The 48,377-nt window shown below is 64.6% G+C and carries 40 protein-coding genes and 3 pseudogenes (1 of these 43 only partly in view); 24 read left to right on the plus strand and 19 right to left on the minus strand.

Translation table 11 applies throughout. From position 1 onward, the window contains the following. The 3 genes from IVA74_RS15310 to IVA74_RS15320 all read left to right on the plus strand — a co-directional run. Nucleotides 1–575, plus strand: partial view of an efflux RND transporter periplasmic adaptor subunit gene (locus IVA74_RS15310; RefSeq protein WP_247345100.1) — the 3' portion only. It extends 355 nt beyond the left edge of the window; the window shows 575 of its 930 coding nt (coding positions 356–930); its start codon lies off the left edge, out of view; it ends in the stop codon at nt 573–575. Further along, nucleotides 575–3,724, plus strand: coding sequence for an efflux RND transporter permease subunit (locus tag IVA74_RS15315; RefSeq protein ID WP_247345103.1), 3,150 nt, complete (start codon nt 575–577; stop codon nt 3,722–3,724). The genes IVA74_RS15310 and IVA74_RS15315 overlap by 1 nt, the downstream gene beginning before the upstream one ends. Nucleotides 3,725–3,788: 64 nt before the next feature. Continuing rightward, nucleotides 3,789–4,028: a DUF433 domain-containing protein gene (locus tag IVA74_RS15320; protein ID WP_247345106.1), complete on the plus strand. Its 240-nt coding sequence runs from the start codon at nt 3,789–3,791 to the stop codon at nt 4,026–4,028. An 11-nt stretch (nt 4,029–4,039) separates the two neighbouring features. Here the strand turns inward: IVA74_RS15320 and IVA74_RS15325 are convergent, their stop codons facing one another. Then, entirely contained in the window at nt 4,040–4,714 is a 675-nt protein-coding gene (locus IVA74_RS15325) for a Crp/Fnr family transcriptional regulator (RefSeq protein WP_247345109.1), read from the minus strand. 261 nt (nt 4,715–4,975) lie between these two features. On the opposite strand from IVA74_RS15325, the gene IVA74_RS15330 reads away from it, so the two are divergent. From IVA74_RS15330 to IVA74_RS15340, 3 genes are all read left to right on the plus strand, one after another. Continuing rightward, nucleotides 4,976–7,042 (plus strand): AsmA family protein, encoded by a 2,067-nt coding sequence (locus IVA74_RS15330; protein WP_247345112.1) that lies wholly within the window; start codon nt 4,976–4,978, stop codon nt 7,040–7,042. Nucleotides 7,043–7,292: 250 nt separating this feature from the next. Continuing rightward, on the plus strand, nt 7,293–9,740 hold the full coding sequence (locus tag IVA74_RS15335) for an adenylate/guanylate cyclase domain-containing protein (RefSeq protein WP_247345114.1): 2,448 nt from the start codon (nt 7,293–7,295) through the stop codon (nt 9,738–9,740). A 297-nt stretch (nt 9,741–10,037) separates the two neighbouring features. Further along, nucleotides 10,038–10,583: a hypothetical protein gene (locus IVA74_RS15340; RefSeq protein WP_247345117.1), complete on the plus strand. Its 546-nt coding sequence runs from the start codon at nt 10,038–10,040 to the stop codon at nt 10,581–10,583. Here IVA74_RS15340 and IVA74_RS15345 read toward each other — a convergent pair whose 3' ends face one another. Then, nucleotides 10,584–11,852, minus strand: a complete 1,269-nt coding sequence (locus IVA74_RS15345; protein ID WP_247345120.1) for a Spy/CpxP family protein refolding chaperone — start codon at nt 11,850–11,852, stop codon at nt 10,584–10,586. Between the two features lie 157 nt (nt 11,853–12,009). Next, nucleotides 12,010–13,032 carry a LysM peptidoglycan-binding domain-containing protein gene (locus IVA74_RS15350; RefSeq protein WP_247345124.1) on the minus strand — a complete coding sequence of 341 codons (1,023 nt, stop codon included), beginning with the start codon at nt 13,030–13,032 and terminating at the stop codon, nt 12,010–12,012. Nucleotides 13,033–13,293: 261 nt separating this feature from the next. On the opposite strand from IVA74_RS15350, the gene IVA74_RS15355 reads away from it, so the two are divergent. From IVA74_RS15355 to IVA74_RS15380, 6 genes and pseudogenes are all read left to right on the plus strand, one after another. Next, nucleotides 13,294–15,957 carry an EAL domain-containing protein gene (locus tag IVA74_RS15355; protein ID WP_247345127.1) on the plus strand — a complete coding sequence of 888 codons (2,664 nt, stop codon included), beginning with the start codon at nt 13,294–13,296 and terminating at the stop codon, nt 15,955–15,957. 320 nt (nt 15,958–16,277) lie between these two features. Beyond that, the gene (locus tag IVA74_RS15360) at nt 16,278–17,237 is read left to right on the plus strand and encodes an AraC family transcriptional regulator (protein ID WP_247345131.1); all 960 of its coding nucleotides are present in this window, start codon (nt 16,278–16,280) and stop codon (nt 17,235–17,237) included. Nucleotides 17,238–17,335: 98 nt separating this feature from the next. Further along, nucleotides 17,336–17,626: a hypothetical protein gene (locus IVA74_RS15365; protein ID WP_247345133.1), complete on the plus strand. Its 291-nt coding sequence runs from the start codon at nt 17,336–17,338 to the stop codon at nt 17,624–17,626. A 109-nt stretch (nt 17,627–17,735) separates the two neighbouring features. Next, nucleotides 17,736–18,941 (plus strand): NAD(P)/FAD-dependent oxidoreductase, encoded by a 1,206-nt coding sequence (locus IVA74_RS15370; protein ID WP_247345136.1) that lies wholly within the window; start codon nt 17,736–17,738, stop codon nt 18,939–18,941. 93 nt (nt 18,942–19,034) lie between these two features. Next, nucleotides 19,035–19,951, plus strand: a pseudogene (locus tag IVA74_RS15375) (MBL fold metallo-hydrolase). A 214-nt stretch (nt 19,952–20,165) separates the two neighbouring features. Continuing rightward, nucleotides 20,166–20,525 (plus strand): hypothetical protein, encoded by a 360-nt coding sequence (locus IVA74_RS15380; protein ID WP_247345139.1) that lies wholly within the window; start codon nt 20,166–20,168, stop codon nt 20,523–20,525. Nucleotides 20,526–20,554: 29 nt separating this feature from the next. Here the strand turns inward: IVA74_RS15380 and IVA74_RS40955 are convergent, their stop codons facing one another. After that, a complete protein-coding gene (locus IVA74_RS40955) occupies nt 20,555–20,677 on the minus strand; it encodes a hypothetical protein (RefSeq protein WP_279666951.1) in 123 nt (40 codons plus the stop codon). A gap of 96 nt (nt 20,678–20,773) precedes the next feature. Then, nucleotides 20,774–20,974 (minus strand): hypothetical protein, encoded by a 201-nt coding sequence (locus IVA74_RS15385; protein ID WP_247345144.1) that lies wholly within the window; start codon nt 20,972–20,974, stop codon nt 20,774–20,776. Nucleotides 20,975–21,079: 105 nt separating this feature from the next. Between IVA74_RS15385 and IVA74_RS40960 the strand changes: the two genes are divergently transcribed. From IVA74_RS40960 to IVA74_RS15395, 3 genes are all read left to right on the plus strand, one after another. Further along, nucleotides 21,080–21,211, plus strand: a complete 132-nt coding sequence (locus IVA74_RS40960; RefSeq protein ID WP_256467631.1) for a hypothetical protein — start codon at nt 21,080–21,082, stop codon at nt 21,209–21,211. Between the two features lie 120 nt (nt 21,212–21,331). Continuing rightward, nucleotides 21,332–22,456, plus strand: a complete 1,125-nt coding sequence (locus IVA74_RS15390) for a beta-propeller fold lactonase family protein (protein WP_247345147.1) — start codon at nt 21,332–21,334, stop codon at nt 22,454–22,456. Between the two features lie 318 nt (nt 22,457–22,774). Continuing rightward, complete coding sequence (locus IVA74_RS15395) at nt 22,775–23,662, plus strand: HlyD family efflux transporter periplasmic adaptor subunit (RefSeq protein WP_247345150.1); 888 nt, start codon at nt 22,775–22,777, stop codon at nt 23,660–23,662. 166 nt (nt 23,663–23,828) lie between these two features. On the opposite strand, the gene IVA74_RS15400 is transcribed toward IVA74_RS15395, so the two are convergent. Continuing rightward, on the minus strand, nt 23,829–24,677 hold the full coding sequence (locus IVA74_RS15400) for a caspase family protein (protein ID WP_247345152.1): 849 nt from the start codon (nt 24,675–24,677) through the stop codon (nt 23,829–23,831). 419 nt (nt 24,678–25,096) lie between these two features. On the opposite strand from IVA74_RS15400, the gene IVA74_RS15405 reads away from it, so the two are divergent. The 3 genes from IVA74_RS15405 (at nt 25,097) to IVA74_RS15415 (ending at nt 29,046) form a co-directional block, all read left to right on the plus strand. Beyond that, nucleotides 25,097–26,827 (plus strand): hypothetical protein, encoded by a 1,731-nt coding sequence (locus IVA74_RS15405; RefSeq protein ID WP_247345155.1) that lies wholly within the window; start codon nt 25,097–25,099, stop codon nt 26,825–26,827. 129 nt (nt 26,828–26,956) lie between these two features. Next, nucleotides 26,957–27,697 carry a thermonuclease family protein gene (locus IVA74_RS15410; RefSeq protein ID WP_247345158.1) on the plus strand — a complete coding sequence of 247 codons (741 nt, stop codon included), beginning with the start codon at nt 26,957–26,959 and terminating at the stop codon, nt 27,695–27,697. Nucleotides 27,698–27,858: 161 nt separating this feature from the next. Further along, nucleotides 27,859–29,046 (plus strand): aminotransferase class V-fold PLP-dependent enzyme, encoded by a 1,188-nt coding sequence (locus tag IVA74_RS15415; protein ID WP_247345160.1) that lies wholly within the window; start codon nt 27,859–27,861, stop codon nt 29,044–29,046. 46 nt (nt 29,047–29,092) lie between these two features. Here IVA74_RS15415 and IVA74_RS15420 read toward each other — a convergent pair whose 3' ends face one another. Both IVA74_RS15420 and IVA74_RS15425 read right to left on the minus strand, forming a co-directional pair. Next, nucleotides 29,093–30,199, minus strand: a complete 1,107-nt coding sequence (locus IVA74_RS15420; RefSeq protein WP_247345163.1) for a hypothetical protein — start codon at nt 30,197–30,199, stop codon at nt 29,093–29,095. Continuing rightward, the gene (locus IVA74_RS15425; RefSeq protein ID WP_247345166.1) at nt 30,199–31,635 is read right to left on the minus strand and encodes an MBOAT family protein; all 1,437 of its coding nucleotides are present in this window, start codon (nt 31,633–31,635) and stop codon (nt 30,199–30,201) included. Before IVA74_RS15425 ends, IVA74_RS15420 begins: the two co-directional genes overlap by 1 nt. A gap of 167 nt (nt 31,636–31,802) precedes the next feature. Here IVA74_RS15425 and IVA74_RS15430 point away from each other — a divergent pair, with 167 nt between their 5' ends. Further along, nucleotides 31,803–33,902 carry a S9 family peptidase gene (locus tag IVA74_RS15430; protein ID WP_247345169.1) on the plus strand — a complete coding sequence of 700 codons (2,100 nt, stop codon included), beginning with the start codon at nt 31,803–31,805 and terminating at the stop codon, nt 33,900–33,902. A gap of 46 nt (nt 33,903–33,948) precedes the next feature. Beyond that, complete coding sequence (locus IVA74_RS15435) at nt 33,949–34,509, plus strand: flavin reductase family protein (protein ID WP_247345171.1); 561 nt, start codon at nt 33,949–33,951, stop codon at nt 34,507–34,509. 21 nt (nt 34,510–34,530) lie between these two features. On the opposite strand, the gene IVA74_RS15440 is transcribed toward IVA74_RS15435, so the two are convergent. The 5 genes from IVA74_RS15440 to IVA74_RS15460 are packed head-to-tail and all read right to left on the minus strand — an operon-like array spanning nt 34,531 to nt 39,655. Continuing rightward, on the minus strand, nt 34,531–35,250 hold the full coding sequence (locus IVA74_RS15440) for a ribonuclease activity regulator RraA (protein WP_247345174.1): 720 nt from the start codon (nt 35,248–35,250) through the stop codon (nt 34,531–34,533). Nucleotides 35,251–35,260: 10 nt separating this feature from the next. Next, nucleotides 35,261–37,000 (minus strand): L-arabinonate dehydratase, encoded by a 1,740-nt coding sequence (araD, locus tag IVA74_RS15445; protein WP_247345177.1) that lies wholly within the window; start codon nt 36,998–37,000, stop codon nt 35,261–35,263. Continuing rightward, entirely contained in the window at nt 36,997–37,863 is an 867-nt protein-coding gene (locus tag IVA74_RS15450; RefSeq protein WP_247345180.1) for an ABC transporter permease, read from the minus strand. The genes araD and IVA74_RS15450 overlap by 4 nt, the downstream gene beginning before the upstream one ends. An 11-nt stretch (nt 37,864–37,874) precedes the next feature. Continuing rightward, complete coding sequence (locus IVA74_RS15455) at nt 37,875–38,636, minus strand: ABC transporter ATP-binding protein (RefSeq protein ID WP_247345182.1); 762 nt, start codon at nt 38,634–38,636, stop codon at nt 37,875–37,877. Beyond that, the gene (locus tag IVA74_RS15460; RefSeq protein WP_247345185.1) at nt 38,636–39,655 is read right to left on the minus strand and encodes an ABC transporter substrate-binding protein; all 1,020 of its coding nucleotides are present in this window, start codon (nt 39,653–39,655) and stop codon (nt 38,636–38,638) included. The genes IVA74_RS15455 and IVA74_RS15460 overlap by 1 nt, the downstream gene beginning before the upstream one ends. A gap of 90 nt (nt 39,656–39,745) precedes the next feature. On the opposite strand from IVA74_RS15460, the gene IVA74_RS15465 reads away from it, so the two are divergent. The 3 genes from IVA74_RS15465 to IVA74_RS15475 all read left to right on the plus strand — a co-directional run bounded on the left by IVA74_RS15465 (nt 39,746) and on the right by IVA74_RS15475 (nt 44,653). Continuing rightward, nucleotides 39,746–40,483 (plus strand): GntR family transcriptional regulator, encoded by a 738-nt coding sequence (locus IVA74_RS15465; RefSeq protein ID WP_247345188.1) that lies wholly within the window; start codon nt 39,746–39,748, stop codon nt 40,481–40,483. A gap of 173 nt (nt 40,484–40,656) precedes the next feature. Then, nucleotides 40,657–41,085: a response regulator gene (locus IVA74_RS15470; protein ID WP_247345191.1), complete on the plus strand. Its 429-nt coding sequence runs from the start codon at nt 40,657–40,659 to the stop codon at nt 41,083–41,085. Between the two features lie 67 nt (nt 41,086–41,152). Continuing rightward, nucleotides 41,153–44,653 (plus strand): PAS domain S-box protein, encoded by a 3,501-nt coding sequence (locus IVA74_RS15475; protein ID WP_247345194.1) that lies wholly within the window; start codon nt 41,153–41,155, stop codon nt 44,651–44,653. Nucleotides 44,654–44,804: 151 nt separating this feature from the next. On the opposite strand, the gene IVA74_RS15480 is transcribed toward IVA74_RS15475, so the two are convergent. Continuing rightward, nucleotides 44,805–45,440, minus strand: a complete 636-nt coding sequence (locus IVA74_RS15480) for a response regulator (protein WP_007604420.1) — start codon at nt 45,438–45,440, stop codon at nt 44,805–44,807. 150 nt (nt 45,441–45,590) lie between these two features. Here IVA74_RS15480 and IVA74_RS15485 point away from each other — a divergent pair. Continuing rightward, nucleotides 45,591–45,880 (plus strand): annotated as a pseudogene (locus IVA74_RS15485) (hypothetical protein). Nucleotides 45,881–45,928: 48 nt separating this feature from the next. Here IVA74_RS15485 and IVA74_RS15490 read toward each other — a convergent pair. The 5 genes and pseudogenes from IVA74_RS15490 to IVA74_RS15510 all read right to left on the minus strand — a co-directional run. Further along, the gene (locus IVA74_RS15490; RefSeq protein WP_247345197.1) at nt 45,929–46,432 is read right to left on the minus strand and encodes a response regulator; all 504 of its coding nucleotides are present in this window, start codon (nt 46,430–46,432) and stop codon (nt 45,929–45,931) included. Nucleotides 46,433–46,573: 141 nt separating this feature from the next. Next, nucleotides 46,574–46,888, minus strand: a complete 315-nt coding sequence (locus IVA74_RS15495; protein ID WP_247345200.1) for a PilZ domain-containing protein — start codon at nt 46,886–46,888, stop codon at nt 46,574–46,576. A gap of 2 nt (nt 46,889–46,890) precedes the next feature. Beyond that, nucleotides 46,891–47,772 carry a protein-glutamate O-methyltransferase CheR gene (locus tag IVA74_RS15500; protein WP_247345203.1) on the minus strand — a complete coding sequence of 294 codons (882 nt, stop codon included), beginning with the start codon at nt 47,770–47,772 and terminating at the stop codon, nt 46,891–46,893. Between the two features lie 59 nt (nt 47,773–47,831). Then, nucleotides 47,832–48,218 carry a response regulator gene (locus IVA74_RS15505; protein WP_247345208.1) on the minus strand — a complete coding sequence of 129 codons (387 nt, stop codon included), beginning with the start codon at nt 48,216–48,218 and terminating at the stop codon, nt 47,832–47,834. A 29-nt stretch (nt 48,219–48,247) separates the two neighbouring features. Then, nucleotides 48,248–48,377, minus strand: a pseudogene (locus IVA74_RS15510) (chemotaxis protein CheW); the annotation flags it as partial.

Here is a 48,377-nt window from a genome sequence, read left to right on the forward strand (position 1 = left end):
TCTCGCTGAAGGCCTCTGCGCCGGGCCTCGTCACCGAGGTCCGCACCATCGTCGGTGCGCCGGCCTCGCCGCAGGCCGGTCCGATGTTCCGCATCGCCGTCAACAACGAGATCGAGCTCGACGCGCAGGTCCCGGCGGTGCACATGCCCAAGCTCAGCGCCGGCGCGACCGTGCGCATCAGCCGCGACGACTCGCCCGATTTGATCGGGCGAGTCAGGCTGGTGGCGCCCGAAATCGATCGCACCACCCAGCTCGGGCGCGTTCGCATCAGCGTCACCAACAATCCCTCGCTGAAGGTCGGCGTGTTCGCCCGCGCCTCGATCGATGCCAAGCGAAGCTGCGGCGTCGCGGTTCCCAAGACCGCGATCGACCATCTCACCGTGCAGGTCGTCAAAGGCAACATCGTCGAGACGCGCAAGGTACGGGTCGGACTGTCGTCCGACAGCGCCACGGAAATCCTGCAAGGCCTCGACGTCGGCGAAATCGTCGTGGCCGACGCCGGCTCTTCGCTGCATGACGGCGACCAGATCAAGACCATGTTCGCCGATGAACTCGATCGCACGCGGGTACGCTGATGGCTCTCAATATCTCGGCATGGTCGATCCGCAATCCGCTGCCGTCGGTGGTCTTTTCCGTCATCCTCCTGATCCTCGGCTGGGTGTCCTTCACCAAGCTCGCGGTGACACGGCTGCCCTCCGCCGACATCCCCGTGATCTCGGTCGCGGTATCGCAGTTTGGCGCCGCACCCGCCGAGCTTGAATCCCAGGTCACCAAGACCGTTGAAGACGCCGTCTCCGGTGTCGAAGGCGTCAGGCACATCACCTCGCAGATCACCGACGGCCTGTCGGTGACGACCATCCAGTTCGCGCTGGAGACCAACACCGACCGCGCGCTCAACGACGTCAAGGACGCGGTGACGCGCGTGCGCTCCAACCTGCCGCAGAACGTCACCGAACCGCTGATCCAGCGCGTGGACGTCATCGGCCTGCCGATCGTCACCTACGCCGCGATCTCGCCCGGCAAGACGCCGGAACAGCTCTCCTATTTCGTCGACGACGTGGTCAAGCGCGCGCTGCAGGGCGTGCGCGGCGTCGCCCAGGTCGAGCGCATCGGCGGTGTCGAGCGCGAGATCCTGGTCTCGCTCGATCCCGACCGCCTGCAGTCGATGGGGCTGACGGCCGTCAATGTCAGCCAAAGCCTGCGCGGCACCAATGTCGACGTCGCCGGCGGCCGCGCCGAGATCGGCAAGAACGACCAGGCGATCCGCACCCTCGCCGGCGCCAAGACGCTGAGCGACCTCGCAGGCACCATGATTCCGCTGTTCGGCGGCGGCGAGGTCCGGCTCGACGATCTCGGCACCGTGACCGACACCATCGCCGACCGCCGCACCTTCGCCCGCTTCAACGGCGAGCCGATCGTTGCGCTTGGCATCAAGCGCTCCAAGGGTGCCAGCGACGTGAAGGTGGCCGAGGCCGTGCAGAAGCGCATCGACTCGCTCAAGGCCACCTATCCCGACGTCGACCTGAAGGTGATCGACACCTCGGTCGAATATACCAACGGCAATTACCACGCGGCGATCTCGACCCTGTTCGAAGGCGCCATCCTCGCCGTCGTCATCGTGCTGTTGTTCCTGCGCGACCTGCGCGCCACCGTCATCGCCGCGATCTCGCTGCCGTTGTCGATCTTCCCGGCGTTCTGGGCGATGGACCTGCTCGGCTTCTCGCTGAACCTCGTCAGCTTCCTCGCCATCACGCTGTCGACAGGTATTCTGGTCGACGACGCCATCGTCGAGATCGAGAACATCGTCAGGCACATGAACATGGGCAAGTCGCCCTATCGTGCCGCCCTCGAAGCCGCGGACGAGATCGGCCTCGCGGTGATCGCGATCTCACTGACGATCATCGCGATCTTCGCACCCGCAAGTTTCATGTCGGGCATCGCCGGACAGTTCTTCAAGCAGTTCGGCATCACCGTCTCGGTGCAGGTGTTCTTCTCGCTGCTCGCGGCGCGCTTCGTCACGCCGGTGCTCGCCGCCTACTTCCTCAAACACGGCAATCACCAAGAGCCGCCGCCCGGCCGCGTGCTGCGGTCCTATCACAGGATCGTGGCCTGGTCGGTGAAGCACTATTTCATCACGGTGCTGGTCGGCTTCGGCGTCTTCGCCGCCTCGATCTGGAGCATCACGCTGCTGCCGCAGGGTTTTCTGCCGGCGCAGGACAGCTCGCGCTCACTGGTTGCCCTCGAGCTGCCGCCGGGCACCCAGCTCGCCTACACCGAAAAAGTCACCGAAGACATCGTCGCGCGGCTGCGCAAGCGACCTGAGGTGAAGAGCATCTTCGTCGACGGCGGGCGCGTTCCACCGGGCACCCAGGAAGTCCGGCGCGCCGCTTTGATCATCAACTACACGCCCAAGGACAGCCGCGACATCACCCAGCGCGAGCTTGAATTCTCGATCAGCCAGGAGCTGGAGAACATTCCAGACATCCGCTTCTGGTTCCTCGACGAGAACGGCCTGCGCGCCATCTCGCTGGTCGTGACCGGCGCGGACGCCAACATCGTCAACAACGTCGCCAGCGAGCTCGCGACGCAGATGAAGCGGATTCCGACCATCTCCAACGTGATCTCGGAAACCACGCTGGAGCGGCCCGAGCTGCGCGTCGAACCGCGCGCCGATCTCGCCGCGCGGCTCGGCGTCTCGACCGAAAGCCTGTCGCAGACCATCCGCGTCGCCACCATCGGCGACGTCGGACCCGCGCTCGCCAAATTTGACGTCGGCGATCGTCTGGTGCCGATCCGCGTGCAGCTCGAGGATGCCGCGCGCGGCAATCTCAAGACGCTCGAGCAGCTCCGCGTGCCGCTCGGCGAGCATGGCGAGAAGGGCGGCGTGCCGCTTTCGGTCATCGCCGACGTCAAGCTCGACCAGGGTCCGACCAGCATCAACCGCTATGATCGCGAGCGGCAAGCAACTGTCGCGGCCGATCTCGTCGGCTCCGCCGCGCTCGGCGACGCCACCAAGAAGATCTACGACCTGCCGGTCATGAAGAGCCGCCCGAAGGGCGTGAAGGTCTCACCCTCCGGCGATGCCGAAAGCCTGAATGAACTGTCCGAAGGCTTTGCCACCGCGATCACTGCGGGTCTGATGATGGTCTACGCCGTGCTGGTGCTGCTGTTCGGCACCTTCCTGCAGCCGATCACCATTCTGTTCTCGCTGCCGCTCTCGATCGGCGGCGCGATCGCGGCCCTGCTGATCACCGGCAAGCAGCTCACGACACCGGTGTGGATCGGCATCCTGATGCTGATGGGCATCGTCACCAAGAACGCGATCATGCTGGTGGAATTCGCCATCGAGTCCATTCGCGCCGGCACACCGCGTGAAGAAGCCATGATCGACGCAGGCATGAAACGCGCACGCCCGATCGTGATGACCACGATCGCGATGGCCGCCGGCATGATGCCAAGCGCGCTTGCGGTCGGCGCCGGCGGCGAGTTCCGCTCGCCAATGGCGCTCGCGGTGATCGGCGGCCTGATCTTCTCGACCATCCTGTCGCTGGTGTTCGTGCCCGCAATGTTCATGGTGATGGACGATCTCGGCGCCCTGATCTGGCGCTTCGGCAAGCGGCTGGTCGTGCACAGCGAGGATGCGGAGGACGCCGGTCATCACGGCGCTGCGCCGGCAGAGGCAGCGCCGGTGCCGAAGGGCATCGCGCACCCCGCAGCGGAGTAGATTCCGAAAAGGCGGGTCAGAGGCGCGCGCTGGCACAAGTCGGTCGCGCGCGTTAGCTTACGACATGGCTTTTGTGCGTATCACGATGGACCCAGCCTGCTGCACCGGCAAAGCCTGCATTCGCGGGCTGCGGTTTCCAGTCGCACGATTGCTCGGCCTGCTGGCAGTCGGCGAGACGCGCGAATCCATCCTCAATGACTACCCGTATCTGGAGCGTGAGGATATTGATGAGGCGTTGCGATACGCGGCCTCCCTCGCAGAGGACACAGTCGCCGATCTCCCTCGTACCTTCCAAGCGAAGTGAAGTCGCTCGACTTACTCGTTCCGCGCGATCGCCGTCAGCTTGGTCATGTTCCTCAGCAGGATGCGGCCGCGCTGGAGATCGAGGATCGCTTCCTTGCGCCAGGCCTGAAGCTGGCGGTTGACGCTCTCGCGCGCGGCACCTACGAAGACGCCGAGCTGCTCCTGCGAGATGTGCACCTCCGAGCCGAAATCGGCGGCGAGCGCGCAGAGGCGCCGCGCGAGGCGAACCGGCAGCGGCTGGAGCATGGACTCTTCCATGCGCTCGCTCTGCCAGCGGATGCGCTGGCACAGCAGCGCGATGATCTTGATCCCGACCTTCGGCTCGCGTTCGAGGAAAGCGAGAAAGTCTTCGCGCCGCAGCACGAACAGCTCGCTGGCTTCGCCCGCGGTCGCATCGGCGGTGCGGCTCTGGCCGTCCAGCACCGCGACCTCGCCGAACAGGTCACCCGGCCCCATGAAGTTCAGCGTCAGCCGGCTGCCGTCGGAGGAGCCGGTCTCGATACGGACCTGGCCTCGACGTACGCCGAACAGCGCGTCGCCGCCATCGCCCTTCTGGAATAGCACCTCGCCGTTCCCCAGATGCTGGGTGTGGCAGAGATTCGACAGCCGCTGGAGCTCGTCTGCGCCGAGATCGGCAAACATCGCGTTCATTTTCAGGATGACCGCAAATTCGGCCTGCTTGCTCATTTCAATGTCCTTGTGAATTTCCGTGGCCAGTGTCCCTGGCCCGTTTCCTTGGCAAATCGCTTGGAACCATCAACATCAGGGTCGCGTAAAACCGCGCCCGGGAAGTGTGTCATAAGTCACATAACTTTGCAGCACCCCAAGACTATTTTTACGCGCTTGGAGCCGCTTCCCGTCCCGGGATAAACTCAGGCGCAAAGGACGGGTGCAAATGACGGTCATCTGCCGGATTCGACGCCGATTGTCCGTCGCTGGAAAGCCGATATGAGAGCAGTGAAATTCGCCGGCGCTGCGGTGGCCGCCGTCATCATCGTGATCGCACTCCTGCTGGTGGTCGGGATCCCCTCGGGCTTCCTGACCTCGACGATTGCCTCGCGGGTGGAGAGCGCGACCGGCTATCGCCTGTCGATCGACGGCACCACCAGGATCAGCCTGTGGCCGACGCTGAACGTGACGCTGAACGACCTCACGCTTGCCGACCCCAAGGACCGCAGCGGCATCACGCGCCTGACCATCGACAGCGTGCAGGCCGACATGTCGCTTTCGAGCGTGTGGTCGGGCCGCCCGAAGATCAGCGAGCTCGTCGTCACCCATCCCGTGCTCTACCAGCCGCTGCTGCGTGAGCGCCTGCCGAATGCCGGCGGCGCGTCGAAGCCGATCGCGCTCGATACCGATGGCGCCACCATCGACCGCGTCAAAGTCACCGATGGCGAGATCGCATTCGCGCGCGTGCGCGACCGCGTCGAGAGCCGCATCAGCGCCGTCAATGCCGATGCGATCGTCGATCGCGACCGCAAGATCAACATCACCGGCACCGCGCGGGTCGGCGAGCACCCGACCAAGTTCGACATCAAGGCGACGACGCCGGCGCCGCCCGCCGACCGGCCGACCATTCCGGTGGATTTCGCCATCGACATGCCCGACGTGCTGAAGTCCCAGCTCGCAGGTCACGCCGAGATGCGGCTCAACGGCGATGTCGTGATGATCAACGGCGTGAACGGCACGCTCGGCGATGGCGCCTTCAACGGCTGGGCCTCGGTCGATATCGCGAGCAAGCCTCTGGTCAAGGTCGATCTCGACTTCCAGCGGCTCGCGATCCCGCTGGCGAAATCGCCGGAAGGCGCGTCCGGACAGCCCTGGAGCGATGCGCCGATCGACGTGTCCGGGCTCAATTATGTCGATGCGCAAATCAGGATCTCGGCGCACGAGGCCGTCATCGGCGATGCGCGCCTCGCGCCGCTGGCGATCGATGCAAAGCTCGCCGGCGGCGTACTGAAGGCCGGCACCGCCAATCTCGGCGCCTATGGCGGCGAGGTCTCGGGCGAAGTGATCCTAGATGCGACCAGCGGCGCGCCGAGCTTCGCCATGCATTCCGACCTCACCGGCGTGCGCGCGCTGCCGCTGCTCCAGGGCCTTGCCGAATTCGACCGGATCGACGGCAAGCTGCAGGCCAAGCTCGCGCTGCGCAGCGCCGGCACCAGCCAACGCGCCTTGATGGCGAACATGCAGGGCACCGCCTTCGTCACTTTCCAGGACGGCGCCATCCGGGGCATCAACATCGCGCAGATGATCCGCTCGCTGACGTCGGGCACGCTGTCCGGCTGGCAGGACAACCAGAACAACAGCCAGGAGCAGAGCACCGATCTGTCACAGCTCTCGGCGTCCTTCCGCATCGACAAGGGTCAGGCGGTGACGACCGATCTCAATCTGATCGGGCCACTGGTGCGACTCACCGGCGCCGGCACCATCGCGCTCGACACCAAAATGATGGGTTTTCGCGTCGAGCCGAAGCTGGTGATGACGACCGAAGGCCAGGGTCGCGCCTCCGAGCCGGTCGGCTTCGGCATCCCCGTGATGATCCAGGGCAGCTGGTCGCAGCCGCGTATCTATCCTGACATGAGCGGCATGCTGGACAATCCGGACGCCGCCTATGCCAAGCTGCGCGAGATGGGCAAGGGCCTGTTCGGCCCCGACGGCGCCGGGCTCGACAATATTTTGGGCAGCCTTGGTCTCGGCGGCACGACCGCGCCGGGTGGCGGCAATGCAGCCGGCAATGCCAATCCGCAAACCCAGCAGCCGGGACAGAACAATCCGCTCGGCGGCCCCTTGGGCGAGGCGATCGGCAATCTGATCCAGCAGGGACTTTCCAGCGGTGCGGCAACCGGCACGGGCAACGGAACGGCCACCGGCCGCAGCCGCAGCCTGCCAGCAACGCCATCGACACCGGCGCCTCAGGCCTCCCCCGCGCCCCCCGCCCAGGAGGACCCGCCGACGGCACCGCAGGACAGCCAGCCGATGAACGACGTGCTGCGGCAGCTCTTCAATCGATGATGGGCGGACCAACGCTCTGGACTCCACGCCAATCCCTTACCTCGGCCTTGTCTCACCCTGCTTCATCCGAACGGATGAGACTGCGACAATTCACCACCCGTCCGGCCCAAACCGGCGTCCCCAGCGGGTAACCAGGCCTGCCGGTCCACCGGTCGTCCGGTCCAAATTATGCTAGCAAATTATGCTAGAAGGACCGCTGGGCCCGTACAGGCCGTAGCGCCGGCGTCGATGGCGGCGCGAGAGGATCGGGATGGCGGGAGCGAACGAGAAGACACGGTTTCTGCGCGAGGGCCTGTTCGCCAAATACGTCGTCTCTCTCGTCGGCCTCGTCGTGTTCGTGCTCGCCGTCAACGGGGCGATGGAGAGCTGGATCTCCTACCGCGCCACCAAGACACAGCTGACTGACGGTCTCGAAGACAAGGCGCAGGCTGCCGCGCGGCGGATCGAGCAGTCGATCTCCGAGCTCGAGCGCCAGATCAGCTGGGTGACGCGGGCGAGCCAGGACACGATCGAGAAGCGCCGCGCCGACTACGCCCAGCTGCTGCACCAGGTCTCGGTCGTCAACCAGCTGTTCCAGCTCAACGGCGAGGGCCGCGAGGTGCTGCGCGTCTCGCGCCAGTCGACCACGACCGGCAGCAATGCCGACCTCTCCCGCGACATGCGCTTCACCGACACGGTCGCCCGCGGCGTCAGCTACGCGCCGGCGTGGTTCTCCGACCGGACGCCGTTCATGTCGATCTCGGTGGCGCATTCCGGTTTCAACGCCGGCGTCACTGTGGCCGAGCTCGACCTCAGCTTTCTCTCCGAGTACCTCACCGACGCCCAGGTCGGCAAGGCGGCCTTCGCCTATGTGGTCGATCCGCGCGGCCGCGTGCTGGCGACGTCGTCGAAGGGGCCGGACGTCGGCAAGGATTTGTCGAAGCTGCCGCAGGTGGCGGCCGCGGTCGCACCAGGCCACGAGCCCGACAATTCGGGCACCGACTTCAACGGCCATGCGGTGATGAGCGCCGCGAGCACCGTGCCGAAGCTCGGCTGGAGCGTGATGTTCGAGCAACCGACCACGCAGGCCCTGATGCCGATCCGCGACCAGCTGGTGCGTATCGCGCTGCTGATCGGCATGGGCCTGCTGATCGCGATCCTCGCCGGCACGCTGCTCGCCCGCCGCATGATCATTCCGATCACGGCGCTGCGCGACGGCGCGCACAAGCTCGGCGAGGGCGATTTCAGCCATCGCATCGACGTGCACACCTCCGACGAGCTGGAAGATCTCGCCGGCCAGTTCAACCGCATGGCCGGCCAGCTCCAGGAGACCTATTCGGACCTGGAGACCAAGGTCGAGGAGCGCACCCGCGATCTCGCGCAGTCGATCAACGAGCTCAAGGTGCTGGAAGAGGTCGGCCGCGCGGTCGCCGCCTCGCTCGATCTCAATGCCGTTCTGCCGACGATCGCCGCGCGCGCGATCGAGATCACCCATGCCGACGCGGTGCTGATCTACGGCTATGACGCGCAGGCGCGCCGCTTCAATCTGGTCGAGGCCAACGGCATCGACAAATCCGCCGATGGCGCCCATGTCACCATCGACGAAGGCCAGGACATCCTGAGCGATGCGGCCGGGAGCGGCGAACCGATCGCGATCGCCGATCTCGACCAGGCCGCCGGGCAGCCGCTGCGCGACGTCGCGATCGATGCCGGCTTCCACTCGGTGCTGGTGGTGCCGCTAGTGGACCAGCAGGGCACGCTCGGCTCGCTGGTGGTGCTGCGCCGCGCCAGCGGCGAGTTCGCCGCCAGCATCATCGGCCTGATGCGCACCTTCGCCAACCAGGCGGTGCTCGCGATGCGCAACGCGCGGCTGTTCACCGAGGTCGACCACAAGGGCCGCGAGCTCGCCGCTGCGCACGAGACCGTGCAGCAGCAGGCGGCAAAGCTCCAGGAGCAGACCGAGCAGCTGCGCAACTGGAACCGCTCGCTGGAGGAGCGCGTCGAGAAACAACTCGGCGAGATCGGCCGCATCAAGCGGCTCGAACGTTTCCTCGCCCCGCAAGTGGCGCAGCTGATCGCGTCCTCCGACGGCCACGACGCGCTGCTCGACAGCCACCGCCGCGAAGTCACCGTCGTGTTCTGCGATTTGCGCGGCTTCACATCATTCACGGAGGCGACCGAGCCGGAAGAGGCGATGAACGTGCTGCGCGAATATCACGCGGCACTCGGCGAGCTGATCCACCGCTACGAAGGAACGCTCGACCGCTTTGCCGGCGACGGCGTGATGATCCTGTTCAATGCGCCGATTCAATTCGCCGACCACACCAAGCGCGCGGTCAAGATGGCGGTGGAGATGCGCGACGTGATTGGCCAATTGACCGAGAAATGGAAGAACCGCGGCCACTCGCTCGGCTTCGGCGTCGGCGTCGCCATGGGCTACGCCACGCTCGGCCAGATCGGCTTCGAGCAGCGGCTCGAATATGCCGCGATCGGCAGCGTCACCAACCTCTCCTCCCGCCTCTGCGACGAAGCCAAGGCCGGCCAGGTCGTCGTCAGCCGGCGGGTCTACGGCATGGTCGAGCCCTGGGTCGAAGCCCGCGCGCTCGACGATCTCGTGCTCAAGGGCTTCAATCACCCCGTGCTCGCGATGGAGATTCTGTCGTGGCGCGAGGAGGTGGAGAACGTGGTGGATGCGGCGGCCGCAAGGCGGCGGATGTGAGTTTGCTTTGAACGACAGCTGAACTTGTAAGAAATTCTTACAAGTTGCCGCCGTCCCTCCAAACAAAAAGTGCGAAAACAACCCCATGCACAGTAGACGGCCGCTGCGAGATCAATGACTTACGCGGCTGCCGATGTTGGGGGCCGGCAGTTTGACACGTCGGGCAAAACACCGGCAGGATGGCATCATCCCCACGAACCACATCCCTCCTTCTCGCGACTAACGATCGCCTCAGCGACGGGGCGAAAATTCGGCGAGATGGTGCAGGCGCACCCCTCGCATCTGCGCCTCTCGCGCATGACTGTCATCCTTGATTACGAATATGCGGCGCTGCTGCTGACGAAGCATGAATACGAGGGTACGTTCGCGACGCCGCCCGCGCCGCTTCCGCTTGCGACGGCCGACCGGCCGCGCTGGCTCGATGTCGGCGGCGCCAGCGCTTTCTTCGAGGTTGCCGCGCCTTACGCGAAGAAGATGTTCGCGAGCCCTCCGCGCGCCGATCTGACCGAGACCCGCGCGATCGCGTTGCAGCCGCGTGCGAGCGATCCCAATGCCGGCAAGAGCCCGCAGGACGAGCACACGCGCCAAAATCCGCCGAGCGGCTATCAGATCTACTATTATTATGTCGGCGGCGTGCGGAGCCGCGACAATTTCCGCCTGCACGATTGGGGCAAGGAGCACGCCCACAATCATCTCGGCGGCACCATGCGGCCCTGCCAGGCGGTGCCGGAGATGAGCCCGTTCTACGTCGAGTTCGAGGAATATTTCGGCGGTTACAATTTTGCCGGCGGCAACGCGCAGCTCGACTTCAAGGACATAAAGTTCGACTGGGCGTGCGGGTGATCACACCCCGCGCTTCGGCCCGATCGCCTCGAAGCTGGCCTTCTGCTCGTCGCTTAGATCAGCCTCGAAATCATCGAGCGCGTCAGTGACGTCGTTCACCGCCTGCAGCATCGTCTCCAGCCGCGCCTTGGCAGTGGCAAGGCGGGCCTGCGGGGTCGGTGCTGCTTTTGACGGACAGGCGCTCAACGTCTCCATGGTGCGCAGCGTGGTGTCCTGAAGTACGTCGAGACGCGCGCGGGCGATGTCGTCGAGTTTGAGCGTGGACGCGATGTCGGCCGCGGGCCATTGCTGCTGCACGAGCTGCTCGTATTGGCGCTGCACTTTCTCATCGTAGCGGGGATCGCTGTCCGCCTGGCAGGCCGATGCCGCCTGGGGATTCTTTTGCTGGATCGACGCAAGCGCGGCGCTGCGGTCCTTGGCCAGCGCATCGAGCTTTGTCTTCTGGTCGTCGTTGAGGAGATCGACGAATTTTATCAGCGCAGGTGCAACCGCGTCCGTTGCCTTAATCATGGCCGCGAGGCGCTCGCGCATCAGACCGAGCCGCTCCATGGCCGTCGCAGGGACCTGCGTTGGGCAGGCGGCGCGGATCGTGTCGCGCGCCGCCTGCCAGGCGGTGGCGAGTTCGTCGAGCGCTGTGCGCTGCAATTCGTTCGGCTGCACGGCAGCGGCGATGCGGTCGACCGGCAGGCCGCCGGTGTCGCTGGCATCGCAGACAGTCTCGGCGGTCGGCACTCTCCGTCCGCGCCTGCCTTGCGGCGCGGCGTAGGCGGCAAGCTCGGTTACCGCATAGGGCGAAAAGATCGCGGCATAGATGTCGCCATAGCCATAGAGCGAGAGGCTGGTCGCATCGCCGAGGATGATTGCGGTGGTGAGGTCGTCATGCGCGAACGGCCAGAACACCGGGCCAGCCCAGCCGTAGCTGCCATCGGGGTGACGCCACCAGCCTTGCGGGCGCTTGCCGCCGTGCCAGCCCGACAGGGCAGCTTGCGCCGTGAGCGCCGCACGCATGATGTAGGGATTGGCAGGCTGCCCTCGCTCAACACCACGAGGATCTTGTGACCGCAGCGCTGCGGAGCGGTTGCGGCCGCCTCGCACCGCCATGCGCGCGTGGCGCAGGCGCGACAGGCCGATCACGTGGCCGACGGCGAAGCGCGCGACACCGAGCGGGCCGCCGCGCAATCCGAACTGCGCCTCGGCGCGATTTGGCAACAGCACCGCCAGCATCACGAGGGTTGCGCCCGTTAGCGCCAGCCCCAGCCTGGGGCCCATGCGTGATCTCGACATGGCCACTGACCTGTCCACCCTGGCCCTCCTCCGGCGCCGAGCGCGCATCGCGTCGCATCACGTTGACGCGCGGGGGAACCAAATGTTCCGGAAGCACACAGGGCAAAGCGTCGCAACGCGCATCGGCAGTGGCGAAGCGGTGTCACTCCGTCTTCTGCGGCACCACGAAGGTCTGGCCGGGATAGATCAAATTGGGGTTGTGAATCTTGGCGCGGTTGGCGTTGTAGATCACGGCAAAGCGGGCGCCGTCGCCATAAGCGAGCCGGCTGAGCGCCCAAAGGCTGTCGCCGCGGGAGATCACCCGGTTGCCGCCTGCTTCCGCCGGTGCACCACCGACGACGTCCGCCGGCGAGGCCGATGCAACGGTCGTGGCCGCAGGAGTCCGCGCCATGACCCCTGACACGCCCCTGGGTTTCAGTGCGCCCATCAATCTCGGCCGGGCCGCGGGCCTGTCCGATACCGATGCCACGACATCCGACTTGTCATCAGATTTCTCGGCCTTTGCCTCCTGCTTCGTATCTTGCCTCGCGGCCGGCACAGGGCGCGCGGGCGGCGGCGCGGCTTCGGCGATCGTCACCGGCATGCTGCGGCCGGATTGCGTGACGGTGCCGTCAGGCGATTTCGCCCGCAGGGTCAACTCATAGGAACCGGCAGGAAGCTGCGGCGGCGTCATCACGAATTGGCCCGATGCATCCGCCACCACCGTGTCGAGCGGCTTGCCGTCGCGCAGCAGCTCGACCTTGGCGCCCGGCGTCGCCTGGCCCGCGATCACTCCCGCCTCGCCGTGATCGTCGACGCGCGCGACGTCGAAACGGGGGCCGGTATCCGCAACCGCCGGCGGCGGCTTGACCGGCGCAAGATCGGCAAGCGCGGCGGTGACCTGCTTCTGGGTTTCGGCCAGCGCACCCGCCTTCGGCTCGGGGGCCGGCGCCGGAGACGCAGCTGGCGACGGCGGCGCGACGGCGGCGAGCTTTGGCTCTTCCGGCTTGAGTTCCGGCTTGGGTTCGACCTGTTCGACCTTGGCCTCCGGCCTGGCGGCGACCACGGTGTCGGTCTTCGCCCAGTTCGGCAGCAGGCGGCGCAGCTCGGTGGGGCCGATCACCAGCACGGTGCCGCCCACAGCGAGCAGACAGAATGCAATGAAGGCCTTGGATGCGATCGTCATCAGAAACGAACCTTGATCAGAAACGAAGCTTGCAAATCAGCCGGGAACAGCAAATTGCGCCGTTTTGGCCGCGGCAGCAAGACGGTCGATAGGATGATGAGCCAACGCGCCAGGGATGAACCGGCGCCACCCCGCCGGCGTCAAATGCTCGACCGCATCGCGGCACCCGCCTGAATCCGTTCCGATTCATATTTTCCTAACCCTCGCTGGTAACCGGCTCTTGTCGGTTTTGCTGCATCTTGCATCCCACGGGAGGGCTACATGGGCACATCGATCAGGTGGACCGCGCGCATGCGCGGGTTGCTGCGCCGTTGGCGCGGCGCGCCACTGACTTGGCTAATCGTCGGCGGTTTCGTGCTGATGGCTGCAATGGCCATCGGCACCGCCCTAACGGTCGACCGCTTCCGGCAGAATGCGATCGAGAGCGGCCGCGACAGCCTGGAAAACTCAGTCCGGCTGCTCGCCCGTCATTTCGACCGCGAGTTCGAGGACTTCGCGGTGCTCCAGAAGAGCGTCATCGCGGAACTCGAAAGCCGTAGCATCGAATCCGCTGATGTCTTCCGCAGCCAGATGGCAACACTCGCGATGCACGAGGTGCTGCGCGCAAAGACAAGTGGTTGGTCCGATGTCGCCGGCGCCAATGTGTTCGATTCCAACGGCGTTCTGATCAACTCGTCGCGGCGCTGGCCGGTCGCCAACATCTCGGTCGGTGACCGCGGCTATTTCAACCGGCTCAAGAACGACGCGTCCGCGCAGGAAGAGATCGAAGTCGTGCCCGGACGGTTCGGCGGTGGCGCCGCGATCGTGTTCGCGCGCCGCGTCTCCGGTCCGCACGGCGAGTTCTACGGCATGGTCTCGCGTGCGATCACGCCCGACCAGCTCGAATCTTTCTTCGCCTCGAGCGGGCTCGGCGAGGAATCCTCGATCGCGATGCATCATCAGAACGGCCAGCTGCTCGCGCGCGTTCCGCATGCCGACGCGATGATCGGCCAGAATTTCCGCAACGGAACGCCCGAGCAGATGGCGGTGTTCGAGCGCACCTTCGTCACCACGCAGCTCGCAAGCCCGATGGACGGCAAGGACCGCATCGTCGCCTCGCGCATGCTGACCGGCGAGCCGCTGGTCGTGGTCGCGACCAAGTCGCTCGACGCGACGCTGGCGACCTGGCGCACGCAAACCAAATTCTTCGTCACCGTCGCCGTGCTGTCGATCGGCCTGCTCGTGCTCACGCTTTATCTGATCTTCCGCCAGGTGACGCGCCGGCTCTCGGTGGAGAAGCAGCGGCTCGACACCGCGATGAACACCATGACGCAGGGCCTCCTGATGTTCGATCAGGACGAACGGCTGATCGTCTGCAATCGGCGCTACATCGAGATGTACGGCCTGTCGGCCGAAATCGTGAAGCCCGGCGCTCATTTCCGCGAAGTGATCCAGCATCGCCACGACACCGGCTCGTTCCACGGCGACGTCGATTCCTATTGCGACGGCATCTTGAGCAATGCCGGGCAGACGCAGAGCGCGATCGTCGAGACCGCGGAGGGCCGCCTGATCGAGATCAAGAACCAGCCCGGCGCCGCCGGCGGCTGGCTCGCGACCCATGACGACGTCACCGATCGCATCCGCGCCGACGAGCGCATCGCGCACATGGCGCATTACGACGCGCTGACCGACCTGCCTAACCGCGTGCTGATGCGCGGCCATCTGGAGCGCCGCGTCGCAGAACTCAGCCAGGGCAAGCCGTTCGCGATCCTCTATATCGACGTCGACGAGTTCAAGGGCGTCAACGATTCGCTCGGACACGAGGTCGGCGACGAGCTGCTGCGCCAGGTCGCGAACCGGCTGCGCGCCTGCGTCAGCGGCAACGACATGGTCGCACGGTTGGGCGGCGACGAATTCGCCATCGTCAAGGCCGGCACCAACGATCAGGCCGAGCTGACGGCACTCGCCGAACAGATCCTGAAGGCGCTGCGCGCGCCCGTGAACTGCAACGGCCAGGAAATCCCGACCGATGCCAGCATCGGCATCGCGATCGCCCCCGACCACGGCGACACTCTCGAGGATCTGCTCAAGCGCGCCGATCTCGCGATGTATGCGGCAAAATCCGAGGGCCGTCGAACCTTCCGTGTCTTCGCGCCCGAATACGACGCCAAGGCAGGGCAGCGCCGTCAGCTCGAGCTCGATTTGCGCCAGGCGCTCGCCCGCGGCGAGTTCGAGGTGCATTACCAGCCGCTGGTCGACCTTGCGGCCAACGTCGTCAACGGCTGCGAAGCGCTGCTGCGCTGGTGCCATCCCGAGCGCGGCATGATTTCGCCTGCGGACTTCATTCCGGTCGCCGAAGAGACCGGACTGATCGGCGAGATCGGCGAATGGGTGCTGAGGCAGGCCTGCACGGAGGCCGCGTCCTGGCCCGGCGACATCCATATCGCGGTGAACGTTTCACCGGTACAGTTCCGCTCCAGGACGCTGGCGCTCAAGGTCGCAGCTGCGCTGGCGGAGTCAGGGCTGGCGCCCGGACGGCTCGAGCTCGAGATCACCGAGACCGTGCTGATCCGCGACGATGCGGAGGCGCTGACGATCCTGCAGCAGCTGCGCGAGCTCGGCGTGCGCATCGCCCTCGACGATTTCGGCACCGGCTATTCCTCGCTGAGCTATCTGCATCGTTTCCCGTTCGACAAGATCAAGATCGACCGCAGCTTCATCAGCGACATCGGCCAGTCCGAAGACTCGTCGCCGATCGTGCAGGCCGTGGTGCACATGGCCGCCGCCCGTCACATGGCGACGACCGCGGAAGGCGTCGAGACCGAGGCCCAGCGCGAGGTGCTGCGAAAGCTCGGATGCAGCCAGATGCAGGGCTGGCTGTTCAGCCCGGCCGTGCCGGCGGCGAAGTTGAGGCAGCTGTTGTCGGCGCAGGCGGTGGCGGCCTAGCTGCGCACCGGCAACCGTACCCCCCATCAGGGGGATTTGTCGCAAAATCGGACAACGCTTGTTCGCTTCGAAATGCGGTGTTCCTGCGCCACAAACGGGTCCAATCGTCACGGCCGCGTGACGGCCGGCCGCACCTGTTGCCATACCCCCGCCCGCCCGCCGTGCGTTCGCGCAAGTGCGCACCGGCTTGGAGCAGGATCAGACAAAGAATCGCGACTTCAGGAAATACGCCGGGCCTTCGCGACGCATAGAACACGCGCCGACCCGTACGAATACGGACGATTGGTCGGAATCCTGAGGCGATCAGGAGGAGCCACGCCATGATCGGAAGCAGCGCACTCATGCGCAATCCCCCGCACAAAAGTTTACCACCCGCGCCGGACGTGCAACCGGACGACAGTTCGACATGCGAGCGGCGCGCTGCCAATCTGGAGATGGCGCGCGTCCTCAAGACGCAGCCGCTTCGCATGGCCTCCGATTCTCAAAGCGGCGCCATCGCCTATTGGAAACACGAGGCGCTGCACGACATTGTCGAGCCGATGGCCGATCACGTCATCATGGCTTATCCCGCCGGCTCGCAGGCGCTGGAACGGCGCACGGGAAAAACGGCTGCAATTGCGACGGCGCGTGCCGGTGTCGTGACGATCATTCCGGCCGGCTCGACGTCCCGTTGGGACATCCACCGGCCCTTGCATGTCGTTCAGCTCTATCTTCCGCAACGGACGCTTCTGCGCATCGCCGACGAAGCCAACACGGCAAGCCCTGACGATCTGCTGGAAAGAACCGGGCATCCCGACGCCATCACGTCCCGATTGCTCCTGAGCGCGGCCGACTCGCTCGAAGGCAGCGCCACACTGGACACGCTGTTCAGGCAGCAATTGACGGATCTTCTCGCGACGCGCCTGTTGGCCGCCCATGCCGGCGTGCCGGCCACGCTGCAGCCGATTATCGGCGGCCTTTCGCCGGCGGTCCTGCGCCGGGCGATCGAACGCCTGCGTTCGGACAGCGATGCAGATGTATCGCTCTCGGCGCTGGCGTCCGATGCCGGTCTATCGCGCTTCCATTTCTGCCGGTCCTTCAAGGAGAGCACCGGGCTCTCGCCGCATGCCTGGCTGCGCCAGCACCGGCTCGAGCAGGCCATGAACATGCTGCGAGAGAGCGACGAGTCGGTCGTCTCGGTCGCCGCGGCGCTTGGTTATTCCTCGCAGACCGCCTTCGCCGCGGCATTCAAGAAGCTGACGGGCGAAACGCCGAGCGATTGGCGCAGGCGCGTGCGTTAGCAGCAATCCCTCGACAGGGACGGCAATCGCGCTGGGGCAGCGGCAAATCGGGTGGGGTACATCATCACCATGTCCAGACCAATCGAGGGAGACCAAAGATGACCTGGAAAAGCTTCGTCACCCGCCAGCTGATTGCATCACGCCGCCGAAGCCTCGCGACCGCGACCTTGTACGGACTCTCGCTGGCCGTTCGCTTCACGTCGGCGACGGGCGAGGAGGTGGAAATTCCGGCGTACTCCATGCATCCGACGCATCCGCTGGTTTCCATCATGACCCGAAATGGCCCCGGCCTGCCCTATCAGGACTGGGGTGCAATGGAGCCTCAGCCGCTCGTCCTTCGCTACAGCTCGCCGCCGCGTTCGCCGCTGCAACGCTGCATGGCGCCTTAAGATCAGCCATCGGCTTCACCTCTTCGTGCCGCTGCCGGACGCTGCCCTTAACGCAGCAACGCGGTCGCGCGCGGACTTTCGAAAAGCGCAAACAACAAGGAGCAAACCCATGCGAATCATCATCATCGGTGCCGGCTTCGCCGGCATGTACGCCGCCCTTTCCGCGGCGCGTCAGCGCGAGATCCAGGGCGTCTCGCCAGAGCAGCTCGAGATCGCGCTGGTTGCCCCCGCGCCCACGCTCGTGGTTCGCCCGCGGCTCTATGAAGCGAAGCCCGAGACTCTGACGGCGCCCCTGCTCGATGTGCTCGAAGCGATCGACGTCGCCTATGTGCAAGGCAGCGCCAAGACCATCAACACCGAAGCTCGAACGGTAGAGATCGTCACCGCCAAGGGCGCCACCAAGACGCTCTCTTACGATCGCCTCGTCGTGGCCACCGGCAGCCGGCTGTTCCGTCCGAACATTCCGGGCCTCGCCCAACACGGCTTCAGCGTCGATACGCTCGACGACGCGGTCGCGCTCGACAAGCATCTGCACGGTCTTGCGAAGCGGCCCGCCGTGAACGGACGCGAGACGGTGGTGGTCGCCGGCGGCGGCTTCACCGGCATCGAAGCGGCCACGGAGATGCCGGCGCGGTTGCGCGATATCTTCGGCAAGGATGCCAAGCCCCGCATCATCATCGTCGAGCGCAATATTGCGATCGCGCCTGACATGGGCGAGGGCGCTCGCCCCATCATCGAGGAAGCCCTGCGCAAGGTCGGCGTGGAGACACGGCTCGGCGCCGGTGTCGCCTCGCTCGATCAATCCGGTGTGACGCTGTCGAATGGCGAGCACATCGAAACCGAGACCGTGATCTGGGCGGCGGGCATTCGCGCCGCGCCGCTGACCGCGCAGATACCTGCCGGGCGCGACAATTTCGGCCGTCTGCTGGTGGACCGCGATCTGCGCGTGCCCGGTGTCGCGGGCGTCTTCGCCACCGGCGATGCTGCGCGCGCCGCCTGCGACGACGAGGGCAATCACGCGCTCATGTCGTGTCAGCACGCCACGCGGATGGGCGCCTTTGCCGGCAACAACGCCGCGGCCGAGCTGCTGGGCGTGCCTACCAGGCCCTATCACCAGAAGGCCTATGTGACCTGCCTCGACCTCGGCGAAGCCGGCGCGTTGTTCACACGTGGATGGGAGCGTGAGGTCGAGATGGTCGGTGAGACCGCCAAGAAGACCAAGCACGAGATCAACACTGTCTGGATCTACCCACCGAAGGCCGAGCGCGCCGCCGCGCTCGCGTCGGCCGGTCCGGAGCGCGTGACTGAGCTCTAGACGCACCAAGCGATGACGGCTGCACGTTCCTGGCCGTGCGGCCTGCTCAACCAAGACCAGCCGGAAACTCTACCCTTGAAACAGGAGACCCACATGAATCTGCACAACACCTCATATCCCGTGTCATCGGGGCCCGAAGAGCTCGTTCCCTCGCGCTACGCGCTGAAGATCGGCGAGATCGACGTGCTGGTGGTCAGCGATGGCGTGCTGCCGCTGCCAACCACGATGTTGGCCCACAACGCCGACCCGGCCGTCCGGGCGACCTGGCTGCACGACATGTTCCTGCCGCAGGACGCTTTCGACTGGGCGCTGAACGCGGTGATGGTCCGCAGCGGCGGCAAGACCATCCTCATCGACGCCGGACTGGGATCGGACCCGAACTTGAACTTGCCGCGCGCCGGGCAGTTGATCAAGCGACTGGCGGCCGCCGGCATCGATCTTTCGTCGGTGACCGATCTGGTGCTGACCCATTTGCACATGGACCACATCGGCGGGCTGCTGGTCAACGGGGTGAAGGAGCAACTGCGTAAAGACCTGCGGATCCACGTCGCGGCTGCCGAGGTCAAATTCTGGGAAGCGCCAGATTTTTCCCGCACTGCCATGCCGGAAGGATTCCCGGACGCGCTTCGAGCGACCGCCAAGCGGTTCGTGAAGGAGTTCGGCCCTCGGCTGCGGCTGTTCGATGACGAGCACGAGGTTGCGCCCGGCGTCATCGCCCGTCGCACCGGCGGTCACACCCCCGGACACAGCGTGGTTCGCATGGCGTCCGGCGATGATGCGCTGACATTCGCCGGCGAACCGTGTTTGCCGTCGGGTTCGAACAACCGGACTGGCACAACGGTTTCGAACACGACCCCGAGGATGCGGCGCGCGTACGCATCAATCTCTTGCGAGAGCTCGCCAAGACCGGCGAGATGCTGGTGGCCACGCACCTGCCGTTCCCGTCCGTGGGCCGGGTCGCGGTCGACGGCAACGCCTTTCGTTGGGTTCCGGTGTTCTGGGACTACTGAGCGCTTGCCGGATTAGCATCAACGCAGGGCGCGGACTCATATCATCGATGAGTTCGCGCCCTTGAAAATAGGATCAAACGTCGGACCTCGCGGTTATCGCTCCGCTGAGATGGCTGGAACCCGATCGGCGGGCGTCAGTCGGCATTGCGTCACGCGCAGCGCGGGCGGCTCCCCGTCTGCGCTCCTGCGCGCGCGCGAGATCGAGCGAGGCGATATGGCAATCGCGACTTTCAGGATCATCACGCTCGTAGCGGTTGCCGCCTTGATTGGGCCTTACGTGGAAGCCCGCGACGACGGTCGCTACGCAAACTCTCCCCTCAAGGGCTGGTTCGAGGGCCTGCACAGCAAGGGCGGCGGCGCCTGCTGTGCCGACGCCGACGGCACCGCCCTCGACGACGTCGATTGGGACACGCAAAACGGACATTATCGCGTCAGGCTAATGGGCGATTGGATCGAGGTGCCCGACGACGCCGTGATCACCGAGCCGAACCGTGCCGGCCGCACCATGGTCTGGCCGTATTACATCAACGGACGCGCCAAGATCCGCTGCTTCATGCCCGGCAGCATGATTTGAGGGTTCAGGAAATTTCGCAGGATGCGGGCTTACTTCGCCTGCTTGGCCGCCCGGATCTCGGCGAACTCCGCGTCGGGATGGGTGACGATGGTGGCGAACATGATGCCGCTGATGATGAGCGACCAGGCGGTGTCCCAATAAATCCAAAACACGTGCCAGCCTCCGTTTCGATCTCCTCGGCCCGCGGGATCAGGACAACGGAAAGGCGAGGCTGCTGTTCCAAATGCAAGTGCGGCGCGGGCGAGGCGCTATTCTGGTTTGGTCGGCACCGAGTTGCGATCGGTTTGACCGGTGTGGCGCTTTGCCACGACATCCTCATCGCGCTCGCCTTGATGCGGGCGCGGCGGCGGCTCGGGCTGGCCGGCTTCGCCGCCATGCTTGCCGCCCATGTCGGGCTTACCTTCGAGATCGTTCGCGGGGCATGCCCGTTCAATGCGCTGGCGCGGCATTGGTTCGTTTCCGCCTGTGAACGAGTTCATAGGATTGCCGCGGTTTGCAGTGCACGATCGCAAGGCGCGCCCCAGGGGCATTCATTGAGGGACGGATTCGGCCTGATGCGGAAACCACTCATCGTCCGGACGATCCTGACCTGCGCGCTGCTCGCGGTCACCGTGTGGACCGTGCTCGGGTCGCCCAAACCTCCGCCCGGCCGGCATCTGCCCTCCCGCACAGCGGCGGTGCGGTAGACCTCCCCACCGATACCATTTCGGCATCGATCAATCCCAATTGGAATTTGGTGCGGCGGGGCGGCTGCCGCTATCCTCGCGACAAAACGACACTGCCGCACCGGCTTTCAGGAGGACCCCATGTTGAGACCGACCCGACGCGTCGCATCCCGCGCGCCCCGCACTGCGATCGCCACCACCCTCGCTTTCCTCACCCTCATTTCTGGAGTCCGCGCCGGCATGGCCGAGACCTTCGCCTATGTCGGCAATGCCGACAGCAACGACATCAGCGTGTTCAAGATGGCTGAGAGCGGCGAGATGGTTCCCGTGCAGACGGCCGCCTTCACCGGCGTCGAAAAGCCCGGCTCCTCGACGCCGCTCGCGATCACACCCGACCACCGCGTGCTGATTGCGGGCGTCCGCTCGCAGCCGTTCGTTGCGGTGAGCTTTGCAATCGATCCCAAGACGGGTCAGCTCAGCCATATCGGCAACGGGCCGCTCGCCGACAGCATGGCCAATATCGCCCTCGACCGCAGCGGCAAGTTCCTGTTCAGCGCCTCCTATGGCGGCAACAAGGTCGCGCTGAATCCGCTCAACGCCAATGGCGTCGCGGGCGAGCCGAAGCAGGTGATCCCGACCGGGCTGAATGCGCACGCCTTCCTGCCCTCGCCCGACAACCGCTTCGTGTTCGCGACCAATCTCGGCTCCGACCAGGTGCTGGCCTTCGCGTTCGATGCCACGACCGGTACGCTCACGCCGAGCGATCCGCCGGCCCACAAGGTGCCGGAGAAATCGGGGCCGCGACATTTCGTATTCCACCCCAACGGCAAGTTCGTCTATCTCATCCACGAGCTGAACGGCGACGTCGCGGCGTTCGCGTACGAAGCCAAGAGCGGCGCATGGGACGAGATCCAGCGCACCACCGCGCTGCCGGAGGGGTTTTCGGGAAAGCCCTGGGCGGCAGACATTCACATCACCCCCGACGGCCGTTTCCTCTACGCTTCCGATCGCACCACCAACACGCTCACCGCCTACAAGATCGATGCAACAAGCGGCAAGCTGTCCACGATCGGCAGCGTGCCGACCGAGAAGCAGCCGCGCGGCTTCCACATCGATCCCTCGGGGCGCTACCTCGCCGCCGTCGGCGAACTCTCCGACAGCATGACGGTCTATGCCATCGACCAGAGCGGCGGCGCGCTGACCAAGCTGAAATCCTACGCCACCGGCAAGAAGCCGAACTGGGTGGAGTTCTTGAGCCTGCCGTGAGATTGCTCACCTTTGGAGGCTGCGGGATGAGTTCGGCCTGCATGGTTCGAGACGTCCGCTTTGGCGGGCTCCTCACCATGAGGGTCTGATATCTCGCCGCGAAGCACGACCTCATCCTGAGGGCCAGGCGGGCGTCTCGAAGGATGGCCGCAGGGATGGGGGGAAGACAGCGAACCTTGGCGTCGGTCCCGAAGACTAATTCAACGGGCGGCAACGCGCCGCCCGTGCTGCTGCGGCATTCTCATCCGGCCGGCCCATGGTCTGCCGCGGTTGCTTCTGTTATCGATGAGGCCATCAAGGCCCCAACCGGAATGACCGATGCGTTCATTGCCTGCGCGTTCTTTTTCCCAGCATTTCGTTGCGCTCACCGGACTGCTGTTGCTGTCCGCCCAGCCCGCGCCTGCCGCCGATGATGACGCGCCCAAGGGACCGGCAGTCACGGTGCTGAAGGTCGCAAAATCCTGTTTCTCCGACATCGTCGAGGCCACCGGCACGATCGTCGCGCGCGAGGAAAGCTCCGTGCGGCCCGAGCGGCCCGGCCTGAAGGTGACGGAAGTGCTGGCGGAAGCCGGCGAAACCACCACCGCAGGCCAAGTGCTGGCGCGGCTGGCGCTGCCCGAGGGTGGCACGCTTCAGGTCACCGCCCCTGTTGCGGGCGTGATCGCGACGTCGACCGCGCAGATCGGCAACCTCGCCTCGGCCAAGGGCGAGGCGCTGTTCACCATCGTGGCGCGCAGCGAATACGATCTCGTCGGCCTCGTCGCGACCACCGATATGCGCAAGCTCGCGGTCAACCAGCAGGCGACCGTGCGCATCGCCGGCGCCGGAGATATCGACGGCAAGGTGCGCCGCATCGGCCCGACCGTCGAGCCGAACATCCAGCAGGGCATCGTCTATATCGGCATCTCCTCGCAGAAGCGGCTGTTGCTGAATGCGAGCGGGCGCGCGCTGATCAAGTCCGGACAGAGCTGCAACGTCGCGGTGCCGCTGACCTCGGTGCAATATTCCTCCGCCGGCACCGTCGTGCAGGTGATCCGCCGCAACCGCGTCGAGACCAAGCGCGTCGAGGTCGGACTGATGTCGGGCGGCAATATCGAGGTCCGCGACGGCCTCAACGAAGGCGATGTCGTCGTCGCCCGCGCCGGTGCGCTGTTGCGCGAAGGCGATGCCGTGCGCCCGGTGATGGCCGCGGAAGCTGCGAAGTAGGGTTGCTATAGTCCCGGACGCGCTGCAGCGTGTAATGCTGCTGCGCAGAGCCGGGACCCATCTCTCGTCCAGGCGATAGCCTAAAAAACCAGGCCCCGGCTCAGCGTCGCATCATTGCATGATGCGCCGCGTCCGGGGCACGAGACTTGGCAGAACCTAAGAAAAACTAGCCGCCGGCTTCGCCGAAATGGATATCTTCGAGCAGCGAGGAAGAGACCGACGGGACCTGGTCGCCTTCGCTCGCACGGGAGATGGCAACGCGGGTCTTGTTGAAGACGCTCTCGGCGCTGCCCTGCGCATTGAGATTGGTGAGGAACTCGCTGACCAGCACGCTGTGCTCGCCCTTGCCGTCGTCGACGACCTTGCCGGGCGAAGCCGAGGAAAGGATCAGCGCATTGTCGGGCGCGGTGATCGGCGCGAGGCCGTGGCTGTAGGAGCGGAAGCGGCGCTCATAGGGATTGCGGCGGGAAGCGTCGACCACGACGAGCTTGGCCTTGGCGCCCTGCTCCTTGATCATGTCGAGCACGCCGTCGATGGAAACGCCCTGGCGGCGGACATCGCTTTCCTTCCAGATCACGGCATCGACCGGCAACATGTAGCTTTGGCGGCCGGCCTCTACGCCGTAGCCGCCGAAGAACAGCATGACGACGGTGTCGCGCTTGATCCGGGACTTCAGGCGATTGACGGCGCGGACCATGTCGTCCCTGGTTGCGTCTTCCACCATGTCGACGTCAAAGCCGCTCTTGCGCAGCGACGAGGACAGCGCGCGGGCGTCGTTGATCGACTGCGTCAGCGGCGCGCTGGCGTCCGGGTAATGTCCATTGCCGATGACAAGCGCGAGACGCGAGGTCTGGCCGATCGAGCCGGTGACCTGGTCGGTCGAGATGGCCTTGGCGGCATCGAGAGTACGCATATTGAGGGCAGCATGGGCGCCGATCACGAGCGACACCGTGCCGATGAGGGCTGCGGCGACGGCGATCGTGCGTCGGGAAAGGTCGAGCTGCGTTACATTCATCTCGGTTCGTTCCTGTGCCAAAGACCAGCCAAGCACGCGCACACTGTTTGAGTAGCGCGATAGCGTCTTTAGGTTTGAGGGGTTGGCCGGGGTGTGCCCCCGAATTGCGCGCAATTTGCGGCGCCGCACCAAACAAACCTTTAACCGGATATTGCCTCCCCGGCAATAGATTGCGCAAAACTTGAGCTAAACCGCTGAAGATATTAGTTAATTTCCATCGCCCAATGTGTGATTTTATTGCGTCCCCGTAGCCTTCCGGAGCTTGATTATGCAGACTTCGTGCCGGCTCTTTCTGTGACCGCTATCACATTTGTATTTCCTGCGAATCCGGGTAGCTTTTTCAACGAGTTGCAGGGGGTGGTGCGCGGCTGGGAGCGTGCCGGCCGGCCCCCGGCCAAATTCCGGCGACCAGGTATTTCATGAGCTTTCAATATTTTGCCGGCGCCGCCTGCCGGGCGCTGACAGCGCGGAAGGACGGCCCCTCGCTTTATGACGTCTGCGATCCCGTATTGTCTGTTGCGGCCAGCGGCGATCCGCATCTGGCCAAGTTCTACAAGACCGCGCTTGGCAATCCCGCATTGCGGGTGCTGCTGCGACGCGCGGGCGTGCCCGAGCTGCGCGACGAAGCGAAACTGGCCCGGCTGCGCGAGGCGCTGGTTCGCGCCCGCGACGAGGCCGAGCCCGATTGGGCGGCGGTCGGCCAGCCCGTCGCCGATCTCGTCGACAGCATCGCGCTGGATCATCCCAAGCCGCCGCCGGCCATGTTCACGGGCGCTATGCCGCAACAATCGCAGATCGACGGCGTGATCCGCGACTGCGCGCAGCATCTGCTCGGCTCGTACCGCAAAAATGGCTTTCTGCCGACCTACGCCGCGTTCAACCTGATCGGCGATCCTGATTTCCGCGGGCGCGAGCTGACCATGGCGCTCACGGGCCTCAACGCGCGCGGCTACAAGAACTCCTCGCTGCTGTTCAATCTCGCCCGCGTCTTCATTGCGCGCTCGCCGGCGCGCGCGGTCGTCAATCCGCCCTGGACCGGCATCGCCGAGCCGATGTGGGAGCCGGTGCAGATCCGCCACCGCTCGGCTTATTACGACGCGTTCTTCATCGAGGCGCTGTTGAGTTACGTCGAGACCGGGCTCGCCTCGTCCGCCGACAAGATGGCGGCTGAGCGCGCGATCGCCGACATGGTGGATTTTTGCGTCAACATCAGCCGCGAGGAAGTCGAGGGCCTCGATGGCGCACGGTTCAACGTCATCACCGCGCTGGCGCCCGCGCCGCATCCGCGCTTTTCGCGCTACTTCGCCCAGATCAAGCAGGATCTCGGTTTCGGCGTCTACGTGCCGGATTGCGACACCACGGCCTGCTCGATCTCCGCGGCGACGCAGGCCGGCTGCACCGATCCGATCCTCGACCAGCCGCTGCTGGATTTCTACGCGGGCTATCAGGTGTGCGCGGGCGTCAACGAGCCGCGCGTGACGGTGCCGATCAACGACAATATCGACTATGAGGGCGGGGTCGCGACCTGGATCGACAATCTCCGGGGCGAGCGGCCCTACGGCAACGATCTCGATCCGACGCTCAATCTCGACATTCTCGAGGTCAGCTTTCGCAACCTCGCGCGCTGGAAAGTATTGGAGACGCCGGCGCGGCTCGCCACCGTGCATCGCATCATCGGCTTTCAGAAGCGGCTTGCCGCGAGCGGCGCCTTCGCCAATCCGCGCTCACACATCTATTACCTGCCGGAGCTCTACAGTGCCTATTTCGGCCGCTGCTACGCAGCCTTCCTGGCGCTGCCGCTGGCGGCGCAGGCCGCGGTCGATCCCGATGGCGATTTCGATTTCATCCGTCACCGCGTGCTCTCCTACGTCCAGGGCGAGCTGATGGCCGCCGAGATGAACGTGTTCGACGCGGCGCTGGCGCTGATCGCGCTCGGCCATCTCGGCGCCGATCCGCGCGCCTTTGCGCCGGCGCTGAACGTGATCGTCGCGAGCTTGGGCGAAGGCGGCCGCCGCGGCCCGTTTCGCGCCTATGAGTGGAACAAGATGAAGACGCCGACGCGGATTTTGGTCGGGGGGCCTGAGGTGACGTCGGCGTTCGTGCTGATGGGGCTGGCGGTGGCCAAGCGGGCGATGGCGGGACGAGGGTGAGATGGTCCCGTGCCCCGGACGCAATGACAGGAAGTTGAAAGCCCATCTGCCTGGCAAACGCTGGCCGGGCGGACAAAAGCCGACCACAATCGCGAGGTCTATCGCAATTTTCATCACACGCGGACCGGCATGTTGCGAAAATTTCTGATTGCGCTGTCACTGCTCGCCTTATCCTTGCCCGGCTTGCCGTCGCCGGCTGAGGCCGCCGACATCACCGGCACCGCAAAAGTCCGCGCCGGCGACACAGTCGTGATCGGCAACACGCGGATCCGGCTCGGCGGCATCGACGCGCCCGCGGTCGACCAGCTCTGCCTCAACACCAAGGGCGAGCGCTGGACCTGCGGCATCGCGGCCCGCGACGAGCTCGCCAAATACACCGAGGGCAAGAGCTGGGTCTGCCATGCGCGGTCGATCGACCGGCGCGGCCGCACCGTGGCGCGCTGCGATGTCGGCGGCGAAGACATCCAGAAATGGCTGGTTCGCACCGGCTGGGCGCTGGCCTATACCCGCGTCTCTCGCGACTACGAACATGATGAGGCTGGCGCGCGAGAGGCAAAGGCCGGGATGTGGCAGGGCGCCTTCATCGCGCCATGGGACTGGCGCGTGCGCAACAAGAAGACGACGATATTGGGCGCCACCAAGCCGCCCGAGGGCGCGCATGCGATCCTGCTCGCTTCGGCCTCGGGGCCGGTCGCGCCCTCGCCGGACTGCACCATCAAGGGCAACGTCAACACCGGCGGCGAGTGCATCTATCACCAGCCGACCAGCCGGTGGTATGCGCAGATCAAGATGAAGATCAGCAAGGGCACGCGCTGGTTCTGCTCGGTGGAAGAGGCGGAAGCCGCCGGCTGCCGCGAGACCAAGAGATAGAGCATGGTCCGGAAAAGTGTGAGGCGGCTTTCCGACAAAACCAAGCTCAGAACAAAAGACCACTCCAGACCTGCGTTTTACGTGCTTTTCTTGGGCTTCTGCGGCGCGTAAAAGAAGAAAACAACCTCCAGACCGTCTTCACGACACAAGGAAGTATAGCAATGACCGTTCGCGCGGGCCGGGAATTTCTGGCCATCCCCGGGCCCACCAATATGCCCGACGAGGTGCTGCGGGCGATGCATCGTCCGGCGATCGACATCTACTCCAAACAGATGACCGACCTGACCGAGAGCCTGCTCGGCGACATCTCAAAACTGTTTGCGACCAAGGGCAAGTCCTACATCTACATCGCCAATGGTCACGGCGCCTGGGAAGCGGCGCTGAGCAACGTGCTGTCGCGCGGCGAAAAAGTGCTGGTGCTGGAGAGCGGGAGGTTCGCGATCGGCTGGGGCCATGCGGCTTCCCTGATGGGTGCCGAGGTCGAGGTGCTCAAGGGCGACTGGCGCCGCGCGGTACGGCCGCACGAGGTCGAGGAGCGCCTGCGCCGCGACAAGGAGCATACGATCAAGGCCGTCGTCGTCGTCCAGGTGGACACGGCCTCGGGCGTGCAGAACGACATCGAGGCGATCGGCAAGGCGATCAAGGCGAGTGGCCATCCGGCGCTGTACATGGTGGACACCGTGGCGTCGCTCGGCTGCATGCCGTTCGAGATGGACAAATGGGGCATCGACGTCGCGATGTCGGGCTCGCAGAAGGGCCTGATGACACCGCCTGGCCTCGGCTTCGTCGCCGCCAATGCGCGTGCGCTCGAGGTGCACAAGAAGGCCAACATGGCGACGCCCTATTGGAGCTGGAGCGAGCGCGAAGGCACCGAGCATTACCGCAAATACGCCGGCACCGCGCCGGTGCATCTGCTGTTCGCGCTGCGCCAGGCGATCGACCTTCTGCACGAGGAAGGGCTGGAGAACGCCTTCCGCCGCCATAGCCTGCTCGGCGAAGCCGCGCGCCGCGCCGTCGGCGCATGGTCGGAAGGCCAGGTGCTCGGCTTCAATATCGCCGATGCCAGCGAGCGTTCCAACACCGTGACCACGGTGACCATGAGCAATGGCCATGATCCGGCAGTGCTGCAAAGCTATTGCAAGGAAAAATGCGGTGTCGTGCTCGGCAACGGCATCGGCGACCTCACCGGCAAAGCCTTCCGCATCGCCCATATGGGCCATGTCAATGCCCCGATGCTGCTCGGCACGCTGGGAGTGATCGAGATCGGTCTCAACGCGCTGAAGATCCCGCACGGCAAGGGCGGGCTCGAAGCGGCGGTCGCGTATCTTGGCGATGAGGTGGCGGTGTAGGCCAGCTTCGCGTCTCTTCCTTCTCCCCTTGTGGGAGAAGGAAAGATCAGCGCTCCACGCGATATGCCGCGACCTGTGCCTTCAACTCGTCCAGCGACGCAAGTGATGCCTTCGGATCGACCCGATATTCCCCCCTCGCCAGCCATTTCAACACTTTCGCATCAACGACCGGCGAATGGTGGATGACATCGCCGTAATTGTTGAGGTCGTGCGTGACTTCCTTGATCGCGCGGAAATCATAAAGGCGGACATTGGGAAGCTGCGTGAGGCGCTCCGCCACGCGCGCCGTGAGATCGGTGACGATCTTCAGCGTCGCAGGCGAGGCGTCGCGCATCGCGACGAATTGCAGGATCGAATAGGGCGGGAAGTAGATGTCGAAGGTCACGCCCGGATGACGCGTGATCAGGCCGACGGCATCGCGCTCGAAGTGCCGCACCATGGCGTCGTAGCCATAGCCTTCGCCGAGAAAGCGGCTGCGCATGGGATTTGTGATGTAGGCGAAGGCGGCAAGCGCCTTCTCTGCATTGTAGCCACGGGCGACGTCGAAATCCCGCGGCAGCGCGTAGATGTCGTCGACCTTGGCCAGCGCGAACTTGACGGGCAGATAAGGCGCGGCCCGGATCAGCGGCTGCCGCAACGGCGGAACCGACCGCAGCAGCGCGAACAGCGATTCCTTCGCCATCGCCGCGCTGAAAAGATAGGACGCGATCCCCTTTGCCGTCCCGCGATAGAGATCGACGGAGAAATGAGGATCCGTCTCGATGTCAGCCGCATCGACAAAAATAAAATCGTCCATCTGCCAGATCACGCGCTTTGCGCCGCGGTCGATTGCCTGCTCCAGCACAAAACCCTGCTGGCGCGAATTGGAGCCGGTCATCGCCAGCTTGAGCGAGTGCACGCCGAGCGCATGGTCGATGTCGCTCTGACGAAAATGGATCGCGAGCGAGGTGCCCATGAAGGCGGTGTCGAACGACTGGCTGCGGATCAGCCCGGCATTCTGCACGCGCGTGTCGTCCGAATAAAAGGGCGCGACGAGACGCGAGGACCGAAACAGTTGCAGGGGATCGACGCCGTAAATGAGCGCAGCCGCCCCGAGCACGCACGCGATGCTCGCGAGCAGAAGACGTCCTGGATATGTGAACGTGCCCCGCATCAGAACCGGAAATAGATGAATTCGCTGTGGCTCTGGATGCCCAAAATCCCAAACGCAAGCACCAGCGACGCGCCATAGAGGACCAGAGGCCGCAACCGTCCCGCCATCAAGCCCTCTCCGACCCTGCGGTTGGCGTGGTCGTATCCCATGAGTCCTTGCGTGTTCGGCGCCAGCCACACCAGCGCGGCATAGATCGTGACCTGCACCAGCGCCGCGATCTCCTCGCGGCCGAGGATGACGTTCGCCGGATCGGCCATGGCGCCGAGAACCCGCAGCGCCCAGTCGACCCGCTCGGCGCGGAAAAACACCCAGGCGACGACGACGGCAAGGAAGGTGAGTACGGCCCCGGCGATCCGGACCGGACGCGCAAGAGCCGCCGGGATGTTCGGCACCAGCGCGTTGAAGGCGTGATTGACGCAGAGATAAGCGCCATGCAGCGCGCCCCAGACCACGAACGTCCAGGCCGCACCATGCCAGAGCCCTCCGAGCAGCATCGTGATCATCAAATTGACATAGCGCAGCACGCGGCCGTGGCGGTTGCCGCCGAGCGGGATGTAGAGATAGTCGCGCAGGAATTGCGACAAGGTCATGTGCCAGCGGCGCCAGAACTCGACGATGCTGGTGGCCTTGTAGGGCGAGTTGAAATTGACGGGCATGAAGATGCCGAACATCAGCGATATCCCGATCGCCATGTCGGAATAGCCGGAGAAGTCGAAATAGAGCTGGAAGGTGTAGGCGAGCGAGCCAAGCCAGGCCTGATCAAAACTCGGCGCGCGCGCATCGAAGGCGAGCGCAACCAGCGGCTGGATGCCGTCGGCAAGGCATGTCTTCTTGAACAGGCCGATCGCAAAGATGATGATTCCGCACAAAATGAGATGCGCATGCGGATGCTTGGTTTCCTCCCGCTCGAATTGCGGGATCATGTCCTTGTGGTGGAGGATCGGTCCCGCGATCAGATGCGGAAAGTATGTCACGAACAGCGCGTAGTGCGGCAGCGCGTAAGCCGCGACCTGCCCGCGATAGGCGTCAACCAGGAACGCGATCTGGGTGAACGTGTAGAAGGAGATACCGACCGGCAGCAGGATGTGGACCGCGAAATGCGTCCCGGTTAGCGCGTTGATGTTCTCGGCGGCGAAGCCGGCATATTTGAAAATGCCAAGCACCAGGAGATCGCCGGCGACGCCAAGCGCGAGTGCCGCCTTACGTTGCGACGGAGTAAGCTTCGCCACGATGAGGAGATGGCCGACGCCGTAGTTGAAGGCGATCGATATCAGCAACAGCGCAACGAACTGCCAGTTGCCGATGGCATAGAAAGCGAGCGAGGCCGCCGCCAGCCAGATCACCGGGGCCAGATTGCTGCGCCGCCCGAGCCAGAAATATCCGGCCAGCGCGGCCGGCAGGAACAGCAGGATGAACGGATAGGAATTGAACAGCATCGGCCTGGACCGGAGGCGGGACTAAAGGGATTTGGCCCCTAAAGCATAGATGCAGCCGGTCAACAACCCGATGGTGCAGTCATTGGCGCAGTCCATGGCGCAGCGGCGCTGGCAATTCGCGGAATCAGGACGATATAAGGTGGAGCACGCATCTGAACGAGGATCGAGTGACACAGGCCAAAACACCTTCCCAGCCCCCAATCGCCCCGCGCCGGCCGCATTCCTTCACGCAGCACGGGATCACCGTGACCGACGACTATGCCTGGCTGAAGGACGAAAAATGGCAGGAGGTGCTGCGCGATCCCGCGGTGCTCGATCCCGACATCCGTAAATATCTCGACGAAGAGAATGGCTACACCGAGAGCCTGCTCGGCCATACCGCCGCCCTCCAGAAGTCGCTGGTGCGCGAGATGCGGGGGCGGATCAAGGAGGACGATTCCAGCGTGCCGTCGCCCGACGGTGAGTTCGCCTATTTCCGCAAGTTCCGCGAAGGCGGCCAGCACGAGCTGTTCGGCCGCATGCCGCGCGACGGCGGCGAGGGCCATATCGTGCTCGACGGCGATGCGCTCGCCAAGGACCACGCATATTTCAAATTCGGCGGCAGCCGGCACTCGAACGACCACAAGCTGCAAGCCTGGAGTGCCGACACCAAGGGCTCGGAATATTTCTCCATCCGCGTGCGCGACTGGGCAACCGGAAAGGATCTTGACGACGTCGTCGAGGAGACCGACGGCGGCGTGGTCTGGAGCAAGGACGCGACGTCGTTCTTCTATGTGAAGCTCGACGACAATCACCGCCCGATGCAGGTGTGGCGGCACAAGCTCGGCACCAGGCAGGCCGACGATACCCTCGTCTACGAGGAGCAGGATTCCGGCTGGTTCACCCATCTGCACGAAAGTACCAGCGGCCGCTTCTGCGTGATCGCCGGCGGCGATCACGAGACCTCGGAGCAACGGCTGATCGATCTCGCCAACCCCAAGGCACCGCCGCGCCTGGTCGCGGCGCGCGAGGAGGGCGTGCAATATTCGCTCGGCGATCGCGGCGACGAGCTCTTCATCCTCACCAATGCCGACGACGCCATCGACTTCAAGATCGTCACCGCACCGCTCGCTTCACCCGAGCGCAAGAACTGGCGCGATTTGATCCCGTATCGTCCGGGCATCTACATCATCGATCTCGATCTCTATGCCGGCCATCTGGTGCGGCTGGAGCGCGCCAACGCGCTGCCATCCATCGTGATCCGCGATCTCGCATCGAACGAGGAGCATGCCATCGCCTTCGACGAGGCGGCCTATTCGCTCGACACGATGGGCTCCTACGAGTTCGAGACGACCACGCTGCGCTTCGCCTATTCGTCGATGACGACGCCGTCGGAAGTCTATGACTATGACATGACCAAGCGCACGCGCACCCTGCGCAAGCGCCAGGAGATCCCGTCGGGCCACGATGCGAGCGACTACGTCACGACGCGCATCATGGCGAAGGCGCATGACGGCGCCGACGTTCCGGTGTCGATCCTCTATCGCCGTGGGGTGAAGCTCGACGGTTCGGCGCCGCTGCTGCTTTACGGTTACGGCTCCTACGGCATGGCGATGCCGGCGTCGTTCAACGCCAACCGCCTGTCGCTGGTCGACCGCGGCTTCGTCTACGCCATCGCACATATCCGCGGCGGCGCCGACAAGGGCTGGGGCTGGTATCTCGACGGCAAGCGCGAGAAGAAGACCAATTCGTTCGACGACTTCTCAGCCAGCGCCCGCGCGCTGATCGACGCGAAGTACACCTGCGCAAAGCGCATCGTCGGCCATGGCGGCTCGGCCGGCGGCATGCTGATGGGCGCGGTGGCCAACCGCGCCGGCGAGCTGTTTGCCGGCATCGTCGCCGAGGTCCCGTTCGTCGACGTGCTCAATACCATGCTCGACGACACGCTGCCGCTGACGCCGCCGGAATGGCCGGAATGGGGTAACCCGATCGAGAGCGAGAAGGATTTTCACACCATCCTGTCCTACTCGCCTTACGACAATGTTGCGGCGAAAGACTATCCGGCGATCCTGGCGATGGGCGGCTTGACTGATCCGCGCGTGACCTATTGGGAGCCCGCCAAATGGATCGCACGCCTGCGCGCCACGATGAGCGGTGGCGGCCCGGTGTTACTCCGCACCAACATGGGCGCCGGCCACGGCGGCGCCTCAGGACGCTTCAACCGGCTCGACGAAGTCGCGATCGTCTATGCGTTCGCGCTGTGGGCCGCGGGGATGGCGGAGGCGTAGCGTCTGGACCGAGATCAACGCGGCCGGACTGCGCGAGGGATTCAACATGCCGCGTTACAACAAGAAGGATTTTCCGACCTCGAACGTCCGCCGCTTGCTGGAGCCAGGCCCCATCGTGCTCGTCAGCTCGGCTCACAAGGACCAGACCAACATCATGACGATGGGTTGGCACATGATGATGGAATTTTCACCGGCGCTGGTGGCCTGCGTCATCTCGAGCGCGAACCACAGCTTTGACCTGATCCGCAGGAGCCGCCAATGCGTAATCAACATTCCGACCGACGACCTGGCGCCGACGGTCGTGAAGATCGGGAACAGCTCCGGACGCGACATCGACAAGTTCAGCGAATTCGGGCTGACACCCAAACCCGGCACGCATGTCCGCGCGCCGCTGATCGATGAATGCTACGCGAGTTTCGAATGCCAGCTCGCCGACGCGAGTTGGGTGAAGAAATATGACATGTTCGTCTTCGAAGTGGTGAAGGCACACGTGGCGAAAGCGCCGAAGCTCCCGAAGACGATCCACTATCGCGGCGACGGCGAGTTCATGATCTCCGGCTCCGAAACACGGCGATATCGAAAGCTGTTCCGGCCCGGGATGCTATGAGCCGGCAGCTCTCCAAAGCAACTACCTTCCGTTCTTCTTCCGCCATTCCGCGAAATCGATCACCGTCTGTGGGTCCGTCGCCGGGTAGAGACCAAAGATGCCGCGGCCCTTGTTGACTTCCTCGGTGACGAAGTCCTCGAACGCGGTCATCTCGAAGGTTTCGTTGGCGATCTCGTCGGCGAGATGCGCGGGGATCACGATCACGCCGTCGCTGTCGCCGAGAATGACGTCGCCGGGAAACACCGGCGCATCACCGCAGCCGATCGGCACATTGATCTCGATCGCGTGATGCAGCGTCAGATTGGTCGGCGCGCTCGGGCGATGGTGATACGCGGGGATACCGATTTTTGCGATCTCGGCCGAGTCGCGAAACCCGCCGTCGGTGACGACGCCGGCGACACCGCGCTTCATCAAGCGCGTCACCAGGATCGCACCGGCGGAAGCGGCGCGCGCGTCCTTGCGGCTGTCCATCACCAGCACGCTGCCCGCCGGACAATCCTCGACCGCCTTGCGTTGCGGATGGGAGCGATCCCTGAAGACGTCGATGGTGTTGAGATCTTCGCGCGCCGGCATGTAGCGTAGCGTGAAGGCCTCACCGACCATGGTCGGCTGATCCGCACCGAGCGGGTGCACATCCTGGATCATCTGGATGCGCAGGCCGCGCTTGAACAACGCGGTTGCGACGGTGGCGGTTGAAACGGATTTCAGCTTGGTGCGGGTGGCTTCGGTAAGTTTGGTCATCTCATACTCTCTAGTAAATCGAGGGCTCGCCGATCGGCGCGCCGAAGTCAGTTTCGAGGAAGTCGAAGTCGCAGCCGTCATTGGCCTGCTTGATGTGTTTCGTGAACATCCAGCCATAGCCTCGCTCGAAGCGGCGCTCGGGCTGCTTCCAGGCGGCACGGCGCTTTTCAAGCTCGGCTTCGGAGACGTCGAGATTGATGGTGCGGGCGCCGACATCGAGCGTGATGCGGTCGCCGTTCCGGACCAGCGCCAGCGGCCCGCCGACATAGGATTCGGGAGCCACATGCAAAATGCAGGTGCCATAGCTGGTGCCGCTCATGCGCGCATCGGAGATCCGCACCATGTCGCGCACGCCCTGCTTCACGAGCTTTGTCGGGATCGGCAGCATGCCCCATTCCGGCATGCCCGGCCCGCCCTGCGGCCCGGCATTGCGCAGGATCAGGATGTGGTCTTCGGTGACGTCGAGATTGGGATCGTCGACCGCCTTCTTCATCGCAGGATAGTCGTCGAACACCAGTGCCGGCCCCGTGTGCTTGAGGAAGCGCGGCGCGCAGGCGGAGGGCTTGATGACGCAGCCGTCGGGCGCGAGGTTGCCCTTGAGCACGGCGAGCGCGCCCTCCTTGTAGATGGGATTGTCGACCGAGCGGATCACGTCGTCGTTGTGCACTTCGGCGCCCGCGATGTTCTCGCCGACGGTCTGTCCGGTGACGGTGACGCAATCGAGATGCAGATGCTGCTTGATCTGGCCCATCAGCGCCGGCAGGCCGCCGGCATAGAAGAAGTCCTCCATCAGATAGGCATCGCCGCTCGGCCGCACGTTGGCGATGACAGGCACCTTGCGGCTTGCGATCTCGAAATCGTCGAGGCCGATATCGAGACCGGCGCGGCGCGCCTGCGCGATCAGATGGATGATCGCATTGGTCGAGCAGCCCATCGCCATCGCCACCGCGATCGCGTTCTCGAAAGCCTTGCGGGTCTGAATCGTCTTCGGCGTCAGATCTTCCCAGACCATCTCGACGATGCGGCGGCCGCATTCAGAGGCCATGCGGATGTGGTTGGCGTCGGCGGCGGGAATCGAGGAGGCGCCCGGCAACGTCATGCCGATCGCCTCGGCGATCGCGGTCATGGTCGAGGCCGTGCCCATGGTCATGCAGGTGCCGTAGCTGCGAGCGATGCCGGCCTCGATGTCGAGCCAGTCCTTGTCGGAGATCTTTCCGGCGCGCCGCTCGTCCCAATATTTCCAACCGTCCGAGCCGGAGCCGAGCGTCTTGCCTTTCCAGTTGCCGCGCAGCATCGGGCCGGCCGGCAGATAGATCGCCGGGATGTTCATCGAGGTCGCGCCGAGCAACAGCGCTGGCGTGGTCTTGTCGCAACCGCCCATCAGCACCACGCCGTCGACGGGATGGCTGCGCAGAAGTTCTTCCGCGTCCATCGCCAGCAGGTTGCGGTAAAGCATGGTGGTCGGCTTCAACAACGATTCCGACAGCGACAGCGCCGGCAGCTCCAGCGGCAGGCCGCCGGCCATCAGGATGCCGCGCTTGACGTCGTCGACGCGCGACTTGAAGTGCATGTGGCAGGGCTGTGCGTCCGACCAGGTGTTGAGGATCGCGATAATCGGGCGGTCCTTCCACTCCTCCGGCGCGTAGCCCATCTGCATGGCGCGGGAGCGATGGCCGAACGAGCGGAGATCGTCGGGTGCGAACCAGCGCGCGCTGCGGAGCTGGTCGGGCGTCATTTTCTTCTTGGTCATGATTGGGTGCCCCATTTCTGCACGGTGTTCCGCTCGATGGCGCGGAAAATCAGGTTCTCGACAAAAAGCCCGATGATAATCACCGTCAAGAGGCCTGCGAAGACCGCAGGTATGTCGAGGAGGTTGCGGTTCTCGAAGATGAACCAGCCGAGCCCGCCCTGCCCCGAGGACACGCCGAACACCAGCTCGGCCGCGATCAGCGTGCGCCAGGCAAAGGCCCAGCCGATCTTGAGGCCGGTGAGGATCGAGCCGAAGGCGGCCGGGATGAGGATTTTGGCCACATAGGGCAGCCCGCGCAGGCCGTAGTTTCGCCCGACCATGCGCAGCGTGTTGGACACGCTCTTGAAGCCGGAATGGGTGTTGAGTGCGACCGGCCATAGCACCGAATGGATCAGCACAAACACCAGGCTGCCGTTGCCGAGACCGAACCAGATCAAAGCGAGCGGCAACAGCGCGATCGCCGGCAGCGGATTGAACATCGCCGTGACAGTCTCGAGGAAATCGGTACCGATCCGCGTCGAGATCGCGAGCACAGTGAAGATCGCGGCCAGCACGATGCCGGCCGAATAGCCCATGAACAAGACCTTCAGCGACGTCCAGGCGCGCATCGGAATCGTGCCGTCCTTCACGCGCTCGAACATCGTGATGACGGTATCGTGCAGCGTCGGAAACAGCGGCGGATTGTCTAGGGTGAGACCGTAGGCTTCCCAGATCGCCGCCAGGAACAGGATGATGACGGTCTTGCGGACAAAACCGTCGTTCCACAACAGCTCAAGCACGCTCAGCTTGCGCTCGACCTCGGCTGCGCCGCCGCCGGCGGTGGCGGCCGGCGCGTCACGCAGCAATATTCTCGCTTCGCCCATGGCGGCTTCCCTCAATGCGCCGTTGCTTCGGCGGCGAACAGGAGATCGTGGATCTCCTTCTCCAGCCGGCCGGCGCTGCCATCGTCATTGGAGACCTTGTCGACGTCGACCACCTCGGCCTTGACGCGGCCGGGATGCGGCGACAACAGCAGGATGCGGTTGCCGATGCGGATCGCTTCCGCGATCGAATGCGTCACGAACAGCACGGTGAATTTGGTCTCGCTCCAGAGCTGGAGCAACTCGTCCTGGCAAGTTCGCCGCGTCAGCGCATCGAGCGCGGCGAACGGCTCGTCCATCAGCAGGATGTCCGGCTCCATCGCCATGCCGCGCGCGATCGCGACGCGCTGCTTCATGCCGCCGGACAGCGTGTGCGGATAGGCATCAAACACGCGTGTCAGCCCGACCTTCTCGATATAGGCCCGCGCCCGCGCTTCGGCGTCCTTGCGCGATAGCTTTCGCGCGGTCAGCAGCGGGAACATCACGTTGGCGAGCACGCTCTTCCAGGGCAGGAGCTGGTCGAACTCCTGGAAGATCATCATGCGATCGGCGCCAGGGCCGCGGATTTCGCGGTCGTTGATGGTCACGCGGCCTTCGCTCGGCGCCATGTAGCCACCGACGGCCTTGAGCAGGGTCGACTTGCCGCAGCCGGACGGCCCAAGCAGCACGAAGCGATCGGACTTGCCGACGGTGAAACTCACCCTTTCGGTGGCCGTGACGACGGCGCTGGAGGTCTTGTAGCGCAGCGTCACGGAGCTGACGTCGAGCAGCGCCATCAGTTACCCTTCAGATCGTGCGCGACGGGGAGATAGTAATCGGTCCAGGCCTTGGGCTGGGTCTTCAGCGTGCCGGTCTTGAACAGATGGGCGGCGAATTTCATCGTGCCCTGCGGCTCGAGATTCCACTCCATCATCCCGGGCTCCTTCAGAAGATCGAGCAGCTCTTCCACCGAGGTCTTGTCGCCGGTGATCTCCTTGTAGATCTCGACCGCCTGCCTGGTGTCGCTGCGGATCAGATCCTGCGCTTCCTTGGTGGCATCGCGCACGGCCTGGATGATTTTCGGATTGGCATCGGCGAACTTCGTCGTGGTGAAGAACTGCGCCTGGCTCAGCGGGCCGCCCATCACGTCAGGCGAGCTCAGCACGACATGCGCGCCCGGCACGTTCTTCAGCTCCAGGAAGGTGAAGGGCGGGATCGAGAAGTGGGTGTGCACCTCGTGCTTGGAATTGGACAGCGCCGCATAGGCGTCGGGATGGCCGAGCTGCACCGTGTTGACGTCCAGCTTCGACCATTGGTCGGCGCCGAAAGCCTCGGCGGCGGCGATCTGCAATACGATCGCCTGGGTCGAGACTTTCACGGTCGGCACGGCGATCTTGTCGCCGGGGCCGAAATCCTTGATCGACTTGATGTTGGCGTCGCGGCTGATCAGCGTCATCGGCTGCGCCGAGGTCGCGACGATGCCCTTGACGCCACCGCGCGTGCGATCCCACAGCAACAAAAGATTGCCTGTACCGGTGTTGAGAATATCGACGCCGCCCGCGAGCAGCGCGTCGGTCTGCGCACCGCCGCCGGAGAAGGTGACCCATTTGGTGGCGACGCCTGCTACGCCGAGCTGAGCTGCGTGCTTCTCGATCAGCTTCTGCTTTTCCATGATGTGGCTCGGCATGTAGAAAATGCCGGGCTGGCGCGACAGCGAGATCTCGGACTTCTGCTGCGCCTGCGCCGTGGATACCGAGAGAGCGGTTGCGGCGATTAGGGTGGCGGCCGCCAGTTGGCTGCGGAGATGCTTGATCATTGTTGTATGTTTCCTCCGGGTAGGCGTCGCGCTCGTTGACCCTGCTGATGCACTAATATATTAGTGCATCAAAGGCAAGCGGGACCCCACATGGAAGCAGCCCATACCGCGCCGCGCGCACCCGCAAAAACGGCATCGAGGCTCGATCGTGCCCGACAGGCCGCGCCGCAGGTGTTCGAGCGGCTGCGCAATGCGATCATCGCCCTGGAGCTACCGCCGGGCGCGCCGCTGTCACGCGCCGAGCTTGCCGGCCAGTTCGGCGTCAGCTCGACGCCTGTCCGCGATGCCTTGATGCGGCTCGAGGAAGAAGGCCTGGTCGACGTGTTTCCGCAGCACGCCACCGTGGTCAGCCGGATCGATATCAATCGCGCCGAGCAGGCGCATTTCCTGCGTCAGGCGCTGGAGCTGGAGATCGTGCGCCTGCTCGCAGCCAACAGCGACGCCGCATTGGTGATCCGCCTCGATCACGCCATTGCGCTGCAACAACAATCTGCCAAGGCTGGTGACTTCGAGGCCTTCATGGCAGACGACAACTCTTTTCACGCGCAGCTTTACGCCGCGGCCGGCAAGCAGGATTTGTGGGCGCTGGTGCGCAGTCGCAGCGGACATATCGACCGGCTGCGCCGGCTGCATTTGCCCTCGCCCGGCAAGGCCCAGAACATCATCCGCCACCACAGACTGATCACGCGCGCGATCGAGGCTGGCGATGCCGATGCCGCGAAACAGCATTTGCGCAAGCATCTGTCAGGTACGCTCAGTGAGCTCGACAAGATCCGGAGCCACCATCCGGAGTACCTGACCGACCAGCCGTGTGTGACGGCCCCCTGATCATGTGCACGTAATCGTGCATATATACAGCCGTCGAATCCAGACGCCGTTTACACCCCGTCGGATGGGCGCGAAGTGCTTGCAGGATGGGCACAATCCGCGCAACAGTTTCGTATTTGAAGCTTTGATTTGGGTCGCTGGGAACATCCCTGCCCGACCCGGAGGTTTTTGACGTGGCCAACATCCTGATCGTGGATGACGACCCGGCCGTGCAAATCACAATCCGGCTGCTGCTGGAGAGAGCGGGCCATCACGTCACGCTCGCTGGCGATGGCCGCAAGGGGCTCGCGCTGTTCGCGGCCAGCCAGTTCGACTTGCTGTTCCTCGACATCTTCATGCCCGGCATGGACGGGCTGGAGACGATGCGCCACATCCGGGCGCGGGCATCGACCATTCCGATCATCGTCATTTCCGGCCGTTCGATCACGCCGGGCGTTTTCGCAGAGCCGGATTTTCTCAAGATGGCAACCAAGCTCGGCGCGGTCGCGAGCCTGCAGAAGCCGTTCCGCCCCGACGCGCTGCTCGCCGCAGTCGACCGCTGCCTGAAAACAGCGCAATCGACGACCGTGCCGCAACCCGATGCCGGCTCCGGCGGCCGATGACGGAGCGGTTCATGTTGCGACCTAGCAGAACATTCGGGGCCGTACGCGACGTGGCGGGAGGGCCGGCATGACCCTCGCAACCCGGCTGGCCATCGCAATGATTCTGCTGGTCGCGGTTGCGGTCTCCGCCGTCGGATGGCTGAGCCATTACAGCCTGGAGCAGGCCTTCCTGCCGCGCGTGCTCGACCGTATCGAGACACAATCCCGGCTGCTGGCTTCCCAGCTCGAAGCCCAGACCGACGGCGCACGCGCCGACATCGTCACCTTCCGCTCCCGTGCCGCGGTACGCGGCATGATCGACGCGCATTTCAACAACGGCGTCGATCCAACTGACCACCTGTCAGAAAAGAACTGGCGCGAGCGGTTGCTGCCCCAACTCGTGGCCGTTGTCGGAGCCAACCCGACCTACGCGAAATTTCGCGTCATCAACATCGACGGCAGCGAATATCTGCGGGTCGACCGATCCGGCCCGGCAGGATCGGTGCGCATCGTCCCCGACAATGGCCTGCAAAACAAGGACGAGCGCTTCTTCTTCCAGGGAGCGATCAAGCTGCCGGAGGATCAGGTCTACGTCTCTCCGGTCGATCTGAATGTCGACGATGGCGTGATTCAGATGCCTTATGTGCCGACGCTACGCGTCGCGGCACCGCTGTTCGGGTCCGGTCACCGGCTGTTCGGCATCGTCGTCGTCAATGTCGACATGCGCCAGGCGTTCGACCGTATCAGGATAACGAGCCGGCGCGGGGAGCAGGTTTACGTGGTCGGCCGCAACGGCGATTATCTCGTGCATCCGGATCGCACCCGCGAATTCAGCTCGCAACTGGGGACGCCGACGCGCTGGCAGAACGACTTCCCCTATTTCTCTTCAGTCACCGGATCGACCCTGGGTGCGACCCAGGTCGTGCGGGAAAACGACGGCAAGCCGAGCGGGACCGCGATCGCGCCCGCGATCCTGGCCGAGGGTCAGTGGGCCGGCATCATCCGCATCGTGCCCTACGCCGTCTTCATGGCGCCGGCCGTCATCATCGAGAAGACGACGATCACGATCGGCCTCATCGCGGTGATGGTCGCCGCCGTGCTGGCCGTGCTGCTGGCGCAGTCGCTGACCCGGCCGATCGGCCGGCTCACCACCGCGGTCGATGCGATCGGGCGCGGCAAGCCCGCCGATATTCCAATCGACGCATCAGGCGAGACCGGCCTGCTGGCGCGTGCTTTCGCCCGCATGGTCGAAGAAACGAACGCGAAGACATCGGCATTGGAGCACGAAGTTCTGGAGCACCGGCGCACGGAGGCCGCGCGCGACCAGCTCGCCGTTCGCGAACGCCTGTTCAGCGCGGCGGTCGAATCCTCGGACGATTCGATCGTCATGCAGACGCTCGACGGCACCATCATCGGGTGGAACGCGGCGGCCGAGCGCCTCTACGGCCATACGGTCGAGGAGGCGGTCGGACAGCCGACTTCGATCCTCCTGCCGGCCGATCGCCGCGAAGAGGGCAAGGATTATCTGCGGCGGATTTCGCGCGGCGAACGCATCGAACACTTCGAAACGGTGCGCCTGCGCAAGGACGGCACTCCGGTCGATATCTCGGTGAGCCTGTCGCCGATCAGGGGCGCTTTGGGTGAGATCATCGGCGCCTCCGGCTCGGCGCGCCGCCTCACTGACGCACGCCAGACCGAGCGAGCGCTGCAACAAACGCTCGAGGAGCGGCGACAGCTGTTCGATGCGTCGCAAGACCTGATCATGATCATGGATTCGCGCGGCCATATCGTGCAGATCAGCCCGAGCAGCCAAGCCGTTCTCGGCTACCCGCCGGACGAGATGATCGGCCGCAGCGGCGTCGACTTCATTCACCCAGCGCATCTCGATCAATCTCGCGAGGAAATGCGCGCACTGCGGCGCGGCGGCAGTCCGAAGCTCGCCGACACCCGCTGCATCCACAAGGACGGGCGCGAGGTCTGGTTGTCCTGGCTCGGCAACTGGTCCGATCAGGCCAAGCGCTATTTCTTCGTCGGACGTGACATGACCGAGGCAAGGCATACCGAAGAATCCCTGCGCGAAAGCGAGCTGCTCGCGCGCAACATCGTCGAGACCGCGCTTGACGCCTTCGTCCAGACCGATGACCGCAGCACCATCCTGAATTGGAGCTCGCGGGCCGAAGAGCTGTTCGGCTGGCGGCGCGACGACGTGCTGGGCAAGAATGCGGTCGACCTCATCGTCGCAGAGAGTGAACGCGAGAGGGTCAAGGTCGGCCTTGCACGCTTTCTCGTGTCCCAGGACGGCCGGACGCTTAACCGCCGCCGCGAGCTCATGGTCCGCCGTCGCGACGGCAAAGAATTCAAGGCCGAGCTGAGCGTCACGGCATTGAAGCGCCGCGAGGGCCTGCTGTTCAACGTGTTCTACCGCGACCTTACCGACAAGATCGCGGCCGAGGACCGCATCCGCCAGGCCGAGAAGATGGAGGCGGTCGGCCAGCTCACCGGCGGCGTGGCGCACGACTTCAACAACATCCTCACCGTCATCACCGGCACGATCGGGATCCTGGCCGAAGCGGTGGCCAAGGAGCCGGAGCTTGCAGCGATCACGAAGATGATCGACGAGGCCGCCTGGCGCGGCGCCGAGCTGACGCAGCATCTGCTGGCGTTTGCACGCAAGCAGCCGCTCCAGCCGCGCGAGATCGACGTCAACTCGCTGATGATCGACACTGCGAAGCTATTGCGGCCGACGCTGGGCGAGCAGATCCAGATCGAGTCCGTGTTCGAGGCGGAGAGCTGCGTCGCGATCGTCGATCCCAACCAGCTGACCACCGCAATCCTCAACCTCGCGCTCAACTCCCGCGACGCCATGCCGTTCGGCGGCAAGCTGATCGTGGAGACGGGCGCCGCCTATCTCGACGAAATCTATGCCAGCGTCAACGATATCAGGCCAGGCCACTACGTGCTGATCGCAGTGAGCGACACCGGCACCGGAATTCCCGCCAACATGCTGGCCAGGGTGTTCGAACCTTTCTTCACTTCAAAGGGGCCGGGCAAGGGCACCGGCCTCGGGCTTTCGATGGTCTACGGCTTCATCAAGCAGTCCGCGGGCCATATCAAGATCTACAGCGAGGAAGGCCACGGCACCACGATCAAGATGTATCTGCCGCCCGGCAAGACGCCGACGGCGGTCGGCGAGGGCGTGACACCGGCGGCGATCGAAGGCGGACACGAGACGATCCTGGTGGTCGAGGACGACCGGCTGGTGCGCGACTACGTGCTGGCGCAGCTTCATTCGCTGGGTTACGTCACCTTGCAGGCGGCGAACGCCACGGAGGCGCTTGCAATCGTCGCCGCCGGAAAACCGTTCGACCTGCTGTTCACCGACGTCATCATGCCCGGCAAGATGAACGGACGGCAGCTCGCCGACGAACTCCAGAGGACGCGTCCCGATCTCCGGGTGGTCTACACGTCCGGCTATACCGAGAACGCGATCATCCACCACGGCCGACTGGATTCGGGCGTTCTGCTGCTGGCGAAGCCCTATCGCAAATCGGATCTGGCGCGGATCATTCGCAAGGCGCTGCAAGCGTAGGGCGCGATCTCGTGTCCCGGACAAGGCGCAACGTGCAACGCTGCGACGCAGAGCCGGGACCCAGAAACGTCAGCCGTGAGATTGGAGAGATGGGCCCCGGCTCAGCAGTGCATCATTGCATGATGCGCTGCGTCCGGGGCACGAGACCATTTTACGACGCCCGCTGGGCCGCGGTCATCACGATCCGGATCAGATCGGCGGCATTGCGCGCACCGAGCTTCTTCATGATGTTGGCGCGGTGGTCCTCGATGGTGCGCGGGCTGATGCCGAGCGTGCGGCCGGCTTCCTTGTTGGAGGCGCCGGCGGCGAACTGTTCGAGCACCTCGCGCTCGCGCCGCGTCAACGGCTCGCGTCCGGGGAAATGCAGCGAGCCGAACTTCGGCGCGGCGTTCTCCGACTGCCTGCGTGCATAGGCGCCGATCGCCTCGTCGAGCCGGCCGACGATCTCGCTGCCGCGGAACGGCTTCTCGATGAAGTCGAGCGCGCCGCTCTTGATGGCCCCCACCGCCATCGCGATGTCGCCCTGTCCGGAGATCATGAAGATCGGTGCCGGATAGTCTTCGCCGTGCAGCTCGTTGAGAATGTCGAGGCCCGACTTGCCGGGAATATGCACGTCCAGCAGGACCGCCGCCGGTGTGCGGCTTCGCGCGACGGAGAGCAATGCTGCGCCGTCCGCAAAACAGATCACCTCATAGCCCGCGGCCTTCAACACCATCGACAAGGTGTCACGAACGGCAGCGTCGTCGTCGACCACGAAGATTTCACCGCGAGAGCTTTGTTCAGCCATGTGCCCACATCCGGTTGGCATGAAGGATTCGCGTCCGCGCCAACCGTTATGGCGTTCGGCGCGGATTCGGCCCACCCGTATTTGTACGGGACATGGACTTAACGCACAAGTAGCGGCAAGTCGCCTAATTACAGAGCACGGAGAATATCCATGCTAAATTTGGCCGCTACGCCGCCTCTGGTCGCAATGCCCGAAGCCGAGAGCCGTCTGCTGATTGCGGCTGACCTTCGCTTGCTGATCTCGCAGATCGAGACCAGCATGCGCCGGATCGCCACAGCCATGGATCAAGAACACGGCAGTGATCCGGAAGGTTCCGCCGATGTCTTCCTGCTCGACGACGTCACGCCCGGTATGCCACGGCAAGCGCCGCCCTCGACGCCTGCCGGGCGGGCCTTGGCCACGCCGTGGAATGCCTGTCGGAAGCCAGCAGCACAGTGTAGATCGCTGCGGCGCGGCGGCCGCATTTCGTTGCATGGCAGGCCCGCGGCTCAGGCGCGGTGCCGTTCCACGATCGCGTCGCTGGCGACACCACCCCAGGTGTGGATCGCCGGCAGGCCCATCGCGGTCTTGCCGAGATTGGCGAGGCTGATGCGCAACGCCGCCAGATCCAGCGGCTTGGGCAGGCTCTGGAGCACGATTCCGACGGAACGGGCGAAGCTGCGAGCGGCGCTGCGGCGCTTGCCATCCATGCCGCTGATGACGATCACGGCGCCGCCAAATTTTGCCTTTGCCATCTCGCCCAGCACGTCGATGCCGTCGCCATCCTCCAGCACGAGATCGAGCGTCACGCAGTCGAAGCGCGCTGCGCGGAGCTTTTCGATCGCTTCCGCCACGGACGGCGCCACGGTGACTTCGTGGCCGGCCTGTCTGGCGGCGACCGTGATCAGGCTGCGCTGCGTGGCGTCGTCATCGACCACCAGGAGCTGAAGTGCGCGCCGCTCGGTGCCGTCGGGCAGGTTTGACGGGAGGGGGGAGAGAGAGCTTCTGGGCATTACCGTATCCTGAGATTGAGACCGGCCATGGATACATGGCTCGCGCTTAGGCGACGTAAAGCCGCTGCGGCAAATTCGGTCGGATGTTTCAGCAAATATGAACCAACGTCTCGGCAAACAGCGACGAGACGCACGTGAAGATCACGCCGCCTCGTCACGGCCACCGGCCGCGCGCTTCTTCCGATTCTTGCCACGCAGGAACTGGATGTCCATTTCGAGGCCGTTGACGCGCACCAGTTCGCAGCGGCGGTAAGCAAGGCCGGTCGACGACAACAGCAGGAAGAACTCTTTCAAGTTCAGGCCCTGAATCGAGCCTTCCACCGTGAGGATGGCGTCTGTATCGGAGATCGCGTTGAGCTTGCAGTCGCGGCGCCAGGTGCCGTCGATGGCCATGATGCAGACATCGTAGCCGCGACTGAACGTCACCCGCTCCAGACCCTTTCCATCCTCGGACATGCTTATCGTCCCGCCATCACAGCCACGCGCGGCGCGGCGCCGGCGAAAGCCGGCTTGGCAGCTGCGGCACGCGGGTCGTTCGGCTTGTAGAGACCGCGCCGCTCCGGAATCGGCTTGAACGTGTCGGTCAGTCCGACCACGGTTTCGGCCGCGCCCAGCACCAGGAATCCGTCTCCCTCGATCTGGCGCGCCAGACGGTTGAAGATGTTGATCTTGGTGTCCTGGTCGAAATAGATCAGCACGTTGCGGCAGAAGATGACGTCGAAGGTGCCGAGCTGGGCGAAATCGTGCAGCAGATTGAGCTGCCGGTGCTGGATCATCGCCCGCAGCTCCGGATTGATCTGCCAGGTCTCGCCGGTCTGCCTGAAATATTTCATCAGCATCTGGATCGGCAGACCGCGCTGCACTTCGAACTGGCTGTAGATGCCGGCCTTGGCCTTCTCGAGCACTTCCTGCGACAGGTCGGTCGCGATGATCTCGACGCGCCAGCCGGTCAGGGCCGCACCCATCTCTTTCAAGCTCATCGCCAGCGAATATGGCTCCTGTCCGGTCGAGCCGGCAGCGCACCAGATCCGCACGCTACGGCGGCCGGCGCGGGCCTTGATCACTTCGGGCATGATGGTGTCGCGGAAATGATCGAACGGGACCTTGTCGCGGAAGAAGAAGGTCTCGTTGGTCGTCATCGCCTCGACCACGCTGGTGACGAGCGCGCTCGCGCCTGCGCCTTGCAGCTTTTGCACGAGCTCGCCGATGCCGGAGAGCCCGCCCTTGCGGGCGAGCGGCAGCAGCCGGCTTTCAATCAGATATTGCTTGTCTGCGGACAGATCGAGCCCGGAATGATCCCTCAGGAACTTACGCAGATACTCATATTCGGTCGCGGTCACGGATAGCCTCTCGGAAGCTGTACTGGGAACACTCTGGCTGGAACACTCCGCCAGATAACTCAGACCATGACTTGCCCGACCGGGATCAAGCCGACTTCAGCAAACTTGTCGGCGATGATGTCTTTGTCGAAGGGCTTCATGATGTACTCGTTGGCGCCGCCGCTGAGCGCCTGAGCGATATGAGCCACGTTGTTTTCGGTGGTGCAGAACACCACCTTGGGCTCCTCGCCGCCGGGCAGGCGGCGCATGTGGCCCATGAACTCGAAGCCGTCCATCACCGGCATGTTCCAGTCGAGCAGCACTGCGTCGGGCAGCTTCCGCTGGCAGATCTCGAGCGCTTTCGAGCCGTCCTCGGCCTCGGTGACTTCGAATTCCAGGCCTTCCAGGATCCGGCGCGCGATCTTGCGCACGACGCTGGAATCATCGACCACCAAACACGTTTTCATTTGGTTCTCCGCTTCGATGTTTTTGGGGCTCACGCAGCCATTTGCACTTCGGTCTTCAATTCGAGGACGCGATCGACGTCGAGGACGACCATGAGCTGTCCGTCGAGGCGGTGGACGCCGCCGGCGAGCTTGGCCATGCGGGGATCGAGGTTGACGGGG

The sequence above is a fragment of the Bradyrhizobium sp. 132 genome, from assembly GCF_023074185.1.
GTDB lineage: Bacteria > Pseudomonadota > Alphaproteobacteria > Rhizobiales > Xanthobacteraceae > Bradyrhizobium.

Coding starts and splice junctions, on each gene's coding strand:
- IVA74_RS15315 (WP_247345103.1), top strand. CDS start 575: ATGGCTCTCAATATCTCGGCATGGTCGATCCGCAATCCGCTGCCGTCG.
- IVA74_RS15320 (WP_247345106.1), top strand. CDS start 3,789: ATGGCTTTTGTGCGTATCACGATGGACCCAGCCTGCTGCACCGGCAAA.
- IVA74_RS15325 (WP_247345109.1), bottom strand. CDS start 4,714: ATGAGCAAGCAGGCCGAATTTGCGGTCATCCTGAAAATGAACGCGATG.
- IVA74_RS15330 (WP_247345112.1), top strand. CDS start 4,976: ATGAGAGCAGTGAAATTCGCCGGCGCTGCGGTGGCCGCCGTCATCATC.
- IVA74_RS15335 (WP_247345114.1), top strand. CDS start 7,293: ATGGCGGGAGCGAACGAGAAGACACGGTTTCTGCGCGAGGGCCTGTTC.
- IVA74_RS15340 (WP_247345117.1), top strand. CDS start 10,038: ATGACTGTCATCCTTGATTACGAATATGCGGCGCTGCTGCTGACGAAG.
- IVA74_RS15345 (WP_247345120.1), bottom strand. CDS start 11,852: ATGGGCCCCAGGCTGGGGCTGGCGCTAACGGGCGCAACCCTCGTGATG.
- IVA74_RS15350 (WP_247345124.1), bottom strand. CDS start 13,032: ATGACGATCGCATCCAAGGCCTTCATTGCATTCTGTCTGCTCGCTGTG.
- IVA74_RS15355 (WP_247345127.1), top strand. CDS start 13,294: ATGGGCACATCGATCAGGTGGACCGCGCGCATGCGCGGGTTGCTGCGC.
- IVA74_RS15360 (WP_247345131.1), top strand. CDS start 16,278: ATGATCGGAAGCAGCGCACTCATGCGCAATCCCCCGCACAAAAGTTTA.
- IVA74_RS15365 (WP_247345133.1), top strand. CDS start 17,336: ATGACCTGGAAAAGCTTCGTCACCCGCCAGCTGATTGCATCACGCCGC.
- IVA74_RS15370 (WP_247345136.1), top strand. CDS start 17,736: ATGCGAATCATCATCATCGGTGCCGGCTTCGCCGGCATGTACGCCGCC.
- IVA74_RS15380 (WP_247345139.1), top strand. CDS start 20,166: ATGGCAATCGCGACTTTCAGGATCATCACGCTCGTAGCGGTTGCCGCC.
- IVA74_RS15385 (WP_247345144.1), bottom strand. CDS start 20,974: ATGCCGCGCCAGCGCATTGAACGGGCATGCCCCGCGAACGATCTCGAA.
- IVA74_RS40960 (WP_256467631.1), top strand. CDS start 21,080: ATGCGGAAACCACTCATCGTCCGGACGATCCTGACCTGCGCGCTGCTC.
- IVA74_RS15390 (WP_247345147.1), top strand. CDS start 21,332: ATGTTGAGACCGACCCGACGCGTCGCATCCCGCGCGCCCCGCACTGCG.
- IVA74_RS15395 (WP_247345150.1), top strand. CDS start 22,775: ATGCGTTCATTGCCTGCGCGTTCTTTTTCCCAGCATTTCGTTGCGCTC.
- IVA74_RS15400 (WP_247345152.1), bottom strand. CDS start 24,677: ATGAATGTAACGCAGCTCGACCTTTCCCGACGCACGATCGCCGTCGCC.
- IVA74_RS15405 (WP_247345155.1), top strand. CDS start 25,097: ATGAGCTTTCAATATTTTGCCGGCGCCGCCTGCCGGGCGCTGACAGCG.
- IVA74_RS15410 (WP_247345158.1), top strand. CDS start 26,957: ATGTTGCGAAAATTTCTGATTGCGCTGTCACTGCTCGCCTTATCCTTG.
- IVA74_RS15415 (WP_247345160.1), top strand. CDS start 27,859: ATGACCGTTCGCGCGGGCCGGGAATTTCTGGCCATCCCCGGGCCCACC.
- IVA74_RS15420 (WP_247345163.1), bottom strand. CDS start 30,199: ATGCGGGGCACGTTCACATATCCAGGACGTCTTCTGCTCGCGAGCATC.
- IVA74_RS15425 (WP_247345166.1), bottom strand. CDS start 31,635: ATGCTGTTCAATTCCTATCCGTTCATCCTGCTGTTCCTGCCGGCCGCG.
- IVA74_RS15435 (WP_247345171.1), top strand. CDS start 33,949: ATGCCGCGTTACAACAAGAAGGATTTTCCGACCTCGAACGTCCGCCGC.
- IVA74_RS15440 (WP_247345174.1), bottom strand. CDS start 35,250: ATGACCAAACTTACCGAAGCCACCCGCACCAAGCTGAAATCCGTTTCA.
- araD (WP_247345177.1), bottom strand. CDS start 37,000: ATGACCAAGAAGAAAATGACGCCCGACCAGCTCCGCAGCGCGCGCTGG.
- IVA74_RS15450 (WP_247345180.1), bottom strand. CDS start 37,863: ATGGGCGAAGCGAGAATATTGCTGCGTGACGCGCCGGCCGCCACCGCC.
- IVA74_RS15455 (WP_247345182.1), bottom strand. CDS start 38,636: ATGGCGCTGCTCGACGTCAGCTCCGTGACGCTGCGCTACAAGACCTCC.
- IVA74_RS15460 (WP_247345185.1), bottom strand. CDS start 39,655: ATGATCAAGCATCTCCGCAGCCAACTGGCGGCCGCCACCCTAATCGCC.
- IVA74_RS15465 (WP_247345188.1), top strand. CDS start 39,746: ATGGAAGCAGCCCATACCGCGCCGCGCGCACCCGCAAAAACGGCATCG.
- IVA74_RS15475 (WP_247345194.1), top strand. CDS start 41,153: ATGACCCTCGCAACCCGGCTGGCCATCGCAATGATTCTGCTGGTCGCG.
- IVA74_RS15480 (WP_007604420.1), bottom strand. CDS start 45,440: ATGGCTGAACAAAGCTCTCGCGGTGAAATCTTCGTGGTCGACGACGAC.
- IVA74_RS15490 (WP_247345197.1), bottom strand. CDS start 46,432: ATGCCCAGAAGCTCTCTCTCCCCCCTCCCGTCAAACCTGCCCGACGGC.
- IVA74_RS15495 (WP_247345200.1), bottom strand. CDS start 46,888: ATGTCCGAGGATGGAAAGGGTCTGGAGCGGGTGACGTTCAGTCGCGGC.
- IVA74_RS15505 (WP_247345208.1), bottom strand. CDS start 48,218: ATGAAAACGTGTTTGGTGGTCGATGATTCCAGCGTCGTGCGCAAGATC.